A 57,671-nucleotide genomic window follows, 5' to 3' on the forward strand; every position below is an offset into this window, starting at 1 on the left:
TGGGCCATGAGGTGCGCACGCCTCTGGCGGCGATTAAAGGCTACGCTTCGACGCTGTTGCAGCCAGATGTGCTCTGGTCCCCCGAGGAGCAGCAGCAGTTTTTGCAGACCATTCTGCAGGAAGCCGATCGTCTGACACAGCTTGTGCGCAATCTGCTCGATCTTTCACGTCAAGAGGCTGGCCTGTTACAGCTTAGATGCACTCCTGTCGATCCACGTGCGCTGGTGCTGGCGGTTGGCGAACGGATCAAGTCAGGGAGAGCAACGCTGACAGTGGAGATCCCGGCAGGACTGCCACCGGTCCTGGTAGATCGCGGACGGATCGAGATCGTACTCCACAATCTGATCAGTAATGCCCTGCTCTACGGAGCGCGTCAGGTTCAGGTCAAAGCCTGGCGCTCCCCGGACGAAGAGGAGACTCTGATCTTTGCTGTGCTTGACGACGGACCAGGCATTGCCCCCGAGGAGCTGCCGCATATTTTTGAACGTTTCTACCGGGCTTCCCGCGGACGCCGCCAGCATGCTGGAGGAACGGGTCTGGGTCTGGCGATCTGCAAGGCGTTTGTGGAGGCCCACGGAGGGCGCATCTGGGCCCAGAGTAGTCCGCAAGGCACAGCGATGTGCTTTTCGCTGCCGTGCGCCTCGCAGTCGGCATTGACGACGCTGCGCGAGGGAGTCGAAGAAGAGGGAGGCTCCAGCGATGGTTGTAGGAACAGGCAAGGCCAGGCGTATTCTGCTTGCTGAGGATGAGCTGGCCCTGCGGGACTTCGTGAGTCGCAATCTGCGCGTGCGCGGCTTCGAGGTGCTGGAGGCCAGTACCGGCCTGGAAGCGCTGGCGCTCTTTGAACGGGAGCGACCGCACCTGCTGATTCTTGATCTGATGATGCCTCGCATGGACGGGCTGGAGGTCTGCCGGCGCGTGCGCGAGCAGTCGACGGTTCCCATTATCGTGCTGACAGCCCTCGACGCCGAGCGAGACAAGGTGGCCGCCCTGGATTTGGGGGCCGACGACTATTTGACGAAGCCCTTCGGGGTTGAGGAGCTGCTAGCACGGGTGCGGGCCGTCTTGCGACGGACCCAGTGGGAGAGCGGAACGCCTGCGCCACTGGCACTGGGGGCGCGACGCTTCGGAGAGATCGAGGTGGATCTGGACAGACGAACCGTCCGCCGTAGCGGCGAGGAGGTCCGTCTTTCTCCAACGGAGTTTGCTCTCTTGGAACAGCTGGTTACCCAGGCCGGCAAGGTGCTGACACATCGCTGGCTGCTTCAGCGCGTCTGGGGGCCAGAATACGGTGGTGAAGTGGAATACCTGCGGGTCTATCTGAATCGCCTGCGTCAAAAGCTGGAGCCTGACCCGGCCCATCCACGCTACTTGCTGACCGAGCCAGGGGTGGGCTACCGCTTTGTAGCCCCTGGCCCCAAGGTGGAGTAGGAGAGGGCGCTCTGGCAGTTCGCTGCCGCTGTCCTCCCCGCGCCTGGCTGGGGCCAGGCTCACGAGGAGGAGAGGCTCCACCGACAGGTCCAATGCAGATGCTGGTGTAGCTCCTAGACTTCCTGCTGCTATCTCTTGCCCATCTTCTTCCTCTGATCTCTACTCTGCAAGAGGGGAAGATCCATCTGGGGAGCACGTGTGCAGGTACGAGCGCACCTCTGCGGCAGTGCGCAGGTGGAGCGCCTGCTGAGCTACCTGCTGAGCCTTACTCAGCGTCCAGCGACGAATCGCTTGCTTGCAGCGAGGGATGGCCCTGGGCGCCATGCTCAGCTCATCGATACCCAGTCCCAGCAAGAGGGGCAATGCAAGCGGCTCGCTCGCCAGTTCGCCACAGATCTCCACGCGACGTTGGCGACGGTGAGCAGCCTCAATAGTAAGCTGGAGCAGACGGAGGATCGCTGGATGGAAAGGATCAGCCAGGGAGGCTGTGCCCTCGTTCGTGCGATCGGCGGCCAGAACATACTGCGTGAGATCGTTGGTGCCCAGGCTGAAGAAGTCAACGACTTCGGCCAGAGCGTCAGCGAGCAGGGCCGCAGCCGGCACTTCGATCATGATGCCAAGCTCCACCCGCTCAGCCAGCGCCTGCCCTTGCTGGCGTAGCTCCTCTTCTACTTCGTGCACGAGCCGACGCAGGGTCTCAACTTCCTCATAGCTGCTCACCATTGGGAAGAGAATACGCAGCTCCTGGCCCGCGCCCGCGCGGAGCAAGGCCCGCAGCTGGGTGCGCAGGAGTGGCAGATGCTTCAATCCCAGACGTATCCCGCGTACACCCAGAAAAGGGTTGGTTTCGCGCGGTAGGGACAGATAAGGGGCTGGTTTGTCCCCTCCGATGTCAAAGGTACGGAAGACGACAGGCGCCGGATGGACAGCTTCGATGAGGGCGCGATAGATCTCTCGTTGCTCCTCCTCGCTGGGCGCCTGTTGACGATCCAGGAAAAGGAATTCGGTGCGCAGGAGACCAATACCTTCGGCCCCAAAGGCTTGCACAGCGGCCACCTCCTCTGGAGCCTGGATGTTGGCCCGCACTGGATAGCATCGACCATCTCTGGTACAGGCTGGCTGCTGCCTGGTTTCCACCGCCAGACTGGCCTGGCGCTGGAGCCATTGCGCCTGCTGCTGATAGTGAACCAGGGCCTCAGCCTCTGGCTCTGCAATGACGAGGCCCTGCTCTCCATCCACGATGATTAGCTGGCCGGGGCGCAAAACTTCCAGGTTGTCTCCCAAACCCACCACCGCTGGCACTCCCAAGGCTTTGGCCAGAATGGCAACATGGGAGGTCGGTCCGCCCTGGGCCGTGCAGAAAGCCAGCACGCGATCTCGCGGGCAACGCACGATCGCTGAAGGGGTCAGCTCGCGCGCGACGATGACCACCGGCTCGCTCAGCTGAAGGCTCTCTTCGGCCTGCCCCGTCAGATGACGGAGCACGCGCTGGGCCACATCCTCTAGATCGAGGACCCGGGCTTGCAAATACTCACTCTGGGCCGTTTGCAGCTGTTGAATATAGTGCTGAAATGCCGCTTGCCAGGCAGAGGCAGCGCCCTGTTGATGACGGATGCGCTCCTGCACCTGCTGCAGTAACTCGGGATCTTGTAAAAACAGCTCGTGAGCAGAGAAGATAGCCGCCTCTTTGGGGCCAACAGCTCTGCTGGCCTCCTCGGCCAGGAGTCGGATTTCCTGGCGGGCCGCAGCCAGGGCCGCTTCGAGACGTGCCAGCTCTGTCGCCTCATCCTGGCCCCTTTCCACGTCGACTTTGACCAGCGACGGTTCATAGCGGTAGACAGGACCGAGAGCAATCCCGGGGGAGGCCGCTATGCCACGGATTCGCTTCTCACTCATTGCTTACTTGCTCCTGCTGCTCAGCCTCCTCGGCTTCGCCGAAATTGCTGGCGATGAGCCGGGCAATGGTCTCTACGGCCTCTTGTTCGTCTGCCCCCTCGGCAGCGATGCGCAGCCGATCATGGCGCTGGATGCCGATCGACAAGACCGTCAGTGGACTTTTGGCATTCACCGGCTTGCTACCTTGCGTCAGGTTTTCAATGGTGATTGTCGATGAGAAGGCCGCTGCTGTTTTTGCCAGCAGCGTGGCTGGACGGGCATGCAGGCCGTCACGATAGGCAACCACTACTTCTGTTGATGCAGCCAAACCTATCCCCTTTCCTGCTCAGCTGGACTGATCTGAGGCCGCTGGAGGCCACTATCCACGATCAGCCAGGCGCTGGGTAAGATTAATCACGCCTTCTTTTGCGGCCTGAATGGCGATAGGCGTGAGATCGCGCAAGCTCATATATTCTCGTTGCACAAGAATTTCCAGTAGCATGGGAAGATTGACGCCGCAGATGACTTGCGTCCCTTGCAGCGCCAATTGCAGGGAGGCACTGGCAGGATTGCCTCCCAGGATATCGATGAGGATGAGCACCTCGCCAGCGCCCATCACCTCGTGAACCGCGGCTTCGACCTCCCGTTTGAGCTGTTCTAGAGAGCCACCAGCGGGCATGCCAATGGCCACGAAGTGCTCCTGGGGGCCAGCGATCATCTCCACCGCATCCTTTAATCCGGCGGCTAACGAGCCATGTGAAACAAGGACGACACCAATCACGCAGCCATTCCTCTCTTCTCAAGGCAGCCCAGAGGCACAGCCTATGAAGAAGCCTCAGCAATCACATGAACACCTGCCTCATGCTTTGAGAGAGGCCACAGGTGGGAGGCAGCTCCGGCCTGCCCTCTTCTCTCCGCTCTCTGTCCCTGCCGGACGTCTGCCGCTATGGAAGAAGAGCCGACTGGTTCCTCCCTCTTTGCGCTCGACCGGGAGCTGAACCTCGGTCAGGCAGCCCTCCGGCTCATCCCCGTATTGCAGGAGCAGATGACGATAGGGACCAGCGACAGCATAGCCATGTGCCTCAATCCAGGTAGCCAGCGACTGGTAGACCTCGCTCAGGCCATAAGGGTCCCCCCGGTACAGCAATGTGGCGGCAGTGACCGCCGGCAGCTCGCGAATGGTGATGTGGCCGCCGCTGCGCTCGACAATATTGCCGAGCGAGGAGCCTTCGACCGGGATGGCCACCTCCACCAGGCTGCCCTCGCCTTCTCCGCCATTGGCATCCAGCGTCAATAGCAGGATGTGCTCGCCCGGCTTCACTCCGCTGTCCTTTAAAAACTGCAACATCTGCCTGGCAAAGCGCAGTTGGAGTGTGACGCTGGGAGCAGTGGTACGGCTGGCAGCTACCAGCTGCGGCTTGAGGCGCTTCAGTACAACCTCGTAACTGGTCTGCTGGCCATCGAGCACAAGCTGTTTGAGACGGGCCTCAATACGCGCCTGCCGCTCCTGCTCGATGAGAATCTGCTGCTGAACTTCTGCGAGCCGCTGCTGGAGCACGACGCGAAGCTGCTCAGGGGTCACCTGCTCGTCCAGCAACTGGACAATCTGAGCAAGTTCAAAGCCCATCTCCTTGAGATCGAGGATGCGATGAAGGCGCGTGAGCTGTTCAACGGCATAGTAGCGGTATCCCGTGAGGGTATCAACCTGCACCGGCTTGAGCAATCCGATCTCGTCATAGTAGCGCAGGGTCCGCATAGAGACCTGGCCGAGCCTGGCAAAATCGCTGATCTTGAGCACCAGCTTGCTCCCCTCCTTCCTCGTCTCTGAGGAGGCACGTTGGCCTGGCATCCATAGAAAGCTCAGGCGCTTCTCCTCCCTCTAGGATAAACATTGCCGCGACGTGAAAGTCAAGGTAAGGAGAGAGCTAGTGGCAGACCAGCCGGAGCCGACGCAGCTCTTCCGCTGGCGCCAGCTCTTCTCTCCACTGCGCTGACGGCTAACTCCGGGCGAGTAGCAGCGCTCCGAAGAAGAAAGAGCCTGGCGACCGCTTGACTTTCACACGACGGCAAAGTTTATCCTAGTAGCAAGCAGGCTCTTCCGTCCGACTCGGGTCCAGTCTAGGGGAGAGCAGAACGGCAGCAGCTTCGCTGAGCCAGGACGGCGCCGGCCAGGCCCCAGCTCTACAAGGCGCCCACCTGATGCCTGGCTGCTCGTCAGGTCTAGCGGAGCGGCGAGAGATCTCCGCTGCCCAGGGCCGAGGCCGGATAGACGGAAGAGCCAGCGCAGAACAAGAGTAGGCGAGTGAGACGAGAGCCGCGGTGATCAGCGCAGCGCGTCGCCTTGCCCGCCCTCCCGACTCTGGAGAGATCCGCTGTGGCTTCATCAGAAGCGCCGTTTCAGCTCAAAGATTTGCTGACGCCGGCCACGATTCGCCTGCATGTTGCAGCCAGCGATCCGGGGCAGGTCATCCGCGAGGCTGGCCAATTGTTGCTGGCCAGCGGCGCCATCGAGGAGCGCTACATCGAGGCCATGCAGCAGGCCCTGCAGACCTACGGCCCTTATATGGTGATTGTGCCTGGCGTGGCGCTCTTACATGCACGCCCGAGCGATGGCGTGAAACGTCCCTGCATCAGCCTGCTGACGCTGGAGCCTCCTGTGCCCTTCGGCAACGAGGACAATGACCCGGTGAAAATCGCCATTGCCTTCGGGGCGGTTGACCGTCAGAAGCACTTGCAGGCACTCACCATGCTGACCCAACTCTTGGCGAATGAGCAGGCGCTCTCAGCGATTCAGGCCAGTACCTCCGCCGAGGAAGTGATGCACATCATTGCGGCTGCGTCGCCCGCTTAGTGAGCGAAGGCGCCTGAGCTGATCAGGGGGAATGCACTGTGAAGATCTTAGCTGTCTGTGGCATGGGATTTGGCAGCAGCCTGGTTCTGCGCATGACCATCGAGGACGTTCTCAAGGCGGCCGGTCTCAAGGCCCAGGTTGTTGTGAGCGATATCGGGACTGCGCGCTCGGAGCAGGCTGACATTATTGTCACTTCTGCCGAATTTGCACGCTTGTTAGCCGATAGAGGCATCCCTATCGTCGTTATCAAGAACTATGTCGACCGAAAGGAGATGAAAGAGAAACTGCTGCCCTTGGTGAAAGGCAGCTGATGCTGAGGCTCAACTCAGCGCGAGCAGGTGTCTTCAGCGAACAAGCAATGTTGTGGCCTGGAGAGAGACCTCCAGGCTCTCTCGTTAGCTAGCCAGCCAGAAGAAGGATGGTGAACGATGAACATTGTGCTTGCGATCGTTCAGTTCATTGTCTCGGAGATTTTGAGCAAGCCACCACTGCTGGTGGGATTGATTGCCCTTCTGGGTTTACTGGTGCTACGGCGCCCCGTAAGCGAATTGATTGCAGGAACGCTCAAGACCATCGTGGGCTTTTTGATTCTGACAGGCGGAGCCACTATTTTGATCGGTGCCCTGGCGCCGCTGGGAACGATGGTGCAGGCTGGTTTTCACCTGCAGGGCGTAGTACCAACCAACGAGGCGATTGTCAGCCTGGCCCAAAAAGCCTTTGGCGCCCCAACCGCGCTCATCATGGCGTTCGGTTTTCTGGTCAACCTGATTTTAGCACGCCTGACCCCGGTGAAGTTTGTCTTTCTGACCGGTCATCATCTCTTCTACATGGCCACGGTGCTGGCCGTGGTTCTGGGCAGCGCGGGCATCACGGGCGTCCATCAGGTCATACTGGGCGCGCTGATGCTGGGAACGATTGGGACAGTGATGCCGGCCCTGGTCCATCCCTTTACGCGCAAGGTGACGCGTGATGCCGGCTTCGCCCTGGGTCACTTCAATACGTTCGGTTATATTACGTCGGGACTGGTGGGCAAGCTGGTGCGCCGCCTGGGAGCGCCGCGAGCCAGCGCCGAGGATCTGGCAGTGCCAGAGGGGATCTCCTTCCTTCGCGACTCGCTGGTGATGACCACACTGACAATGGTGATTATTTATCTGGTCCTGGCCATTATTGCTGGACCAGCGGCGCTGGCGCAGGCCGCGGGCGGCGGAAACTATATCATGTATGCCTTGACCCAGGCTCTGACCTTTGGGGCGGGCGTGGCCATTATCCTGGTCGGGGTGCGCATGATCCTGGCGGAGATTGTGCCGGCTTTCCGCGGTATCGCGGAGAAGGTGGTGCCCAATGCTTTGCCCGCCCTGGATTGCCCAACGACTTTCCCCTTTGCGCCGAATGCGGTCTTGATCGGCTTCATCATGAGCTTGCTGGGTGGTATCGTAGGTCTGTTCTTGATGGGACCGCTGGGCCTGGCCCTGATTATTCCCGGTATGGTACCCCACTTCTTCGACGGCGGCACCTCCGGCGTCTATGGCAATTCTACCGGCGGCTGGCTGGGAGCCGTCGTCGGCGCCTTCATCAATGGCCTGCTGATTACGCTCCTGCCGGCCTTGCTGCTGGCCTTCATGGGATCATTCGGCCTGGCCAACACGACCTTTGGGGATACCGACTTCTGCCTGGCTGGCATTATCACCGGTCTGGGAGCCAAGGCGGGCTTCTTCGGTTCCTATGCCGTAGTGGTAGTGCTGACCATTGTACTCCTGGCTCTGGCTTCGTTCGTGACGCTGCGCATTACGCCACGCAGCGGACTACAAGAGGAGACGCCCGCAACGGCTCAGGAGACCGCTGAGACGACCGCCTGAGCTGAGCAGGTTGCTAGAAAGCCGGCTGTGCGTGAGGGCTTGCTCGTTCGCTCTGTTCTGCTCTGCTTCTGCCGACGGAGCACAAGCAAGCCCTCTTTGTATTGTGTGTTGTCTGCTCCTCTATATGAGTTGGGGACACTGGCAGGCGTACGCCTTTGCCTCGTTCACAACGCTCCTGGCCATTGCCTGCCTGCGGATCACGCTCCCACTGCTGCGACGAGCGTAGGGCAGGGACAGGAGCGCCCTTGTGGTGAGGGGAGGTGGGAAGGGGCAAAGAGCGCCACCTCTTCGGTGATCAGCGCAAGGACTGGGCGACGAGGCCGCTGAAGACGCTCCGGGCCTACAGGCAGCACAGCGCCCGTTTTAGGCTGTTGCCTCCCTCTTCTCGCGCTATCCCTCTCCGTCTCTGTGCCGCTCCCGCAGACTAATGGCCCCCAGCAGACCCGTCAGCTGTTATCTTATTGAGCATCGAAGGTGTCAGGGTCAGGACCAAGACGCACGCCTGTATCGAGAGCTGAAATAGCTGCCATCTCCTCCTGACTCAATTCGAAATCAAAGATCAGAAAGCAGAAGAGGGAAGAGCACCTGGGGCCAGCCCTGCCTGGGTACAGGCAGGGGAGAGGCTAACCTTCGAGTCTAGCTATTTCCCCTGCCCAGTGGACCCTGACGTGGTGGCCCACACGACTCTCGAACGACCAGCGAGGTCGCCAGCTCCACGTGATGCGTCTCCAGCGTCTGACCGGCGATCAGGCGCAGCAACATCTCCGCCGCCATGCGTCCCATCTCCTCCAAAGGCTGGCGGATCGTTGTCAATGGTGGCGCCATATGGGCCGAGTAAGTCACATCATCGAAGCCGATGACGCTCATCTCTTCGGGAATGCGAATATGGCGCCGGTAGAGCGCCTGGTAGACCCCCGCTGCCTGGGCATCGTTCCCCGCAAAGATGGCGGTCGGCGGGTCCGGCAGATCAAGGAGCGCTTCCGTCTGCCGAATGCCATCACCCAGCAGGTAGCTTCCTTCACAGATCAAGGCCGGATCAACGGCGATTCCCGCCTGCTCCAGAGCCTCACGATAGCCAGCCAGGCGCGCCCGCGAAGTCGTCAGATGGAGCGGACCGGTGATGATGCCGATGCGCCGGTGGCCCAGCGAGAGCAGATACTCCGTAGCGGTATAGCCACCAAGCCAGATCGTCGAGCCGATCGTCGGGAAGGCCGTCGTCGGCTCGTTGCGATCGCCAATGGCCACAAAAGGAATGCCCTGCTCCAAGAGCGTATCAGCAATTCCGACCCGCTCATAGGGAAGCAAGAGAAGAACGCCATCGCTCGACTGATCAAGGATGCGCCGCAGCCAGAGCCGCTCCGTCGTCTCATCCTCGTTGGTCGCAAAGACCACGAGGCGGTAGCCACTCTGCTCCAGCACCTCTTGTACGCCCTGCATAATGCCGAGGTCGTAGCCACCCTCCAGACGCATCAGCACCAGGTCGATCAGGCCGCTGCGGCCTTTGCGCAGATGACGCGCAGCATGGTTCTGGACATAATCGCTCTGCTCGATCAGACGCTGGATGCGAGCACGTGTCTTCTCACCGACGCCAGGCCGCTGATTCAGAACCTTGGAGACGGTGGTGGTCGAGACGCCTGCGCGCCTGGCGATCTCTACCATAGTTAAGCGCTTTGGTCGTTTTGGTTCCAGTGTTGGCCCCTCCCCTGTTCCACTAGGGTAAACGATAACTCAAATAGGTTATTTCAATGGTACCATGCCCCGCCCAACGTGTCAACGCACTATCTGGAAGCAGAGAAGAGCCAGCGAGGCCGGCGTACGGCCTCAAGCGCCCGCCAGATCAGAGAAAACGAGTGCTCAACTTCCCCTTGACAATCGGCTGTTTCTATGCTACCTTCTACCTCAGAAGGCAGAGTAAACGTTAACCTTACGTTGCCTCGGCTCACCCCAGCTCGTCAACGCTTGACGGGAGCCAGCGCCTGCCAATGTTTGCCAGCGACAGATACGCTTAAGGAGGTCACTCAGCTATGGCGCTCTTTGCTTCTCCCCCACCAAGACCAACACGCTCATCCTGAGCCACCCTCACCTATATCGCTTGCCTCGCTTCCGCTTCTGCCCGCCGTCTCCTGACCAGGTCAGCGTGGCCGAGCGCAGCAGGCCCTCTTTTCCCTCTGGCTCAGCCGGGATCATGCGCCTGCTATGGGCAGGATGTACCTGATTAGGACGTCCGCATGGCAGGTCGTAGAGGCATCATGTCTATTTGACAAGGAGGTTATCCTATGAGCACGCAAGGACCAGGGTCCCCCTTGAATCGCCGTCGCTTCTTGCAGCGCTCGCTGGCGCTGGGGGCCGGCGTCGCGGGCTTAGAGCTACTCGCCGCCTGTGGCGGTGCTAGCAGCACGACTACTACCGTGAGCGCCACCGTCAATACCCTTCCTCCCTCGACCAATCCCGGGGCCGTCTATGTCTTCAACCAGGTTGTCAAAGACTTTGAGCAGGCTTATCCCCACGAGCATATCATCGGCAAGAACGACCCCTACGACCCCACAACCTACTTCGCTAAACTGGCCGCCGGCCAGCTTGAAGACGGCATTCAAAGTTATTTCACCGAGCCACCCTTGCTCATCGCTCGTCACGCTGTGGCCGATATCACCAGCCTGGCCAAAAGCTGGCCCTCGTTCAAGGACTATATCCCCAGCATCGCCTCGATCGTGACCCGTGGTGGCCGCGTCTATGGAATTCCGGTCAATGGCTACGTGCTTGGCATCTTCTATAATCGCAAGCTGTTCCAGGGAGCTGGCCTTGATCCTGACAAGCCACCCACGACCTGGGAAGAGTTCCGCGGCTATGCGAAACAGCTTACCAGTTCGCAGGTGGCCGGTTTTGCGGAAACGAGCACGGCCAACCAGGGCGGCTGGCATTTCACCAACTGGATGTATACCGCTGGCGGCGATATGGAGTCTTCCGATGGCACAAAGGCCGTCTTCAATAGTCCCCAGGGGGTGAGCGTGCTGAATTTCCTGAAGGCCATGCGCTTCACCGATCGCTCGATGACGCAGCAGCAGCTGTTGACTCAGGCTGATACGCTGCAGCTGCTGGCAACCGGCAAGGTGGCGATGGTGGTGATGGCCCCGGATCAGCTCAATGCACTGCAGGCGCAGTACCAGGCCAACTTGAAGGATTTCGGCATTGGCCCAATGCCTCAGCATGGCGGCAACGCGGCGCTGACCGGTGGCAATCTCTGGGTCTTCAACCCGAAGTCGACCCCCGAGGTGATTAAAGCCGCCTTCGACTATGTGATTTATTCGAATTTCAATCTGGACGTTGTTGAGCGGAGTCTGGCTGAGCAAGCTGCTGCCGGTCAGGCTGTGGGTGCTCCAACGGCGGTGCTTTTCCAGGGAGCTTTTCAGCAGCAGCTCTCGGCGCTCTATCGCAAGTATGCCACAGTGCCTTTGGAAAACTATACTGCCTTCATGAATGCGCAGTTGCAGCTCCGCCCGGAGCCGCGCAACCAGACGCAGAAGATGTATGCCACCCTCGACCCGGTCATGCAGGCGATTCTGACCGATCCGAAAGCCGACCCGGAAACGCTGCTGAACCAGGCCGCCCATCAGTTTCAGCAGATTCTCGATCAGTCAAGCGCGTCTTAGGGAAGGCTTGCCCGCCCGCGCTGTCTCTGCGCCGTGCGCCAGCGCAGTGCCGTTAGAAGGTCTGGGCCAGGGGCGCTGCGCCGGCCCGGCGCGCTGAAGGAGGGCCTCATGTCACGTTCTTCGTCATCACCATCGCCGCTGTCGCCCCCTCGCGAGCCGGCGCCGGCCTTGATGTCAGGCGCAGGACTGCTGGCTGCCCGCGGGGAGCAGGCTCACCGGCGCCTGGGTCCGCTCAGTCGTCGGCTCTGGGCACTCTGGCGCCAGGTCCAGGGCTATCTCTTTCTCTTGCCGGCGCTCCTGATCTTTGCGCTCTTCGTCTGGTATCCGGTGGTGCTGGGCTTTGTGATGAGCTTTCAGAGCGTTGACCTGATTAATCCCGCGACCTGGGTCGGCTGGGCCAACTATCGCCACGTCTTCGCCGATCCCCTCTTCGCTATCGCCTGGCGCAATACGCTGGCGTTTACCGGCTATGCCTTGCTCTTTGGTTACGTGGTGCCGCTGGTGCTGGCACTGGCCATTAATGAGATGCGTCACGGCAAGAGCTATTTCCGCCTGGCCTTCTACTTGCCAGTCATGCTGCCGCCGATTGTGACGGTCTTTTTGTGGCGCTGGATGTACGACCCTGACTCGGGCTTGCTGAATGCGCTCTTGAGCCTGGTCCATCTGCCAGGCCGGCTCTGGCTGGAAGATCCGCAGACCGCGCTCCCCGCGCTGGTGGCGGTGGCAACCTGGAGCGCCGCCGGCTCGACGATGCTGGTTTATCTCGCCGCCCTGCAGGGAGTGCCAGCCTCACTCTACGAGGCGGCGGAGATCGATGGGGCCGGTTTCTGGCGCCGTCTCTGGCATGTGACACTGCCTTGCATTCGTCCAATTATGTTGCTGATGCTGGTACTGCAGATCATTGCGACCATGCAGGTCTTTATTGAGCCGTTTACGATCACCGATGGCGGCCCCCAGCACGCCACGCTGAGTATCTTGCTGCTGATCTACACCTACGCATTCCAGAATGCGGATTTCGGCGAGGCCAGTGCCCTTAGCGTGCTGCTCTTCCTGGTGCTGGCCGCGTTTGGACTGATCTACCTGCGCCTGACGAGTCACATGCTGCAAGGAGATTGATGATGGTCACGGAGTACAATGAGCCGCTTCTTGAGCAGGAGCCAGGCTCTGACCAGCACCGTCAGAGAGCTTCAGCAGATGGGCTGGCCCGGTCCCTCCTCGGACGCGGGTGGCGCTGGCGTCGCTCTGCTGCAGAGGCCTCTAGCTCATCTGAGGCCAGCGGCGAGCGCACGCTGCTTTCGCCCCTGATGCTGCGGCGCCCGCTGGTGCGCTTCTGCTATTGGGTGGTCTTTCTGCTGTTACTTGTGGGCACGCTGACGACGCTGGGACCGCTCTACTGGATGGTGAGCGGGGCCTTGAAGTCGAATGTGGAGATCTTCCAGAGGCCTCCAACGTTCTGGCCCGCTCATCCGCAATGGAGCAACTATAGCAATGCGTGGCAGATTCTGCAGCTTCCGCTCTATCTAGGAAATTCGCTGATGCTGGCCGCGGGGGCAGTGCTGCTGCAGTTGTTGGTCTCCGCGACGGCAGCTTATGCCCTCTCTAAACTGCGCCCCTGGGGACGGAGCGCGATTCTGTTCGCCTTCTTTGCGACCTTGATGGTGCCCCCGGTCGTCTATTTGATCCCGCAGTTTGTGAACATCAGCGATCTGCCCCTGATCCACGTCTCGCTGATCAATAACTGGGCCGGGGTCTGGCTGCCGGAGGCGGCTAACGCTTTCAATATTCTGATCCTGAAGAGCTTCTTCGATACCATTCCCGGCGAGCTGACCGATGCGGCCCGCCTGGATGGGGCCAGTAGCTGGCAGGTTTTTACACGCATCGTGTTACCCCTCTCTCGCCCAGCTCTAGCGGTGATCACGATTTTTACGGTGATCGCTTCCTGGAAAGATTTCCTCTGGCCGCTGCTGGTGCTTTCGAATAGCAATCTGCAGCCGTTGATGGTGGCTCTCTATCATGAGTCGGGCCTTAACGCTAATCTGCCGTTTAGCTATCTGATGGCCGGCCTGGTCTTCGCCAGTCTTCCACCCATCCTGCTGTTCTTGCTCTTCCAGCGCCAGATTATTCGTGGAGTCAATTTGACTGGCTTGAAGGGCTAGCTAGCCCTCTGGCCAGCCAGGTGCTCTCTGGTAAGGCGCTGCCAGAGCGATAGCAGACGCGATGGACAGCTAGATGACCAGGCCCAATGAGGTCAGAAAGGAATGGTGCCGTATGCAGGATGCAATGCAGCGAATAATGGTCGCATTGCGCAGGAGCAGCGGTCGCAGGGTGGCGCTGCTGCTCGCGACGCTGGTGTTGGTGCTTGGGAGCCTTGGGGCTTTGCTCACGCTGCCACTCCTGGCGAAGGCGGTGCAGGCGAGTACTGCCGCGGTAACCGGTGGCGCCGGGGCAACGCTTCCCTATGTGGAGATGGAAGCCCACCAGGCTACGACCAATGGGAGTATCCTGGGACCCGATTTTTCGCTCGGCAGCCTGGCCTCCGATGCTGTGGATCGCCAGGCAGTCCTGTTGACCAGTGGTCAGTATGTACAGTTTACGCTGACACAGCCTGCCAATGCTCTGAATCTGCGCTATAGCATTCCCGATTCGGCCAGCGGTGGCGGTATCTCGGCCACGCTGAGCATCTACATTAACGGGGTGAAGCAGTCTCAGGAGCTGCAACTGACGTCGAAATATAGCTGGCTCTACGGGCAGCCGAATTTTTCGAATTGCAACGCCAACGACTGGAGCGATACACCCGGCGGCACACCGCATCACCAGTTTGATGAGGTGCATGTCCTGCTGCCGCAGATGAGCGCCGGTACAACGGTGAAGTTGCAGGTCGACCCCGATAATACGGCTCCCTGGTACGCCATCGATGTGGCCGATTTCGAGCAGGTGCCAGCCCCGCTGACGCAGCCCGCCGGCTCAATCTCGGTGACCGATCCCCCATATAATGCCGATCCTACGGGCAAGGTCGATGCCACGAGTGCTATCCAGCAAGCCGTCAATGACGCCTCGGCCCAGGGCAAGACGGTCTGGCTGCCCAAGGGGACATTTCTGGTGACCAGCCATATCCTGGTCAACAACGTGACGATGACCGGGGCTGGCCCCTGGTATACCGTGCTGACAGGCGCTCCCGTTGGGAGCAACGGCACTGGCGTTGGTGTCTATGGCTACGATGCCTACGATGGTCAGACCAGCTCCAATGTGACGCTGTCGAATTTTGCGATCGAGGGGCAGATTACGAATCGCATCGACTGCCTCCAGGATAACGGTATCGGCGGCTCCCTGAACAATTCGACGATTTCCAACATCTGGATCGAACACACCAAGGTGGGGATGTGGTTCGATGGTCCCTTCAGCGGCCTGAAGATCACCGGCTGCCGCATCGATAGCGTGCTGGCCGACGGCATCAATTTCCATCGCAACGTGACCAACTCCAGCGTGACGCAGACCATCATCCGCGGCACCGGCGACGATGGTCTGGCGATGTGGTCGGCTACCGATAATGTGCCGGCGACCGGCGATAGTAACAATACGTTTGATCACGATACGGTGCAGTCGCCGTATCTGGCCAACGGGATCGCGATCTACGGGGGCAATGGCAATAGCGTGACGAACGATCTGGTGACTGGCTCGCAGTATCGCGGCGGCGGCATCATGATCGACTATGAGGACTTTGGCAACGCTACCGCGCCTTTCGCCGGGACGACGACGGTGAGCAATGATACGATCCGGCAGACGGCGGGCATCGGCGATCAGGGCATCCAGCAGTTTGGCGCACTGATGTTCTGGGCCGATAGCGGGGCGATGAATGCGACGTTTACGGTCTCGAATGTGGAGATCGATAACAGCCAGTACATGGCGATTTCGTTCGATGGTGGGAACCCCATCAGCACGATCAATATGAATGGGGTGAACATCAGCGGCGCCGAATTTGCTTTTTCGAATAAGGTGAGCCAGGTGACCGGCTCGGCAAGCAATGTGACGGCCAGCGGGCTGACGGTGGCCAGTATCCAGAGCTGCGAGAGCAGCGGCTCCTGGAATATTACCCTGGGCAGCGGTAACTCCGGCTGGAGTCCCAGCTCGCAGGTCTGCGGCTTCCCCACGGGTACCCCAACGCCGACGCCTTCGCCAACGGCTCCGTTGCCGACGCCAACTCCTTCGCCAACCCCAACGCCGCAGCCGGCACCGACGGGGACCTTGGTCCTGGCTATTAATGCTGGCGGCAGCGCGGCTGGCAATTTCGTGGCCGACACCGACTACGATCAGGGCAACCAGTACAGCGATACCTCGACGACGATCAACACCAGCCGTGTGGCTGAGGCTATCCCGCAGGCGGTCTGGCAGTCCTGCCGCTGGAATAGCTCCTTTACCTATACCATCGGCGGTCTACAGGCAGGCAGCAGCTATACAGTGGCGCTCGATTGGGCAGAATTGACCTGGACGGCTGCCGGTCAGCGCCTCTTCAATGTGGCAATCAATGGGACGACAGTGCTGAGCCGTTTCGACGTCTACGCCACGGCAGGCTACAAGACGGCCCTGCAGAAACAGTTTACGGTGACGGCCAACAGCAGCGGCCAGATTGTGATCGCCTTTACGCAGGGCGGGGCCGATAATCCCTTTATCAGCGGCATTGAGATCTGGCAGCCGTCGGGCGGCACGGCCACGCCGACCCCAACGGTGACGGTGACGCCAACGAGCACGGCCACGCCGACCCCAACGCCCGCCCCTTCGGGGACGCTGGTCCTGGCGATCAATGCCGGCGGCGGCGCGGCTGGCAATTTTGTGGCCGATACGGACTACAATCAGGGCAACCAGTACAGCGATACCTCGACAGCGATCAATACCAGCGGGGTGAGCAATCCCGCCCCACAGGCGGTCTGGCAGTCCTGCCGCTGGAATAGCTCCTTTACCTATACCATCCCCGGCCTGACGGCAGGGACGGTCTATGTGGTGAAGCTGGATTGGGCCGAGTTGACTTTCCAGGCCGCCGGCCAGCGCGTCTTCAATGTGACGATCAACGGGAGCCCAGCCCTGATTAACTTTGACGTCTATGCCACGGCGGGCTATAAGACTGCCGTACAGCGCCAGTTTAATGTGGCCGCCAATAGCAGCGGCCAGATTGTCATTGCCTTCACTCAGGGGACAGCCAAGGCCGACAATCCTTTCATTAATGGCATCGAGATCTGGAAGCCAACCAGCACGCCGACACCGCCCCCGGCAGGAACCCTGATCACCGCCATCAATGCCGGTGGTTCGACGGCAGGCAATTTTGTGGCCGATACGGGCTACAATCAGGGGAATCAGTATAGCGATACCTCGACAGCGATCAATACCAGCGGGGTGAGCAATCCCGCCCCACAGGCGGTCTGGCAGTCCTGCCGCTGGAATAGCTCCTTTAGCTATACCATCACTGGACTGTTCGCCGGGGCACGCTATACGGTGAAGCTGGATTGGGCCGAGCTAACCTTCCAGGCTGCCGGCCAGCGCGTCTTCAATGTAGCGATTAACGGCCAGACGGTGCTGAGCAATTTCGATGTCTATGCCACCGCGGGCTATAAGACTGCTCTGCAGCGCCAGTTTACGGTTCAGGCTAACAGCAGCGGCCAGATCGTGATCTCCTTTACTCAAGGAAGCGCCGATAATCCTTTCATCAACGGCATCGAGGTCTATCAGGCATGATCTGCCTGACCGGGATGCAGCACCGCTTTCCCTCACAGGTGAGTGGATAGGCAGACGAGCAAGGAAGCTAGTTGCTGGATAGGTAAGACCCCGCTCGGAGCGCGGAGCACTCGCTCCGCCTCCGGAGGGGTCAGGTTTTCACAGGCCGGCTCGGCCCTGTTCAACAGCGCTTCTTTGTTCGTTTTTCAGCGAACCGATGAGCAGCGATCAACTTATAAAAACAAGCAACTAGAGTGGAAAGGAACCGAGCTTCATGGAGAGGGCACAGCCAGTAGCCACCAATGCTCACCCCGCTGTCACCTTACCGGATGGCTATCAGGCCCTGGGTCAAGCCCAGGTCTGCGAGCGAGACGCCGCCAGGATCTGCCTACGCAGCGGACCGGCCAGCGTTGAGGTGACGGCCCTAGCGCCGGACCTCTTCCGGGTTGGCCTTTTTCTGGATGGCCGTCCCCGCCGCTATGAGTCGCCGGCAGTGGTAGAACAGTCTTGGCAGGCCGGCCCGGTGATGATCACGGAGACGGCAGTGGGGCAGCTGAGCATGGCCACCACGTTCGCGACGGCGCACCTCTCTCTTGATCCCTTACGTCTCAGTTTCTCCGATCCGAGCGGGCGGGTCTTCGCTGCCGATGATCCCGAGCTGGGCATGGGCTGGTTTGAGCGGCCCGCAGAGGAGGCCCTGCTACCGCTGGCCAATGTGGCCGGAACCCTCGGTCTGCCGCTGCGCGTTTATAAGCGGCACCTGCCCAAGGAGCACTATTTCGGCTGTGGCGAGCGTACGGGCGGCCTGGATAAGACAGGAACCTATCAGCTCTTCTGGAATACCGACCCGCCGCCGGGGCGCAGCGTCTTCCAAAATAATCTGTACGTCTCCATCCCCTTTACGCTGGTGTTGGCCAACGGTCTGGCCTGGGGGCTGTTTCTGGATAACCCTGGGCGGGTGGCCTTCGATCTGGCTCACGAGGACCCGGGACGCTCCTGGTTCGGCACAAGTACCGGCGATCTGATCTATTATGTGTTTTGTGGCCCGACGCCCCAGGCGGTGCTGGCACGCTATACCGAGCTAACCGGGCACACGCCTCTGCCCCCGCTCTGGTCGCTCGGCAACGGTCAGAGCCGCTTTAGCTATGCTTCAGCGGAGGAGCTGCGCGAGGTGGCAGCGACCTTCCGCGCGCGCGATATCCCTTGCGATACGCTCTATCTGGATATCGATGCCCTCGATGGCTACCGTGTCTTTACCTGGGACCGGGAACGCTTCCCTGATCCCGCTGGTCTCTTCGCCGAGCTGCGCGCTCAAGGCTTCCATGTGGTGAGTATTGTCGATGCTGGCATCAAGGTCGATGAGGGCTACGCGGTCTACACAGATGGGAAGCGGCGTGATCTGTACTGTAAGACTCCTGATTATCAGGATTATCAGAATGCGGTCTGGCCGGGCCTCTGTGTCTTTCCCGATGTGACGAATCCGGAGGCACGCGCCTGGTGGGGCGAGCAGCATCGCCCACTGCTGGAAGCCGGTGTGGCCGGCATTTGGACCGATATGAACGAGCCAGCCGTCTTTATTCCGGTTCATGGGACGCTGCCACCTGAGACGATCCATCCCGGGGGCGGGCGACCGCGCCTGCATGCCGAGATTCACAATGCCTATGGCTCGTTATTGGTCCAGGCGACGCGCGAGGGGCTGCAGCGCCTGCGCCCGGATGAGCGTCCGTTTGTGATTTCGCGCGCCGGCTACGCTGGCATCCAGCGCCAGGCCTTGCTTTGGACCGGCGACAATGCGTCAACATGGGAGGACCTGGCCCAGAGCGTGCCACAGTTGCTTAATCTGGGCCTCTCGGGCGTGAGCTGGTGTGGCAGCGATATTGGTGGCTTCTACGGCGATTGCAGTGGTGAGCTGCTGGCTCGCTGGACGGAGTTCGGCATTTTTCAGGCTTTCTGCCGCAACCACTCGGAGAAGCAGACTCGCCGTCAAGAGCCGTGGGTGTTTGGCGAGCCGTATGAGTCGGTCTGTCGCGCCATGCTTAAGCTGCGGCAGCGCCTGCTCCCCTACCTGTATACGCTGTTCGAGGAGTGTCACCGCACTGGCGCGCCAGTGCTGCGCCCGCTTTTCTGGATGGCGCCGGCAGATCCCGCTGCCTGGGCTTACGATGATGAGGCGCTCTGCGGCCCTGCGCTGCTCGTAGCGCCTGTCACACGTCCGGCTGTCAGTCACCGCCATGTCTATCTGCCTGCTGGCACCTGGTTCCATTTCTGGAGCGGTCAGCGCTTCAGCGGTCCGACCCATGTGATAGCCTATGCCCCGCTCGGGCAGCCGGCGCTCTATGTGCGGGCCAATACAGCGGTGCCACTTTGGCCCGAGATGAACTATGTGGGAGAGCGAGAGCCTGATCCGCTGACGCTGCTGCTTTACCCAGCCGAAGGGAGCGGCGAAAGTAGTCTCTACGAGGACGCCGGCGATGGCTACGGCTACTTGCAGGGGGAGTACGCTCGCCGGCGCATCAGTTGCGAGGTTGAAGGCGATGAGATCCGGGTGTTCATTGGCACCCGCGAGGGCCGCTTCGTGCCAGAGCGCCAGCATATCGTGTTGGAGCTGCGCGCCCTTGAGCGCGCTCCCTGGAGTGTCGAGCAGAGTAGCGGAAACGGCGACTCCGCCAGCCAGGTCGAGTGGTCCTATGACCAGGAGCAGGGCCGCCTGCTGGTGACGCTGCGGGAGCAGGTTGAGGCACAAGAGCTGAGTATCCGCCTGGCGGCAAAAGCCACCGAGGGAGGGCCAGGCGCCTGGCTGGCTGGAGAAGACGAATGAGGAGCCTGCCGCTCGATCGGCTGTGAGCGGTAGGCAAGACGCTGACCTTCCCGCTGCTCGTCCCGGTCACTCGCCAGGCACTCAGACAGTGAGCGCGGATCAGTTGGCTTCTTCGCCTGTGCCAGTTCGTTAGATCAGGCTTCAGACCTTAGTGTTGCCAGAGCTAGAGAAAGGAAGAGGGCTGGTATCTCTTGCTAGCCCTCTTCCTTTTGTTTGCCTCTTAGAGCATTTTTCGAGGATTCCGCTAAAGAAGCGGAATCCTCGCGCTGCTATTCTGTGGGGCGTGAGCGCGCTGCTGCTCAGGCTGCTTCGGCCTGGTAGCTGCAGTACAATCGCCAGAGGATTCCGATAAAAATGCTCGTGGCTATCGTCTGACGGATAGGGAAACGATGAATCTGATTGTGGAAGGGGAAGGCATTTTTATTAGCAAACACCAAGGAAGAATTCGTCTGGTTCAGGAATCACAGGTCGTGGAGGAAGTACCACTGATTCAGCTCAAGCAAATTCTTGTCCATCGCATCGATACTGGCGTTGGGATCTCCAGCGATGTGGTGAAGCTCTGCAGCGAGGAAGGGATTGCGCTCCATTTTCTGGAGAAAAATGGCATGGTGAGAGCCTCACTCTGCGCCGCCGGGCTGACAGGTACTGTGCTCACCAGGCGCGCGCAACCGCTGGCCTTCAGTTCCGCGAAGGGGTGCGAGTTTGCCCGGGCTTTTACCTGCGGCAAACTGGCGAATCCGCTTCATCTGCTGCGCTACTTGATGCGAAGCCGCAAAGATGAGCAGCCGCAGCTTTGCCAGCAGCTGCACCAGGCGGTGCAAGCCATCCAGGACGTGCCTGGAGAAAGAGACAGAAGAGCAGGGGATTACTGTAAGGCATGCCTGCCTCAGAGACAAGGCCAGGATTTCCGACGATTTAGCGGAATCGCCTGGCTATACTCTCCCCAGAGCAGCAGGCCGACTGCTATCCCAGCGCAGCGGCAGGCCCCTGGCCCAGCTCCTCTTCCAGGCTAGGCCAAAACAAGCAAGAGCACCAAGGGAAAGGAGATGCCGCCTTGAATATCGAGACTATGAAGCGGGTCCATCGCCTGCAGACGATCATTCACCTTTTCGAGAGTCAGGCGCAGCGGCGTTGGCGCACCCGCGAGATCGCTGAGCGGCTGGGCATCAATGAGGATACGGCGAACAAGTACCTGAATGAGCTGCAGGTGACCGGCCTGCTGCCTCTTACGAAAGAGGGCCTCTACTGGTTTTTGCCAGAAGGGGCGGTCATCCCGAGATTGCAGCTCTCCCTGAGCTATCCCGAGGCGGTGGGCCTCTATCTGGCTGGCCGCCTCCTGGCCCAGACGCGCGATGAGCGTAACTGGCATCTGACGATGGCCCTGCATAAGTTGGTGGAGGCGCTACCCACTCCCGTGCGCGAGCAGCAGGAGACGATTGCAGCGCTGCTGCTCACGGAAGATAGCGAAAGGGAGGATTTTTCGGCCATTTTTCTCGCGCTGGCCTGTGGCTGGGTCCAGCACCGGCGCGTTCGCCTGATCTACGAGCCGCCGCGCAAGAGCCGTTTTGAGACGCTTTTCGATCCCTATCTGCTGGAACCATCGGCTATTGGGCGGACCATCTATGTGCTCGGCTACAGTCACGCTGTGCTGGCCTTGCGTACTTTGAAGCTGGAGCGTATTCAGCATGCAGAGCTAATTAATGAGTCATTTGTACCTGATCCCTCCTTTAAGGCCGAGGAATTGCTACAACGGGCCTGGGGCGTGATGTATGGCGATGAGGAACCGGTCAGGGTGCGTCTGCACTTCAGCAGCCAGGTTGTGAAGCGGGTGCGTGAGACGCGCTGGCATCCGTCGCAGGAGATTCGCCTGACGCGCGACGGCTGCGAGTGGACGGCCCTGATCGGTGATCTGGTCGAGATTGAACCCTGGGTTCGCGGTTGGGGAGCCGACTGTGTGGTGTTGGAGCCGGAAGAGCTGCGCCAGCGGGTCATCAGCCACGTCCAACGGGCCAGTCAGAACTATGGTTTGCAGCCTGGTCCTCTCTCCACTCATGAGCCAGGCAGGCTCAACCCGGATCTGTTTCGCCATCGCGTCCAAACAGAAGAGGCTTAGGTGAAGGAAAGGAAAGGAAAGAAAGGGGTGACGGTTTCCCTTATGAAGACTCTCTATCCCTATCAGGAGCGCGTGCTCCAGGTGCTGGCCCAGGGCCGCAATGTGATTCTGGTCATTCCGACGGGCGGCGGGAAGACGCTGGCTGCACTGCTGCCTTTCCTGCAAAGCTGCGCCTTCAACGATGGGACGCTGCCCGGGAAGGCCGTGTACGTCACGCCAATGCGGGTGCTGGCAACTCAGTTCACCAGGACCTGTCACCAATTGCTGGAGGAGCTGAATCCGCCTTTGATCGAGCCGCTGCGCCAGCGCTACGCTCAGTTCGGGCGCCCACTGCTCAGCCTGCAAACAGGCGAGTCGCCAGATGATCCCCAGTTCGAGTCTTTGATCACGGCCTGCACGATCGATCAGTTGCTGGCCAGCGCTCTCGGCGTGCCCTATAGCGTCGATGGGGCACGCGCCAATATCAACGTTGGCCTGCCCGCCAGCGCCTACCTGATTCTGGATGAGCCGCATCTGTATCCGCTGAATCGGCAAGGCCAGAGCTGCTTTGGCGCCTTGACCACGACGATCGAGTTGCTGCGCCAGCTCAAGGATCTGACGCGCTTCACCTTCATGAGCGCGACGCTCTCCAGACCGCTGGTGGAGCAACTGGCGCAGATGATCGACGCTGAGGTGATTGAGGCGAGCGATGAGGAGCTGGCCGCCCTGGCCAGGGGACGTCAGCGCGTCTTTCGGCGCGTGGCGGAGCCGCTGAGCGCTGAGCAGGTACTTGAGCGTCACCAGCGCTGCTCTCTGGTGGTCTGTAACCGTGTTGAGCGCGCCCAGGAGCTGTATCTGCAGCTCGATGAGCTGATTCAAGAGCGCGGCCTTGACATCCGTCTGCAACTGCTGCATAGCCGCTTTAGTGACGAGGATCGGCGTCGTCAAAGCGAGGAACTGCAGGGCTGGCTTGGTCCCGCCGCCTGGGATGAGAAGAGCGGGCGCTATCAGGGCGAGAATGTGATTGTGGTGGCGACGCAGGTGGTCGAGGTGGGCCTTGATATCTCGGTTGAGACGCTGCACAGCGAGCTGTCGCCGGCCAATAGCCTGATCCAGCGCGCTGGACGCTGCGCGCGCTTCCCTCACCAGCAGGGGCAGGTCTTTGTCTACTCGCTTCCCGTCGATGATCAGGGCCAGGCGCAGACACTGCCCTACGAGCCGGAACCCTGTCAACGCACGTGGGAGGCCCTGGCCGAGTACGATGGCCAGGTAGTGCGCTTTCAGGAGGAGCGTCGCCTGCTTGATACGGTCCATTGTGAGAGCGATCTCCAGTTGCTGGCGCGCTATGAGGAGCAACGGCCCGATCTGCTTGAGAAGATGGTGACCAGCTTGAGGAAGCCCGATCCACGTGTGCGCTCTACGCTGATTCGCGATGATCTGCAGGTGGCGCTGCTGGTGCACGATACGCCCGAAGAGGAGATCGTCACAGCGCCCTGGCAATGGCAGCTTTTCACGCTGCGTCCCAGTCTGCTCCAGGGCCGGCACTGGCAGGCCCTACAGGAGCGGGCCGCCGCGCTGGGCCTCGATTGGGTGTGCAAACAAGCGGTGCTCGTAGGTGCTGGGAGCGGGAGAGCGGCCCAGGGCGAGGACCATAGCCGGACCAGGAGCGAGACAGCAGCCCAGGGCGAGGACGATAGCCGGCGCGAGCCACTGTATACGTGGGAGCCGGTGACCAACCCGGCCACCGAGATCAGTAGTGCCCTGGTGCTGGCTTTGCCGCAGGCCCTGGTGACCTACGATCGCGATCTGGGCCTGGTCTTCCGCGACGGACGTCTGCCGCTGACCGCGCGCTGGCAGCAGCGCCTTGAGGGTACGCGCTACCAGAGCCGTCCGCTGGAACGGCGGCGCTCGGGTGCAGTCAGCCAGACGGTCTTGCGCCAGCGCTACGAGGAGCACATTGGGGGACTGGCCGATGCCTACCACTACGGCCTCTACCATGAGCTGGTCTATGCGCTACGCCGCCTGGAGGAGCGCATGGGATTGGCAGCGGGCACGATTGATCAGGCCATTCAGTTAGCGCTGGCGCTGCACGACCTGGGCAAGCTCGCTGAGGGCTGGCAGCGCTGGGCCCGCTCCTGGGAACGCCTCTATCACGAGAAGAAGGGCCTGCACTATCAGGAACCGGCAGCCGATTATCTCTTTGCCAAGACGACCTATGACGTGCGGGCCCGCGAAGAGCGACAGTGGGAGCAAGAGCTAGCGGTACGTCGTCCTAACCACGCCTGTGAGAGCGTGGCCCTGGCATGTCGCTTCATCAGGGATTGCCTGGGCGCGACAACGCCGGCAAGTCCCACTGCGCCCGTGGCGCGGGCTACCTGCTATGCCATCGCCCGTCACCATACCACAGGGGCTCACGAATATGGTGCGACCAGGCTGGCGCCAGGAGCCTTAGAGGCGGTGCGGCGAGCCTTAGCCCTGGTACAGCGCGAGACCTCGCCTCGGCCCATGAACCTGCAGTTGATCCTGCCAGAGTGCCAGCAAGGAGATCTCTTCCCCGAGAATGTCAGGTCGGGGAAGTTCAGTCAGCCCGATCTGGACCCGCAGACACCCCAGTACGAAACCTGGCTGGCCTTTGTCATGACACGGGCTTTGCGCCTGGCCGACCAGCGCGCCGACGTTTATCGTTAGCAAGGCGAGCTTGCCAGTTTCCTGACAGGTTCGCGATACTCGCGCCAGAAAGAGGAGGCGAGAGGAGAGGTCTAGATCATGCGCCAGATAATGTACCAAATGCCTGCCAAGTTATCATTTATGATCTGTTCGTTTTATAAATAGCGCAAAATCTCCTAACAGAGGACAGCGTATGACAACGCTCTATGTCAACAAAGCGAGCGGGACATTCGCCGATACCCTGCTCGCCCTGGGCGTAGCCGATCTCATGCGGCTCGGCCTGGCGCGCCTGGGCCGCCTGAAGCAGCCGCTAGAGATCTACGACGCCGGCCAGAGCTTTCTGATCCAGCTTCCTCCCGCGGAAGAAAGCGACCTGGCGAGCGGTAACCGCCTCCCCCTGCTGCGCCCCCTAAGCACCGCCAAACAGCAGGAGCGGCAGGCGAAAAAGGGGCGCACATTCAGCAAGGTCGAGATCTTTGACTACGAGGCCGAGCAAGAGAAACAGCGTCAGCTACAGGCACAGCTCGCCAAACTGCCGCCCGAGCAGCGGTCGCCGAAAGCGCGTCTCAACTCTTCCCCGGAGCTGCAGCAGATCCTGAGCAACGGCCCCAGCCCTGAGCTGGAGCACTACAAGGCCATCAACGTCATGAAGGTCGCCGACACCTTCAATGAGCTGGTGCTGCGTTGGGAGAACCTGAGCGCCGAGCAGCAATGGTTTGCCGTGCGTCTGCTCTTCCGCCTTTTCTCCGAGCCGCTCAACGACGTGGAGCAGGCGCAACGCACCTGGGAGAAGTGGGCCAAGGAGCAGGGCCTCAGCGGCAAGGCTCAGGCCACCGCCGTGCAACTGCTCAACCCGACCAGCGGTAAGGGGGCTAATGCTCCCAAAAGCAACCGTCTGGCGGTCGGCGGCCTGGAAAGTTTCTGGCTGCTGGAGCTGGTCAAGTTCCGCGGCTTCATGCTGGGCGCCGCACCCTATATGCTCAGCGGCAGCAAGGACCGCAAGACCTTCGTGGTGCTGCCCGAAAAGGTCGAGCTGGAGACGCTCAGGACCATTATGCAGAAGTTTCGCGAGATCTGCTGGTCCAGTACGGCCATCAAACAGGATATTCTGGCCGCCCTGCGCCTGGCTCAGGTTCTTGTGAACCACCGGCGCAATGAGCTGGCGAGCAGTCAGAACCTCGACCCGGACGAGCTTCCTCCCCTGGTCAGTATCACCCACGGGCTTGACGTGGCTTTCTACAAGGACATGGGTAGCGCCCACGCGGTGATGAACGTCTCGACTATCAATCTGCCTTCGTGGCTGCCGCCGCGCCTGCGCTCCGTCGCCGAGGCCACGCAGATCGATGAGCTGCTGGAGGAGCACATCGCCATCATCAACCGCATCGAGGGACCACAGGGGAAAGAAGGCAGTGAAGAGCTAGAGCTGCTGCGCATCTACCGCGATTTTCTCTCCAGCCACGATCTGCGCCTCTTCTGGCGCTTCGCCGCCAGCTATGGCCCTTACCTCTTCCGTCAGCGGGAACGCGAGAAAAACGAGAAGCGCTGGCTCAAGCAGTTTGCCAGCCAGGGCTTGGACAAACTTGTATTACTGGAGAGTGCTGCAATGGAAACGAAAAAAGGAACCCAGGACCTGAAACTGACCCCCATCCTTCAGAACAAAGGCTTCCAGCGCATCGCCTCGGCCATCCGCGAGGCAACGGTCAACGCCCAGCGACGCCGCTTCCAGGATAGCAACTATCCCTACGAGGTGCGCTACGGACTGGGGCAGGAGCTGCTGCGCAAGATCCATCGTCGCGACGAGTTTATGCAAGCCCTTAGCGAGTTTCTGCTGCATTACAACGCCGAGACCGCACGTGAAGAGGAGAAAGTGGCGCAGAAACTGGGACGCGCCTTGCGTTCAGAGGACTACAGCCAGCATCATCTGCGCTACCCCGTCACGACCAGCGATATCGACGAGTTTACGACCCTCTTCGACCAGTATCCCTGCGAGCTGGTGGCCTCGATGCTGCTCTCTTATGGCTACGCCCGCTGGGGCAAGGCCGCGGAAAGCAGCCAGAGCGAGGAGGATACAGAGGCAGCAGCCGCCCAAAGCCCACAGGCCTGATTCATCATTCACTTCGCAACAGAAATAGCACCAACGGCAACGATCATCACAAAGAAAGGGAGGAATCCAACTATGGCAAACACAGCGGTCTCTCTGTCCATCGCTGCGCGCATGACCCTGAACATGCACAGCCTCAACAACGAAGGCGGCGAGGGGAACCAGATTCAGACGCGCATGGTCGATATCGTCGGCGACGACGGTCTGCTGCACACCGTCAATGCCATCTCTGGCGACATGCTCAAGCATGTCCTTATGGAGCACTTCTATCGCCGCGCACGTGAGGAGGGCCTGAGCCTCTGCGCTGGCTGTCAGCAGTTCGATGCCAACCGCATCAATGCCGACAGCGACTTTATTAAGGGAGCTGGCGATACCGGCGCAGCCCTCATCGATGGCCTGCTGCAGCGCTGCGCCATGGACGACGTTGGTGGGATTCTGGTGACTGAAGGCGGGCGTTCGGTCCCGCGCAAGTCGGTCTGTGAATTCGGCTGGGTTGTGGCCTTACCCGAGCGCGTACGGACCGATAGCTACTTCCACGTCAAGTACGCCCTGGAGCGCGGTCCGGGCGCGGCGCGCAAGGAGGAGAGCAACGAACACAAAGGGGCCAACCTTGGACAAAGCATTTTCCATCGCCCGGCTTCCAGCGGCGTCTACGCCGTGGTCTGCCACGTCGAGCTGAGCCGGGTAGGCTACAACGATATCGCGCAGAGATACGCCATCAGTGCCGAAGAGCGCCAGCGCCGCACCCGTGTCCTGCTTGAAAGCCTGCTCTACAGCTTCCTGGAGTTCAACGGCGCCATGCGCTCGACCCAGCTCCCTCACCTGCTGGCCCTGGAAGGCTTCATCAGCACCAGCGACACCGCGACGCCGGCGCCGCTGGTCAGTCCGCTGCTGGGTGGCAGCGATGAGCCGCAGGCCTACCGCGAGCAGGCAGAGGCCATTGTTCGTGCCCTGAACGGCACTGGTCCCCAGCACGTGCGCCTGCAGACCTTCGATACGCTGGCCGAGTTCTCGCAGCAGATGCGCTCGCTGATCGACAGCATTACCCCCGAGGCAGCGTCGGCCTAGGTCGGTTGACCAATCCCATAGAAAGGAGGCAGACGACCAATGTGGATCGTCGCGCACTACTTGCCGGTCTCTTTCTTCTCGCTGCGACCGGCCAGCGCTACATCCTCGGGTGGTCAGACGCTGCTGGTGCCGACCCCTTTCGCTATCAAGATGGCCCTGCTCAGCACCCTGATCCGCACTCGCGGTCTGGCAGAGGGGGAACGCCTCTTCCCCGCTCTGCGCGACCTGCCTATCGCCCTGGAACCACCAGAACAGGCGGTCGTCATCAAGAGCTTCAGCAAGATCCGCCGCGAGCTGAAGGACAAGAGCAATCCCGAAAAGGCCGCTCGCGCGCGTCTAGAAAAAGAGTATCCTTTTCAGCCGACAATCGCTTATCGTGAGTACATTAGCTACTATGGAAGCCTGCGTCTGGCCTGCGAGGTAGCTGAAGGGAGTCCTCTGACGGCAGTGCTGCCGGAGCTGCTGGTCGGTCTCAACTACCTGGGCAAGCGTGGCGGCTTCATTCAGATCCTGCAGCCTCCTGCGCAAAGTGCGGAGCTGCCCGCGGGCAGCTTTCTGCTGCTGACCGCCTCACGGCAGGAGGCGTTTCCTATGCAGGGGACGCTGCAGGTGCTCGATGACTGCGGGCCGAAGCTGACCTTCGCTCAGGCCAACATCTATACGAACGAGCGTATTGTGCTGAACCGGGACCGCGTGCTCCGTCATGTAGTGCTCCCTTATCAGCGCTGGCGTTCTTCCCACTCCTATAGCTGGTACCGGCGCTTGCCACCTCCGTGATACGAGGGGAGATGACCAGCCACGCAGCTTGCGTGCCGCGCCGTCCCCCGTCCTGGCCAGGGAAGGGAAGAGGCTCCGCTTATGGATATGACCTTACTCACATGGAAGGGAGGCCTATGCTCACAACCTATCACCTGCTATGGACCATGCGCGTCGAGACACCGCTAGAGCTGGATGACTCTCCGGGGACGGCGCTGCGCGGCGCGCTTTTTACGGCGATCTGGCGCCGTTTCTGCACGAACAAGCAGGCCCCCACTTGCCTGGAATGTCCCCTGCTGCAGGTCTGTCCTGTCAGTGCGCTGTTGGCGCCAGCGGATGACCCGCAAGCGCCAACGCTGCAGCGCCTTAACGGGCAGCCCTGGGGGCGTGATATTCCTCGCCCCTATGTGCTGGAGCCGCCGTTAGAGGGAGGACGGCGCTACGAGCCAGGCGAGCGACTTGTGTTTGGAATGACGCTCATTGGCCGACGCGTGGAGCTGCTGCCCTATGTTATGCTCAGCAGCCAGGAACTGGAGCGCCAGGGCCTGGGGCGCCCTTTGCCAGAGAACGGCTCGCCTCCCCGACGCGGCGGGCTACGCATCGAGAGGATCGAGGCCTATCATCCTTTTAGCGGGGAGCGGCAGCAACTCTATCGGGCTGGGGCCCAGCAGGTCAGAACGCCGACGCTGGCAGTGCAGGCGGAGGCGGAGGATGTGCGCCAGCGCGCGCTGACGCTGCCGGAGCAACGGGTGACGCTGACTTTCTTGACCCCCCTGCGCCTGGTACGGCATGGCGCGCTCTGCAAGGAGCCGGATTTCGCTACCCTCGTGCAGCGACTGCTTGAGCGCCTGGAGCAACTGGGACTGGCCTACGGCGCTGCCGAAGAGGCGCGCGCCCTGGCAGAGCAGCGGGAACACCTGCTAGCGCTGGCGGCGGCGGTGCGCTGTGAGGGGCATACAATGCGCTGGCAGGATATGCCCAGTTATTCACGTCGCTTGCGACGCGCTACTCCCATTGGCGGTCTGGTGGGGCAGGCGACTTTCGTGGGCGACCTGGCAGAGCTGCGGGAGCTGCTTGTGTGGGGTGAGCTGATCCACGTAGGGAAGGACGTGGTAAAGGGCAATGGTTGGTATCGCGCCTGTCATTCGCAGGAAGCGGATGTACATACCCCCTCTCTCTCAGTTCATAAGCGAGAGTAAGCGAACCAATCAGGGGCAACCTGGCAGACTGGCCTCATCGGTATCATCAGCTGCCAGGTTAGCTTACCTCTGATTTGCCTTGCCGACGATGCTACCTTTTCGCCTTACTTACAAACGTATCTCAGTCTAATTGCATTCGTATTAAGAAGCTCCAGGAGATCCTCATCCTGAGCAGGACAGGGGCATCTGCAGGCATGCTCCATGTGCCACTGTATGCGTTGCTCCAAAGTTGGATGGTGAGGCAGTCGATGTTTCGCATGCCACTCGGCATTTGGAGAACAATCAAATACCATCAGGCTTGACCTCCTATGGGCCTGTTTCACAGGCGGCTCGCTCTTGGACAGAGAGGGAGGAGGCTAGTACAAACCACTTCGCTGCCTATTGCGGAGGTATTACCCCGGCCATGCTGCCAAAGAACTGGTTAAGCAAGTCTGGGCCAGGTTGATCAGTAGAGCAAAGCAGCCAGCCTGACCCGAGCCAACCACGTCCCGCCAGCTTCGGAACTCATGCCTATAACGTGGCTTCGTCTGTCGTGCCGGGCTTGCGTCCCCGGACCGTCAGCAGGTTCCAGAGCGCACAAAAGTCCTCTTGTTGCATCTCTGCTACAGCCTGCTGATAGAGACGCTCTAGCTCTTCCTTTGTCCCCATCCCCATCTTGATCAGAAACGGTTGCACCAGTTCCAGGAAGAGCAAGGCATCCTTGAAAACGGGATAGTGCCCTTCGGTCCCCATCGACCACTCGATCACGCTCGCTCGCAGTCGCACCTCCTCAAAGCCCGCCTGCCGCACCAGCCGCGGCAACACCGGCGTGATGCCGACATGCCCCCCATCGGGCGAAAAGCTCTGTCCGGCCAGCTTGAGGGCCTGGGTGCCAAGATGGAAGAAGTGCTCATAGGACGGACTGGTGGTCAAAGGGGACTCCATTTCGGTCAGGCGCACGATCCCTCCAGGCTTGAGCAGGCGGAAGCACTCTTTCAGCAAGCGGGGCCAGGCCTCCGGCAGCATGAAGCCACATAGCAAGCGTCCGTTGATCAGGTCAAAGGAGCTATCGGGGAACGCTAATGGCTCCATCACATTCATCACCTGAAAGTGGGCGTTCTCCAGTCCACGCGATTGCGCCTGGGCCCGGGCATACTCGATCACTTGCTGGCTAATATCGATGCCGATGACTTTGACGTGCGGATAGTGAAAGGCCACTTCCAGATCCCAGCCACCAGGACCACAGGCCAGATCGAGCACTCTCCCCCCTTCCGGCAACTGCTGCCCTTCAGGAAAGAGTCCCCCCATTCCCTCGGTCAGTAGCCGGTCCTGTTGCATTAAGCGCGCTAACTCGCCCGCATTCTCTGGGTCGATGATATAGGTATGCTTGGTGGCTTCTTCCATGCTTCTTGCTCCTCGCTTGTCAGATTGATGGCGCCCCCGGTCAGGCCAACACGGGCCGCTGCGTTACCAGGTGTTCAAGGCCCGACGCCACGGCCAGAGAAAGAGGCGCCGGGCGCCTGCCCAAAAGCAGCCGCTCGTCCTTCTCCCCGAACAGAGCAGAGAACCGGCCCGGCCCCCTGATCCTGTCCTGCCCTCAGTGCAGCTCTGGCCTGGCTCAGGAAAGGCAGGGCTTTGACACCTGTCCAGAGTGATGGCACCTGTTTCTCACGCTGCTTCTTCAAGTGTAGCAGACAGCAGCCCGGCTGCGGAAGGGTCATGGTTCGCAGAACACCGCCCCGGCTCATCTCTGAAGAGAGATAGTGCATCGGCCTCCAGCTCGGAGCCCCAAAAAGCAAGGAGGCAATAGGGGCTTCGAAGCCTCTATTGCCTCCAATCGGTTGAGGTGCAGGGCTGACAGGAACGTGTTTTTCTCAGTTCGAGGCGGAGGCAGGCCGCCAGAGAGAAGCGAGGAGGCTAGCGATGCACCTCCTCCGGCAACTCATACCACTGCAGACGCCGCCCGACCAGGGACCGCAGTTTCCAGGCGCTGGACTTCGGGGCCTGATCCAGCAGGCGCAGCATCTCTTCAATATGCCGCCTGACACGAGCTGCTTCTTCGGCCTGCAAAAGCTGATCCGCCTCTTGGGCCACGCGCCGCAGGTTATCAGTGACGGTCGTGTACCAGCCCCAATCGTGAGCGCAGACCTGCGTCACGATGCGCATATCAAGCTGCTCGCCAGGATTGGCTGCCGTCTCCTGGGGAGGGAAGTCCAGCAGCAGCGCCAGCAGATCCTGAATATCTTTGGCATTCAGCTCCACAATCTGCAGCTTCGTCAGCAAGAGATCGGCTGGCGATAGCGTCAACGGATGCAACTGGAGACGTGGCTCCAGCACGAGCTTATGACACATCTCAAAGACGCTGAGAAAAATATCGATCTGGCGCTGGTGGACCTGATCGTAGAAGAGCAGACGCCGCTCGCCGTGCAGGGCGTTAAAGCGTCGGTCAGCAACATAGCCGTTGGCCTCCAGAGCAACCCGTAACGGACGAGCCTGCTTCTTGGGCGCCACAAAGTCCAGATCGGCATAGGAGCGCGCGAGAGAGCGATGACGGGCGCTGGGACAGCGCAGCCTCACCGCCAGGCCGCCCAGGAGGCGCAGCGTCAGGCCCTCTTGCTGCAGCGCTGTCACCAGACGCTGGGCCTCCGCCACGCCGTCGGCCAGAGTCGGCCCCGGCCCGTTGGCGCTCCCCGCCTCTGCCGATGCGGGCAAGCCAGCCTCAAAGTCTCCCGGCCTTGTCATGGCCACCGCCTTTCCTTGGTCGTCTTGACTGACGGATCGAGTGAGTGGGCTTCATCCAGTGATCAGTTGATAACTGAGCAGCTTCGGCCCCTTGAGCGTGACCAGCGCAGCGCGCAGATGCCCGTCGCCATACTCGCTGCCCGGATTGATACAGGTCGTGCGCCCGATTTTGCTCACCGCTCGCGACTCATGAACGTGACCATGCAGCGAGACCAGGGGCTGGAATCGCTCGATCATCGTGCGCACGGCTTTGCTGCCCACCGGCCCGGTGGCAATCTCGCCACCGACGACGACCGGCTTGAGCTGCTCATCCAGCAACGGCGCGGTGTCCAGGCCAGAGCCATACGGCGGGACATGGACATTGAAGACCGCCCGCTCGGGATGCTGAACCTGACAGGCCATTGATTCGATAAAGCGACCTAACTCCTCATCAGGAATATCGCGCGGGGCCTGCCAGGGCGTCAGGTTCGCGAAGCCCGCACTGACCATCTCGTGCTCATCATCGATCAGTACCACCCGGCCCTCGGGCATCTCCACGTAACTGGCCTGCTTCAAAACCTCCACGATCTCCGGCTCGTCATCGTTTCCCGCGTCGATAAAGCAGCGCACACCGCTTCCGCGGAGACGCTCCTCCGCCAGCTCACACCAACGCTGCACGCTCTCGACCATCAGGCGTGTAAACAGACGATCGACCAGCGTCCGGTCGCTTTCCAGGGTGGCCAGCTCCTCCGCCGTGGTTCGAAACGGATAGGCGCCCGCATGGCGCACCTGACGCTCGAAGGCAGCGACGGCCTCCTCAGACTCGAGCGTCACTCGCTCCCCCAGAAAGGTGGCTCGATAGCGACTATGATGGCCATCGCGCACAATGGGGATCAGTGCTTTGCCAGTAATATCGCCCCCCAGGATCAGGACATTGGCGCCATAAAACTTGGCGCTGTTAATGAACTTCATAAAACAGCGCTCGGAGCCGTGAATATCGGTAGCAAAGAAGATCGTGGTTCGACGAGTGCCAAACATCAGCGAGACAACTCCCTTTCCAGAGCGGCGGCCCGGCCCGCTCTCTCCAGCGTCCCGCCCCAGGGCCAGCCAGCTCGACTACGCCCAGCGACTACACGCCCCAAGACCATCGGCAGGCGAGGCGCGCCAGACCGGATAACCTACCTACCTACCACCCGCGCCTGGCCAGCCCGGCGGTCGGTCAGGACATGAACGCCCCACCATTCACATCGACCGCCAGACCGGTCATGTAGGCTGCACGTTCACTCAACAGAAAGGCCACCACCCGCGCTACATCCTCCGGCTCTTCCAGGCGCCCCAGAGGGATCGCCCGCAGGTAGTCGGCGATGACCTCATCGGGCGTGATGCCCCGTAGTTGAGCCTCCCAAACCACTTCACGCTCTTGCATCGAGGTCCGCACATAGCCCGGGCAGACAGCATTGACACGAATGCCGGCCTCGGCAGTCTCAAGCGCCAGAGCCTGGGTGAAGCCAACGACGGCGAACTTGGAGGCGGAATAGTGGGCCAGGAAGGGCGCCGCCTTCTTGCCAGCCATCGAGGCAATATTGACGATGCTACCACCCCCTCCACGACGCAACATGGCGCGTACCTCGGCCTGGCAGCAGAGAAAGACCCCCTTGGCATTGACGTCCATGTTAAAGTTCCAGTCATCCTCGGTCAGGTCAACGACGCGGGCCATCGAAGAAACGCCGGCATTGTTGACCGCCAGTTCCAGGCCCCCCAGACGAGCCTGGGCCTCTTCAATGCAGGCGGCCACCGCCGCGCCCTGTCGCACGTCAAGGGCCGCAGCGTAGAGACGAGCCTCTGGCCGGAGCGCCCTGGCTTCAGCCGCGGTGCGCTGAGCGGCCTCTCCATCCAGATCGGTAATATAGAGATCGGCCCCCTCACGCACCATCTCCAGAGCAATGGCGCGCCCAATCCCGGTACCTGCACCAGTGATGAAACCTCGCAAACCAGCTAAGAGCATCTCCCTTGGTCCTCCTTACGGCTTTCTCTCTCGGTTCAATTCAGTCTGAGCTGAGTTGAGACTGGACCGGACAGATAGGTCTTCCTCTGCCTGGGCCTGAATCAGGCGCGCCACATCCGCAAGCTGAGCCAGCTCGGGAAAGAGGGGCTGCAGACGACGGTAGAGATCGCGGTAGAGGAAAAAACCCCGCTGATAGAGTGCCATCTGCTCGGCACGCGGCCAGTAGGTCGGTCCTTGAGCGATGAAGCGCGTGATCTCTTCCCAGCGATCAAAGAGGCCGGCCCCCATCCCGGCTACGTAGGCTACGCCCAGGGCCGAGGCCGCCTCACCCGCTACCACCGTCACTGGCTGACCGACGACATCCGCCGCGATCTGCATCCAGAGGGCGCTCCGGCTGCCCCCATCGGCGGCACAGATACGCCGGATAGGCCGTCCCGCCTCGCGCAGGAGCTCCAGATGATGGGCAAAGCCATAGCAGACGGCTTCCAGCACGGCCCGATAGAGATGAGCGCGCCGGTGATGAAGCATGAGGCCGGCAAAGATGCCACGCGCCATCGGGTCGAAAATGGGAGTTTTCTCTCCCAGAAAATAGGGCAGCGCCAACACGCCATCAGCACCGGCGGGCACGGCAGCCGCCTCCTCATCCAATTGAGCCAGCGAGCAGCCGGGGGCCAGTTGGGTCATGAACCACTTCACCAGCGAGCCGCTGGCGGCCATGCAGCCATTGATGAGCGTCAGGCCAGGGATATCGTGGTAATCAAAGTAGAAATGGGGATCAGGCTCTGGCTGATCAGAGCAATAGAGAATGTCGCCGGCCCCGCCAAACTTCAACAAGATATCGCCCTGCTGCGTCAGGCCAGCAGCCAGGGCCGCCGCCACATGGTCAGCGCTCCCGGCCACTACTGGAGTCCCAGCCTGCAGACCGGTTGCTTCCGCCACCGCTGCGCTGACTCCCCCCACAATCTCGGTTGGGGCATGCACCGGCGGCAACAGGCTGCGGGCGATACCAGCCTGATCCAGATAGGGCTGATGCCACTGCCGCCGCCGCACGTCATAGAGCGCGCTCTCCACGGCCCAGTTCTCTTCGAGCGACAGCTGGCCGGTCAGGCGCCAGACAATGAAGTCATAGGAGCCACACAGAGAGACGGTACGCGCCACCACCTGGGGCTCGTGCTTGAGCAGCCAGCGCCAGCGCGGATCGATATTTTGCTGGTTGACGACACCTCCGGTCACCTGGAAAAACTCGTCCGCATTGACGGCGGCCTGCAACTCCTCGACCTCCAGAGCTGAGCGGGCATCGTTTTGCAGAATGGCCGGGCGCAGCGGGCGCCCGCTGCTATCGAGCAGCACCATCGCTGGCACCATGCCCGAGACGCCGATCGCCGCCACCTCGTCAGCAGGGATCTGCCTCAACAGCTCGCGCAGCGCCTCCTGACAGGTCTGCCACCATTGCTCGGCATCTTCTTCGGCCCAGCCGGGTTGAGGTGAGCGCAGCTCATGCGGGCGCTCAACCTGCGCCACCAGCCCGCGCTCACGCTCAAGGGCGACGGCCTTCAAGGCGGTCGTGCCCACGTCCAGCCCCAGCGCATAACGCTTCTGTGTGGGCATCGTCAGGCCTCCTCGCGCGCAGCCCGCACCTCATCCATAAAGCGCCGCACACGCTCCGGGTCGACCGGGTTCCAGGTATAGCCGTCGCGCTTGAGACCAGTGCCGACGATCACTCCATCCGCCACCGCCAGGGTGGCGCGCACGGTCTCAATACGTACCCCGGTGTTGGCCAGCACTGGTGTGGAAGGAACTGCCGCCTTGGCCTCGCGAATGTGACTGAGATCGGCCTCAGCTCCAGCCATTGGACCGGAAATCAGAATGGCATCGGCCAGTGAGGAAACAACGACGCTCCGCGCCAGCGCTCCAATGGGGCGCGGGCTAAGTGGACGGGCAAACTCCGGCTCGATGTTGAAGAAGAGCCGAATGTTGTCGGCCCCGATCTGCCGGCGATAGTCCAGGGCCGCAGCGGCATCAGGCTGCCAGAGGCCCATGTCACTGTCGTAGACACCAGTGAAGACCTCGCGCACGAAACTGGCTCGTACCGCCTGGGCGACCGCCAGCGCCGCCAGTGGGTCCCAGAGCAGGTCAACCCCATAAGGCAAGCTCAGATAGGGACGCAGCTCGCCAATGGCGGCGGCCATCGCCGCTACCTGAGCGCGATCGATCTTGAGGGCATAGGGACGATCGCCTTCATTGCAGAAGAGCAACCCGTCTACTCCCCCCTCCTGAAGAACTTCCAGATCGCGCCGCAGGGCGTCGACGATGGCGGCCATCCCGCCGCGACTGTCATAGAGCGGTCGCCCCGGTAAGGGCGGCAAATGCATCATGGCGATCACCGGGCGCGGGCGTCCGAAGAGCTGCTCAAGCACGGAGCCTGGCCCTGCTGCTCTCTCTGACATCTTCTCTCTTTCTCTCCTGTGAGCGACTTAGCGCACAAGCACATCGGTCTAGGTGACAGACAAGTGGCTGCACTGTCCTCGCGACCGGTCTCACCCGATCGTCTGTTGGTCCTGGTCCAGGTAGAGAGGAGACGGCACGGCTCTCGCCCATGCCTTCCCTCGTTCCCAGACCAGGACCAGAAGCGGCCTTGGGACAGGTCTCTCTCGCCCTCAGCCTGGCTGATTGACTGGCAGGCCGAGGCTGCTGTCTGTCTGGCTGTCTGTCTGTCTATCTGTCCCCAGGCGCCCCCCTCTTCTTCTCCTGTTCTCCTGCCCTATTCAGGAGGAATCTCCCGGAAGGCCGCGCTGAGCTGGATGCCCTGGCGCTGGCGGATCAAGCGTACGATCAGATAGTAGATCAGGCCCAAGATGGGCACGGCGAAGGCCTCCGCCATTGAGAGCAGCGAGACCTTTCCAAAGGCGGTCGTCGCAAAGGTGACATAGAGGACAAAGGCCCAGCTCAAGAGCATGACGATGCCGACCAGCGTCAGTACAGGGATGCCGAGCAGGCGTGCGCGCACCATCGCCGGCGCCTCTTCAAAGAGCGACGGGCGCGTGAAGGGCATCAAGATCGCCGCCAGGGCCACAGCGATAAAGGCCAGCGCCATGACCGCAATCACGTTGATCAGGAGGGCGCTCAGGCCCTGATAGATGTTGAGGTAATTGAGCAACTCGATCCAGAGGGCAATGACCACTGTGGCGATCACCGGCGTGTGCAGGCGCTCGCTCACTTCCGCCACCCCCGCCGGCGCCAGACGATCAAAGGACCAGGCGAAGAGGTTGCGCGTGGCGATCATAAAGCCGGTCGGCGTCCACCAGAGCACCGAGAGCACAAAGCAGGCGGTTACAAACACCTGTAGGAAAGTGGGCAGCGAGAGGAATTTGACCAGCGACGGTAAGTACGGAGCAAATGACAAGGGCGAAGGCGAGACGTTGAAGCCCAGATAGACCAGCGAGCCAAATTCCGAGCCATAGGTGCGATAGATCAGGGCGCTCCCCAAGATGTAGAGCAGAGCACTGATAAGCAAAGCCCCCAGAATCGAGAAGGTCGCGGTCCGCCGCACATTCTTGATCTCACCCGCAAAGTAGCCGGTCCATTGGAAGCCCGTGAAGACCTGGAAGGCGTAGATCATAGCGAAGATCGTGCCAGCCCAATCAAGACCCGAGCCTGCCGAGAAACCCGCCTTCGTGGCCGCGCTGACCACCCTGGCCAGGGTGGTGCCGCTATGCGCGTTAAAATTGCTGACAAATGCGCTGTGATCGGTCATCGCCAGACCAACCAGCCAGACCAGCATGCCCAGCCAGACCACGACAAACATCACCAACATGTAGCGCGCTACTCGCCGGGCCCCCAGCACCATCAGGCCAGCGAAGACCACGGTGAGGACAGTCGCGATCAGAAATTGCGTGAGCTGGTCGGGGGCCCAGGTGAAACCGGCCACAAAGCCCAGGCTGGGACCCAGCAGCGTGAGCATGGTCGTGAAATTAAAGGAGATCCAGGTCGTGAAGACAAAGGTCAGCGTCAGATTGGTTAAGAAGCCAATCCCCGGCCCCAGTACCCGGCTGACCCAGACATAGTCACCGCCGGAGCGCGGCATCGCTACCGTGAAATAGAGGTAGACCATGCCAAAGCAGAAGACCAGCGGCAGGGAGAGCAAGAAGGAGATCAGGACATTCGCACCAGGCCAGAAGGTGGGCGCAAATGAGAAGACCTGGGTGATCCCCACCGGAATGAGGACAGCGGAAAACACCAGGTTGAAGGCGTCAAACGGCGACAGCTCGCGCACCAGACCGGTGGCATTGCGAACAAAATGCGTCGTGGTGCCAGCTGCTCCCTTGCTGACGGTAGACATCAGATCCTCCCTCCAGATGCAGGGGAATGCAAACAGCGGACAACAGCGATAGCTGTCCCTCCCGGCAAAAGCAGCTCACCGTGGGAGAGAGTCATGTGACTATGATGTCCAGAGATCAGGACATACGACTGGCCTGACAGGTTGAAACAGAGGAAAACCAGGGTGTTGTGCTGCTCTCACCTCCAGAGGCGAATTCGATCTTACCATCAAGCGGCGATGGATGAAAGTCACTAGCGCAGCTGCGGCGGTGGCGCCACCGACTCGCGTACCACGAGCGTGACCGGTAGAACGACGTGCGGGATCACAGGCGTGGCCTCCGCAGAGGGCTGATGCTCATGATTGGCGCGCTCGCGGTCACGGTGGTGCTCGTGGGCCTCGATGCGCTGGAGCAGCAGCTCCACGGCGGCAGTGGCTACCCGCGTCGATGGCTGTTGGACCGTCGTTAGCGATGGCGTGATCATGGCCGTGAACTCAACGCCATCGAAGCCAGTGAGCGAGCAGTCGCGCGGCACCTGTAGCTGCAGCTCACGCAAGGCGCGCAGCGCCCCAAGAGCAATCATATCGTTGGCCGCCACGACCGCGGTCGGACGCTCGTCCCCCACAGCAGCAAAGACTCCCTCACGCGCACAGGCATGGATGGTCTCGTAACCGTGACTGGCGCGATACTCGCCAAAGCGCAGGAGCAGGTTTACGGTGGCGGACGCACTCCCGCCTTCGGCCAGGCCGGCGCGGAGACCATTCAGGCGATCGGTGACAGTGGGCAGACCCTCCGGCCCACCGATAAAGAGCAGCGAGCGGTGCCCCAACTGCGCAAGCAGCCGCCCAAGCTGGCGCCCCCCATCAAAGTTGTCCACGAAGACGCCTGGCAGATTATCGATACGCTCGTCAACGACTACCACAGGCACCCCGGCAGCCACCGCCTCCAGCAGCGCTCGATTGGGAACGCGCGTCCCGGGGAAATAGAGCAGGCCGTCAACCTGACGACTGAGCAGCATCGAAAGATAGTCGGCCTCCCGCTTCGGATCAAGATTCGTGTTACAGAGAATGACGCTATAGCCCCGGTCGTGCGCGGCGATCTCCATCGCCTCAGCCATGCTGCCAAAGAACGGGTTGGCCAGGTCCGGCACCAGCAGCCCTAGCGAACGGCTGCTTTTGCTCACCAGGCCCTGGGCCAGCCGATTCGGGCGATAGCCCAGACGCTCGATGGCTTCCAGAACCCGCAGGCGCGTAGGCTCGCTGATCGGTCTCCGCCCCGAGAGCACATGCGAGACCGTGCTTACCGAGACACCCGCCGCCCGCGCAACATCTTTGATGGTGGTCATCCCTGCTCCGCTTAGGACCTTTCACCAGGTAATCAAAACGTTTTGACTTTGATAGGGGAAGTATAAGGGAAAACGTTTTGATTGTCAAGGGGTAGGGCCTGGCTGCCGCCCTGTCGTCCGCTGCTGGTCGCGAGCGCAGGCCAGGGTGGAACAGTGGGCGAGAGCGGCAGCCCACCAGAGGGATCTTTGAGCGCCAAGGCACCGGGACATCAGGCCCTGTGCAATCTCAGGTCCTGGGAGCAGCCTCAAAGCTCTGCTCGATCAGCAGGCGCAGCTCTTCGGCACCTACAGCGCGCGGACTGTTGACGAGGAGGCGCTGCTGTTTGAGCGCTCCCTCGACGAGGGCTGGTATCTCCTCACCTGTATAGCCGAGCGCCCCCAGGTCGCTGGGCACCCCCGTATCGCGCATGAGGGTCAGCAAGGTCTGTGGCAGGATCTCGCGTCGCTGCGCCTCATTCAAGCCGCTGACCTGGGCCCCGAGCAACTGGGCTGCCCGCAGATGACGCTCCGGGTCAGCGGGATAGGTCCAGCGAAAGGTTGCTGGCGCGGTGACGATCACTGAGAGGCCATGCGGGATGAGCGGCTCTTCGCGCGGATAGTCAGGCGGCGAGAAGCGCTTGACCATGCCGGCGATGGGATAGGCGAGGGCATGCGGAATATGGACGCCGGCGTTGCCGAAGCCGATGCCGGCATAGGTGGCTGCCAGCGCCAGATAGGTGCGGGCCTCGACGTCCATGCCGTTGAGGACGGCCCTGCGCAGGTAGCGCCCGAGATATTCCAGCGCCTTCTCGCACCAGAGATCGCTGATGGGATTGCTCCCTACATAGACCGGACGCTCCTCCGGCTTGTGGCGCGGGCGGGCGTGGTAAGGCCGGCTGGTATAGGACTCCAGCGCGTGGGTGAGGACATCGAAGCCAGGATAGGCCGTCGCCATCGGTGGCAGGGTGACTGTGTTGAGGGGGTCGATAATAGCGAATGTGGGACGGAGAAAGGGGTGCGAGATGCCAGTTTTGACTTTGAGAGCGAGGATATCTAGAATGGCCACCGCCGTTGTTTCGCTGCCTGTGCCGGCGGTTGTCGGTATGGCGATGAGCGGCTTGAGCGGTCCGGGGACGGGCTGCCCCTTGCCGATGGGCTTATTGACGTAGTCCATGAGCGGCGCCGGGTAGGTGGCATAGAGGCGCGCCCACTTGGCAGTATCGATGCTGCTGCCTCCGCCAATGGCGATCATTCCATCGTAGTTGCGGCCCTCGATGAAGCGGGCGATCTCTTCAAACGAGCGATCCGTCGGTTCGACGTGAACGTCATCGTAGATGTCTGCCTGGAGGCCCGCCTCGGTGAGCAGACGGCGCACGCGCTCGGGCAGGCCGAGCTGCATGAGGCCGCGATCGGTGACGATCAAGGCGCGCTGGATACCCAGCCGTTTGGCATCATAGGCCACTTCGGCAGTTGCTCCTACGCCAAACTTGATGGGGGTCATCTCCATGACAAAGACGGTTTCGTTCGGAATGTCGAGGCACCCCATGATGGTTCATCTCCCTCGCAGTAGCTGCTTCATGACCTTCCCGCCAGGGTTGCGCGGCAGCTCGTCCCGCACTTCGATCAGCGCTGGCACTTTAAACGAGGCCAGGTGCTGCGCCGCGAAGGTCCGCAGCGCTTCGCTATCCAGCACCTGACCCGGACGCGGCACCACTACCGCCTTCACGATTTCTCCGTAGAACGGGTCCGCCTGTCCAACGACGGCCACTTCCAGCACAGCGGGATGGCCATACAGAACATTTTCGACTTCGGCGCAGTAGATTTTTTCTCCTGCTCTATTAATCATATCCTTTTTGCGATCCACAATGTGCACGAAACCATCCTCGTCAAGGCGGGCCATGTCACCTGTCAGGAACCAGCCGCCGTCGAGAAAGGCCGCCTGCGTCGCCTCTGGATTGCGCCAGTACTCTTTGAAGACCATAGGGCCGCGAATAGCCAGCTCGCCGACCTCCCCTGGAGGCACCGGCTCATGATGATCGCCTACAACCAGCAGCTCGCTGACCGGCAGGGGCAACCCCGCCGAGCCGGGTCGCTCTAGCTTGTAGCGGTCCGGCAGGCAGGTCGCAGGCGAGGTGGTCTCGGTCAGGCCGTAGAAGTTGAAAAACCGCACCTGCGGGGCTTGCTGCGTCCAGCTCCGCACGACATCTGGTGGCAAAGGGGCCCCACCCGAGGCCGCCAGGCGCAGCGATGAGCTGTCGCGCTGCCGAAAATCGCTGTGATTCATGAGCATGATGTACATCGTGGGCACGCCGAAGAAGTGTGTCACACGCTCGCGTTCGATCAGCTCTAGTGCCGGGCCGGGCCGGAAAGGCAGGCGCTGCAGGACAAGCGTGCCACCCTGATAGAGAAACTGGGCGAACTGGGCCGCCAGCCCGGTAATATGAAAGATGGGAACGCCGAGCAGAGTGACGTCGTCAGCGCTCAGTCCCTTGACCAGCTCGTAGTTGAGGAGGGTGTGGATGAGGTTAAAGTGGGTGCAGATGACTCCCTTGGGCAGGCCGGTGGTCCCCGAGGTATAGCAGAGGTAGACCGGGCTGTCTTCGTCGATCTCGACCGGCCTGGGGTGGCCGCCGCGCAGCAGGTCGCGCCAGGGACGAGTTCCCGCCTGCCCCTGGGCGTGCTCGTCGCCAATCACAAAGACGCCCCGGAGTTCCTTCAAGGCTGCCTGCTCTGGGGCCAGTTGCTCCCAGTGCTCTGTTGTTGTAATCAGCACCCGGCTGCCAGAATGCGCCAGCAAAGCCCCCAGCTCCGGCCCACGCAGGCGCGTATTGAGTGGTACCAGCACCGCCCCCAGCAACGAGCAGCCAACTGCGGCAATGACGAACTCCGGGAGGTTGCCGGTAAGAACCGCCAGGCGCTCGCCAACGCCGAAAGCGTAATCCTCTTGCAGAACTGCTGCCAGTGAACAGGCCTCCTCCCAGAGGTGACGATAGCTCCAGCGCTGGCCTTCGAAGACCAGCGCGGTTTTCTCTGGGAAGGTCTCCACCGAGCGGCGCAGTACCTCGTTGAAATGCCGTGGGCGACGAGCATAGGTCAGGACCGTTCTGCCGTAATGGGTCTCGCGTGTGCGCTCTGGAAGAGGCCCAGACGTAACTGACGGCTCCGGCCTCATCTTTCCTCCTCCTCCTTTCCTGAGTGATTCAGTCATTTCTTCTCTCTGGCCCTGGGCCTCGTCCCGGGCGGCATTTCACCGCTTGTCATCGATCTCGTCTTCGAGAATGGCGACAGCGCGCACCGGCGAGCCGGTGCCCTGGCGAATGCGCAGGGGGAAGCCGGCAAAGATGAAGCGTCGCCCCACCAGTTGCTCAAGGTTGGCCAGGTTCTCGTAATGGGTGATTCCGTGGGCACGGCACATCATATGACAGGGATAGGTTCGGCTGATGGGATTATCTGGGCTGGGCGCGTCCACGCCGAAGGTTTTGACCCCATGCTCAACCAGCCAGCTGCTTCCAGCCTCATCGAGGCCGGGGTACTGGCTCAGATAGGCAGCGGTACCGTGGTAACGGTTGTAGGTGCCAGTGTAGAGCAACAGGATATCGCCGCGCCGCAGCTCGCTTCTGGAGCCTTCCAGGGCCAGATCGAGATCGCGCGCTCCGATGTAGCTCTGCGGCTCCTTAAAGGAGACATCAAGGCAGAGCGCTGGACCATAGAAGAGATCGAGCGCCATCTGGTCGATCGAGGGAGCCTCGGGACGCGGATCAAGGTGGCTGAGAGCGTCAACGTGAGTGGGACCGTGGTCGCTCATGAGCAGCCCGCGCGACTGGTAGGAGAAACCACCTTCGAAGTTCCTGCGCGTCTCTTCATGCGAATGGTGCTCCCAGATCACGGTCTTCAGGTGACCCGGATAGACGTACATGCCCTGGTAGATTTCCTGGGATAGGTCGATCAGGCGTGTCATTGTTCGCAATCCCTCCGCGTGTAGAATAGCTGACCTGATGGGCCTCTCGCTCTTAATACATGACGATGCCCGCTGAGACATTGAGGTCCTCCCCTGTGATGGAAGCCGCCTGCTCCGAGGCCAGGAAGACCGCCGCGGCAGCGACCTCTTCCGCCGCAACCAGCCGCCCGAGAGGGGCATCGCGCAGGAAGGTTGCGCGCGCCTCCTCCAGACTGATACCCTTGATCTCAGCTTGCTTGCGGATGACCTGTTCGATGCGCTCGCCCTCGACGGGACCAGGAGAGATCACATTGACGCGGATGCCATAGGGGCCAACCTCCCAGGCCAAGGTACGCGCCAGCCCCACCAGCGCCAGTTTGCTGGCTGCATAGGGTGTGCGTCCGAACAGGGGCCGTTTACCGGTCATCGAGCCAATGAAGAGAATGCAGCCGGAAGCCTGAGCGATCATCAGCGGGAGCAAGGCCCGGCAGCAGAGAAAGGGGCCGCGGACATTGACAGCAAAGGTCTCTTCCCAGGCGTCAGGGGTGACCTCCCAGAGGGGGGTGGTTGGTCCAGCGGTGCCGCTGTTATTGACCAGGATATCTACCCGTCCAAAATGCTCGCGCACGGCCTGAGCAAGTCCGGCGACCGCCGTCGCCTCGCTGACGTCGGTCGGAATGACCACGGCCTCGCCACCGAGGTCGCTGACCATCCGGCGCGTTTCTTCAAGGGCGGCCACAGAGCGAGCGGCCAGCGCCAACCGAGCGCCGGCTCGGGCGTAGGCCAGGGCGATCGCGCGACCGATGCCACGTCCGCCACCGGTGATGACGGCCACTTTCTCCTGCAAGAGCATATGCAATGCCTCCTCAGCGGAACGCTATGCAGAGCCAGACGAAAGAGGAGGCAGCCCGCTCCAAAACGAGCGGCTGCCTGCGGTGGTAGGGTCGTCGCCTCAGTTGCTCTGCCCCTGGCGGCGGCTCTGGGCCTCCTTGACCCAGCGGACAATCTTCTCGGGAGTGATCGGCATCTCGTCAATGCTGACCCCGAAGGGTCTGAGGGCATCTTCGATGGCACTCGTGACCGCTGGCGGCGCCACCATGCGCCCGCCCTCTCCACCACCTTTGACTCCATAGGCAGTGAAGGGCGAGGGTGTCTCTTGATGGTAGACCTCGATGGCAGGCACATCGCTGGCCGAGGGCAAGAGATAGTCGACAAAGGTCGACGTGAGATTCTGCCCATCCGGCCCGTAACGCACCTCTTCTAAGAGCGCCAGCCCGATGCCCTGGGCGATGCCGCCGCGGATCTGGCCCTGCAGCGAACGCGGATTGAGCACGGTGCCAACGTCGTGCACGGCCACATACTTCTTGAAGAGCACCGCGCCCGTCTCGATATCCACCTCGACGGCCACCAGATGGGCGGCGTGCCCCATGATCGGATAGAAGACCCCCAGATCCTTGCGGTCGTCGTGCGGCTTCGTGGTATAGGGATGATCGTAGGTAAAGGTGCCTTCAAGGCCGCTCTCCAGCTCGGGCGGCAGGTCAAGCTTGAACCAGTAGGCGCGCATGCCGATATCAGCCAGGCTGACAGAGGAGGAGGGAACGCCCTTGACGCGCACCTGGCCGCCAACGAGTTCCAGATCGGAGACGCTGGCCTCGAGCATATGAGCGGCAATTTTGAAGATTTTTTCTTTGAGGCGGGCGGCAGCACCATGTACAGCGCCGGCCAGCATGACGGTCATGCGACTGCCACCCGGGCCGGCGCTTGGCAGGGCGTGAGCGGTGCTATCGTAGGTGACGTTGACGTCGCGGGGATCAATGCCCAGCTCTTCGGCCACGACCTGCGCCGCCACGGTCTCGGGACTGTTGCCCCAGAACGGCGAGAACATGGTGACCGTCACTCCTCCGGTTGGGCCAACGCTGATGCGCACGCTTTCCGGGGTTGAGTTGAGGCCCGTGGCTGGCGCGGGGTTGTGAAACCAGAACTCAGTCGAGCTGTAGGTGCTGCGCTGCTGAGCTGTCGCCAGCCCAATGCCTAGATAGCGCCCCTCCTGGCGCGCCCGCGCCTGCTCCTGGCGCCAGGCGTCAAGGTCGAAGTGCTCCAGGGCCAGGTTGAGGACGCCAGGATAGTTACCGCTGTCGTAGACGTTGCCGGTCGGGATCTTGTAGGGGAACTGGTCGGGCTGAATGAAGTTGCGCCGCCGGATCTCGACGCGATCGATCCCCAGCTGCTCGGCGGCAGCATCGACCAGGCGCTCAAGCACCCAGTTGCCAACGTCGGAGCCAGCTCCCCGAAAGACGGTCTGCTGATTTTTGTTGGTCAAGACGGCCTTGATGCCCGTTTCTACGCTGCGAATGGTATAGGGGCCGGTAATCTGCGCCATCATGTTGGTATTGCCGGTAATGGCAAAGATGAAGTAGGCGCCATAGTCGTCGATGGTCCGCAGGCGCAGACTGAGGAACTGGCCGTCTTTGGTCACCGCCAGCTCGGCATCGTAGATGCGTTCCGGCCCCTGAGAATCGTTGGCCATCAGGTTGTCCAGGCGATCTTCCATGAACTTGACCGGGCGGCCTGTAACTTTGGTGAGGGCGCCGGCGATGCCGATGACCTTGGCCAGGAAATGCTTGCTGCCAAAGCTGCCCCCGGTGTACATCGGGTAGAAGTTGAGCTTGTGAGGGGGGATCTTGAGCATGCTGGACATGACCCAGGAGGCCGAGTTGAGCATGTTGGTATTCGACCAGATCTCCATCGTGTCTCTGGCCGGGTCATAAGCGCAGACGGCCCCGTTCGGCTCCAGTGGGGCTGCTGTGGCCCGCGGCCAGCGCAAGCGGCGCCGAATGACATGATCGGCCTGGGCGAAGTCGCCATCAACATCACCGAAGGTAAAAACATGGTCATAGACGACGTTGGTCCCAAGGTTCTCGTGGACGAGCGGCGCGCCGGGCTGCATGGCGCTGAGGGCGTCGGTCACCGCTGGCAGCGGCTCCCAGTCAATTTCAACCAGGTCAAGGGCGTCCTCAGCGATGGCGCGGCTCTCGGCAGCGACAGCGACCACTGCTTCGCCGGCATAGCGCACTTTCTCGACGGCGATGGCGTGTTCGACTACAGGCTCAGCGCAGAAAGCCGGTACAGGACCAATGACTTCGGCGGCCTCCTTGCCCGTGAGCACAGCCTGCACTCCCGGCAGAGCGCGCGCCGCACTGGTGTCGATGGCCCGAATGCGGGCATGAGCATAGGGGCTGCGCAGAACGGCGGCGTGCAGCATGCCTGCGATCTTGAAATCGTTGATATAGGTGACCGTTCCCATGAGCAGGGCAGGATCTTCTCGCCGCTTGAGGTCCTTGCCGATCCAGGCTCGTTCGCTGACGGTGGTGGTCATGGGGCACGCTCCTTTCGTGAGGTCAAGCTGTCGTCCCCGAGGGGGTGGCCGCCTCCGCCTCCTCACGCAGGCGCTGGGCCGCCAGGCGGATGGCCTCGACGATGTGCTGATAGCCCGTGCAACGGCAGAGATTGCCGGAGAGGGCGGAACGGATTTCCTCTTCGCCAGGATCGGGATTCTGCTGAAGTAGCTCATAGGCCGTCATGAGCATACCCGGCGTGCAAAAGCCGCACTGCAGCCCCTGTTTTTCCCAAAAGGCTTCTTGTAGGGGATGCATACGTCCGTGAAGGGCCAGGCCCTCGACGGTCATCACCTCATGGCCATTGGCCTGGACAGCCAGCAACAGGCAGGCCCGCACGCTCTGGCCGTCGAGCAGGACGGTGCAGGCGCCGCAGCTGCCGTGCTCGCAGCCGGCGTTTGTACCTGTCAGTTCCAGGTCCTCTCGTAGCATGTCCAGCAAGGTGCGACGCGGCTCGACGAAGAGGCGATGGGGAACTCCGTTGACAGAGACGCGCACTGGGATAAAGTCGTCTTCCATCATGAGTGACTCCTTTCTGCGCGCTGGGCGGCCCGCGCCAAGGCACGCCGGGTCAAGACGCCAGCCAGGTGACGGCGATATTCGGCAGAGCCGTGGATATCCGCGGGCGGCTCCTTGAGTTCATCGACAACGGCTTCCGCGGCGGCCTGCCAGGCCGCATTGTCGGGATGGCGGCCCCGGAGGACGGTTTCAGCGGCGATAGCCTGTAGGGGGGTAGGGGCAACGCTACAGAGAGCCAGGCGAGCCTGGGCGATAGTGCCATCTTCGGCCAGGCAGATGACAGCGGCAACACCGGCCAGGGCGTAATCGCCCTCACGACGCGCGAATTCGAGGAAGGCGCTACCACTGCGGGGCGGCAAGCCAGGAAGGTGCACTTCGGTCAGAATTTCCCCATGCTGCAGAGCCGTCTGAAATGGTCCCTTGAAAAAGGCCGCAGCCGCGACGGTGCGACTGCCAGTGCTGCTCTGCAGGGTGAAGGCAGCGTCCAGGGCCAGCATCACGGCGGGTAGCTCCGCCGCCGGGTCGGCATGGGCGAGGCTACCACCCAGCGTGCTCCGGTGGCGAATGGCGAGATGCCCGACGTAGTGGGCGGCTTCGGCCAGGAGGGGCTGCCGGGCTGCTACCAGTGGATCGCGCTCCAGGGTAGCATCGCGTGTCAGGGCGCCCAGGACCAGGCCACCATTCCGCGGATGAATGAAGGCCAGTGCCTGGATCTCGTTGAGGTCAATGAGGGCCGAGGGCCGCGCCAGACGGAGATTGAGCAAGGGAAGCAGGCTCTGGCCACCAGCCAGAAGACGCGCCTCATCACCCTGCTCGTCGAGCAATTGCGCGGCCTCAGTGATGGTATGTGGGGCAAAATAGCGGAAACGCGCTGGCTTCATGAGCAGTTTCCTTCCTTTCTCGTCTCGGAGTCCTTCAGGTCAGGGGCCGTCAGCCAGAGAGCAGGCGGTAGCCCTGCGATCTCGTTCGGAGCAAGGGCGACTATCCTTGCTGTCTGTTCTGATCATCGCTTCTTCCATTGCTTGCTCAAGAGGGCGATGTCCAGGTGAAGAGTTCGATGACATGGCCATCGGGATCACAGATGTAAAGCTGCATGACGCCATCACCGCGTGGTCGCGGTCCTCCAACAATGGGCACTCCCAGAGCCTGCAGGTGCTGTCTGGCCACCTCCAGGTTCGCGACCTCAAAGGCCAGGTGGGTGACACGCCCGAGGGCCAGCTCCTCGGGCAGATAGCCAGGATGCGTTTCCAAGGCACGCCCGGCAACTTCTTCGCCAATTAGGTGGATCTGAAAATCTCCTCTGGTCAACCAGGCCCCGGGGAAGTCAAAGTTGGGAGGACGAGGAATCTCCTGCATACCCAGTACCTGGCTATAGAACTGGCGCGAACGGTCTACCTCTTTTACCAGCAGAGCTACATGATCGGCTCGACGGATGTCCATCACAGTGCACACTCCTGCCAGGGGACAGCTATAAGGTCACTCCGCGCCGCTGTCGCTTCCTTTCCTAGCGTAGCATCCCGGCAGGGTGGAATACATCGGACAAAGGATGGTTGGAGGGAGAGACTTTCGAGGGAGGGCTTCCTCCCCCAAAAAGGGGAAGGAGGCCGTCCTTAAGTGGCCAGTGGGAGTGTGACGCGGACCAGTGTGCCCTGGGCCGGCACGCTGATGATCTCCAGGATGCCCCCAATCTGACTGGCGCGCTCGCGCATGGAGTGCAGCCCCAGATGGCCGGGAAAGGCGGCAGAGGTATCGAAGCCCTGGCCATCATCGCCTACTTCCAGCACTATCGCCCGTGTCTCTCTGTAAAGAGCCAGCTGACAGCGATGAGCACGCGCATGCTTGACCACGTTGTAGAGAGCCTCTTGAGCAATGCGATAGAGCGCTTCTTTGGTTTCCAGGGGGAGCGCTGGCTCAGCGTCAAGCCGTGTCTCTACGTTTAGCTGGTGCAGGGCTGTAATGGCCGCGGCGCGCCGGGCGAGCGCCTCGACGATGCCGTTGCTCTCCAGGGCTTCGGGATGGAGGGCGAAGATTAGCGAGCGCATCTCTGCATGGGTAGCTCTGGCCAGGGAAAGCACGTAATCAAGGGATTCGCGCGCGTGCGCCTGATCAGCCTCCAGAGCAGCCCGGGCCGCCTGCGCCCCCAAGATGATGCCATAGAGACCCTGAGCAACTGAATCGTGCAGTTCACGCGCCAGGCGTTGACGCTCTTCCAGGGCGGCTTTTTCCTGAGCGGTCAGGAGCAGCCGCGCGTTCTCGACAGCAACGGCTGCTTGGTCGGCAATGGCCGAGAAGAAGGCGATCTCGCTCTCATCGGGCGGCGGCCCCGGCGGACAATACACGGTAAAGACGCCCCGGCATTCGCTGCCATAGATCAAGGGAATGCAGACGATGGTCTCCCAGCAGGATGCGCGCAGGAAAGGGTGAACAGGCTCGTAATGGGGGTCGGCCAGTAATGCCTGACGCAGACCGGTCGCCACGACCGTCCGCCGCTCCGCGTAAGCCTGCATGGTAGGGAGGCAGATGCCCTGCTGCACCAGTCGCACCAGGCCGGGGGCATAGCCTGGCGGGAGACCGTAGCTGCCGACCACGCGGAAGAGAGGAGGATCACCGTTGATAAGCGGTACGAGGCAGGCCATGACCCCTGTTGCCTGGACCACGCTCCGGGCCAGGGCGTTGAGCGTGGCTTCCAGCGAGCCGGCTCCAACCAGCGTGCTGGCAAACTGAGCCAGCACTTCAGCTTTGCGTTCAAGCTGGCGCTGGAAGGTGAGGTCACGCATGACGATGATGGTGAACCACTCTCCCTGACTCTCGATGACGCTCTGCTGGCATTCTACCTCTCGTTTCTCTCCACTGGAACGCAGGATGACCGCAGACCAGCGCCCGGCCCGCAGGCTGAAGAGCTGGGCGCTATCGCTTTGCTGCTGGGGGAAGAGGACGCTCAGAGGCTGGCCCTGCAGGCTGCTGGCTTCACGTCCGAAGATCTCGGCGGCAGCCCGATTCCCATAGAGACAGATCTGCTCGGCATTGCTGATCAGGTAGCCGTCTGGAGACAGATCCAGCAAAGGCGCGACGATGGTCGGGTCTAACCGACTGAGATGCAAAAGGTGCTGAAGGGGCAGGTGGTTGCCCCCTGCTCTGCGAGAGGTCAGGGCGGGTCGCGAGCTGCTTAACATGGTGGTACCTCCCTTGAGGCGCACCTCCCCGGTGGGATAGACGAGGAAGGTGCTAGGGCGCGGGCATTAAGCCATTGCGCATGGCATACAGGACGGCCTGGGTGCGACTCTGTACGCCGAGCTTGTGGAGAATGTTGCTGACGTGGGTCTTGACTGTCTCTTCGCGCAGACGGAGTGAGCGCGCAATCTCTTTGTTCGACTGGCCCTGGCCGACAAGCTGAAGCACCTGCTTTTCGCGCTCAGTAAGCTTCTCAACCTGGTCCTGCCCGCGCAGCTCGTGCATCAGATGAGTGAGGGCCGAGGGGGCAAGCTGCACCTGGCCAGCGGCTGCTGCGTGCAGGGAGCGACACAGTTCTTCGCCGTCGAGGTCTTTGAGCAGATAGCCAATGGCGCCAGCTCGCATAATTTCGACAATGGTTTTCTCATCGAGCACGCTGGTCAGCCCGAGCACTTCGATCTCGGGCAGCTCTTTGCGAATGGCTGCTGTGGCGGCGATGCCGTCCATGACAGGCATCAGAATGTCCATCAGGACGACATCGGGCATCAGCTGGCGCGCCAGTTCGACGGCCTCGGCGCCGTTCGCTGCCTCACCTACAATTTCGATCTCTGGGTCCATACGGAGAAAGAGGCGCAATCCTTGACGCACTACTTTGTGATCGTCTGCTATCAGGACGCGAATCATTGCGCAGCCTCCTTGATCGATCAGCGGCGACCTCTTTACAGGCAGCATTCCGAAGCAGAGTATACCATACCCAGCAGCGCAGCGAACGGAGTCCCCGCCCCCACCTTCGCTTCGAGCGGTGCCTCCGCCGGACACAGCATCTTGCCCAGGATGGCTAGAGGAGTCCCCGGGCTTTGGCTTGCGCATAGGCCGCTAGTGTGAAGCTATCGGTGATCTCGTTTTCACGGAGCAGACGCTCAAATAGGGGGAGCGGCGTCGGCAGAATCTCTTGAATGGCCTCCCGCCTGTCTGTCTCGCCGTAGGCCGCGACTTCAGCGTAAAAGAGTTCGTCGCACTCCGCCGCCATGCCGGTATTGGGATGGATCTGTCCCAGAGGGACGAGACGTAAAGGTCTTGCCCCTAGCTCTTCTTCAAGCTCTCTATAGGCGCTTTCTTCGCTGGTGCATCCTGGCCAACCAAATCCTCGTGAAATCTCTAGATGCCAGGTACGCGTGGCATGACGAAAATGACGTAACAGCAGGACTTTTCCCTGATACATCGGGAGAATCGCGACACCGGGCGTATGCTCTCTCGGCTCCACCAGGCGGAGATAGGTACCGAGCGCGCCATCTGGGAAACGTACCGCATCGCGCAGCACAAGCAGGTATTGATCACGATAGGCGAGGCCTGCCTGCGACCATTCCCTGGCCCTGGCCGGGTCTATTCCTTGCTCGATGAGTGCCGCTTGCATGACGGCCTCGGCCTGAGCAATCGCTTCCTGATCAAGCAGGATTGTAATGGCAGTCCCCTCGGGATTGCTGAAGAGCTGGGGGCGCTCCTGAACCAGTTCGAAGTACTGCTCTGGATTCTTCATCTCGTTCTTGCTCCTGCAAAACCTGGTAAGATCCTCAGTCACTACGTCAGGGAAGGCGCCAGGCCGCACGCAGGAGCTCGGTTCATGAGCAAGCAGGCTTGGCCGCGCCTTCAGCAGATCCACGATGCCCAACACGTTCCAGAGTAGTCCAGCCTTTTCGTCACTGTCAAGGTGCGCCTCCGGCCAGACCCTCTCTCAGCCGGCTCCGCCTCTATCACCCTGGCTGATCATAGCTTGACGCAGAAGAAGGAAGTATGATACAATTCCCGTATCTCTCTTTGGGCGTGTACTCGTGGCCACAGGAGCCAATTCCTTGATTCGCTACGGAGCAAAGGCCCATGATTGCCAGGCAGCGCACCGGCTCCAGCTTAGCAGCGCGAGCGAGTCAGCTCCCCTCTGACTCGCAGCTCCCTCCCCGGCGGGCCTCCAGCCAGTTGCGCAGCACGCTGACTCACGCCAGGGTCCTGGATCACTCGCCGACTTCGTCTCTCCTCCATCAACCGCCCGGCTCCTCCCCGTCAGGATACTTCTCCCGTAGACGAGCTGTTGATCCCCCCCCGTCTGGCTTTCTACTACAGAGTAGACAGCCTCTCCAGGCTTCCCCGTTCCAAGCTCCAGGTCTTCAGCCAGCATGGCAGTCGGTCCCCTGGAGAGTGGCCGGACCGGCAATCCCTTCTCCTGGCCTGCGTTATAACCCTGGTAGCAGACAGCCTGACCTCTCCAGCAGTAACGTTTAGGAGTAATCAGAGGGAACTCAGCCTTATCCTTCATCCAAGGAGCGACGCATAGGACAGTAGAGCAGAACGCTACTTCTCTGAGCAAAAGGAGTCTGGCCTTGAATCAGTCTCCCGAATCATCTTTACCACCGAACCGGGACCAGGCCCAGCCAACGCAGCCCCAGCCACCGGACAGGATTGGACGCGAAGGCAACGTTGAATTTGAGCGTCTGAACATCGATGAGTTGGAGAATATTCCAGTTGTAGCTCAGGCCCTCGATAATCAGTGGCTTCCGCGCAGCTTGCTTGAGCCAGCGTTTCAGGTGGGGGAAATGACATCGGCCCACAAGCGAATCTTAAGAAATCACGTGCGCTCGGAGTATATCCGCTTCCTGATCCACAGCGAACAGCTTATTCTTAATCGCGCTTACCTTTATAACTCGTCAGCAGTGACCCAGGATTACGTCGGTCGACATAATCCGACGCGCCTGATCTTCAAGGATTTGCTCGAAAAGGCGGTCATTGTCCCTTTCCTGCTCCACGAGCGCAGTCCGGCAGACCCGCCACAGTCCTTGCCAGCAGGCCAGGGAGAAGCTTTTGGCGTCACGGCTGCCTTCGAGCAGTGGCGGGAGATCTGCCAGGAGGTACGCCCTCGCTGTCTCCGCCTTTCCTGGGATGATCAGGAGAATGCACGCCGGGCCAGGCGGCTGCTGGTGCATCCCTTTGCCAGTTTCGCCAAGTCCATTACCCAGCATGATCTCGATCTCTGGCTGCAGGACCTCGGCCTGCCAGAAAGCGCCAGGGAGCCTTTTCGCCAGCGCCTGGTCGAGGTCGAACGCTTTTGTCTCGATCTGACCGCCGCCGGCAAGGAGGTGACGCGCGATGCTCTCTATAAGGAGTTTGTGGTCACCGGGCCAAATACGGCAGAGCGGCGCTACGACCGCCGCAAGCCTTTCGCTGCCGAGTTGAAGCAGCTCTTCGATCTGCGCTATAATGCGAATCTGCCTGATGCTCTGGGCAGTTATCTGTTGACGCCCGCCGATAGCCTGCCACGTATCTCCTTGCAGGAGCTGACTGCCCCCCAACGGTTGCCGTCGATCACCGGCGAGGAGATCGTGCAGCACCTGAAGCGCCTGGCCTTTGATCTCGTCCAACAAGGACTGAACCTTCCGTCTCTGCATCTGCTCAGTCTGCAGGATGTGGCCGAGATCCGCCGCATGGATGAATGGCAGCACTACATGCAGCAGCTGCGGACCCTGCTCGCCCAACCTCAGACGTTCGCCGACGGTGGCGCCGCTCATGTGTATGAGAGCTACATGCGCTTGACAAGAAAAATTGTCCATCTGATGCAAGAGAGAAGACAGCATATCCGGCTGAGGGTTTGGTCCCCCGTAGTAGTGATCGTCTTTAATATTGCCGGAGCCCTCCTTGAGGTCACGCTGACCAACAACGGCCTGCTCTACTCGCTGATCGGGCAGGTCGCAGGCACTCTGGTGGGAGAGACTGCCTCGGTTGTGGGAACGCTGGTGATCCGCGATGCCGCCCAGCGACGCACCCAGCAGGACCTGAGCATGAGTATCGATTTTATGCGCTGCCGTCTGCGCTCGGCGTACCAACAATGGCGCGAGATTCAGCGCATGGTCCGCTCCTTGCCGGGCTTTCAAGAGAGCGAGGCTTCGTCAGCCAGGCTTGACGAGGCTGATTCCAACCTGAGTGGATCGGAGAGCGACGCGCGCCCAGGTTGAGTCTCGGGCACATCACGAGGAGACAAACAAATCACCAGCCGCCAGCCGCCTCGCTCACTCGCGGTCAGGTTGCCGGTGGGCCGGGCAAAGACCGCTGGCAAGACGGCCTACGTGGATCTGGTTCACCTCAGTAGATTCCTGCACACATTTGGCTGGAAAGGAACGAGGGATATGATTTTACCGAAGGAGCGCGATCCGCGCCTGGTGACCATCCGCCGCGGGGGGACGCTCACCGATGAGCATCACCACTTGCTCGCCCTTTGGGCAGCGACCTGCGCTGAGCACGTGCTGCCGCTCTTCGAGTCGGTGCGAGCGGAAGATCTTCGACCGCGTCAGGCCATCGCCTCTGTCCGCGCCTGGGTCCGTGGCGAGATCAAGATGATGGAGGCCCGCGCGGCAGGCGGGCATGCAATGGCAGCAGCCAGAGACCTGCGCGGGGCCGCTCGCTACGCCGCCTATGCCGCTGGCCAGGCCGCCGTTGTTGCCCACGTTGCCGCCCATGCACTGGGCGCCGCCGCCTATGCGATCAAGGCCGCTCAGGCTGCCGCACCGGCGGGCGAGCGCGAGCGCGTTCGGCTGCGTGAGTGCCAATGGCAGCGCGATCAACTGCCCGACGCCATTCGTGAGCTGGTTCTTGACGATCAGCAGGCCCGCAACGCTCTTTGCTGGTTCGTCTTCTCTTGATCTGATCTACAGAAAGCCCCTTGATTGATGCCTATCTGGTGGCAGTGGTGGCTGGTGAGCCAGAAGAGCTGACAACGCCTCCTCTCAGTATCAGCGCTCTAAGGCAGTCTCGGCGCCCGGCCTGGTCGTAGCGCCTCTTATGAGGCCCTATTGAGGAACGGCTCAGCTAAACGGACGGGCAGGCAGGAGACAGGCAACGCATTAAGAAACCATAAAAATAAAGGGGAGCGCCTTTTTCCCTCTGCTACACATTGACAGAGACCAGTCTACTTCTCTAGACTCCTGGCAGAGAAGCGTCTCCTGCCAGCTAGTAGGAGATGCCTCTGGCCTGAGAGGGAAACGATCCTGACTTCTCCAGAGGCCCGACCTGGCTTTCGTTCTGTGGTTGTGGCCTGCTGCTTTTTCTTTTGGGCCATGCTCCTGGCTGGCGAGTAAGCAGGCAGCCGATTGACAGGTGGAAGGTATCATAAGAGGGAGGGCAATGAGCAGAGGCAGGAACGTCCTCACAGGAGATCTGACACCCGAAGAGGGGAAAGGAGCTGCCGATGCCCTGGTGGTTCTTCCGTCGCCGCCGCGCTCCAGCCACTGCCGCTGGTCCAACAGGTTCGACTCCGTCCGCGCCTGATCGGCAAACTGGCGAGGGTGCTCTACCGCGCCTGCAGGGCAACCGTCGTTATCTCCAAGAGCAGCCCTACTTGCTGCCTAAAGACCTCGGCGAGGTGAACCGGCTCGACTTCCAGCATTATGTCCTGCGCAGCCTGCTACGCGGCAACTATTTGGCCCCGATTGGTCAGCCGCGCCGTATCCTCGACGTGGGGTGCGGCACAGGTCAGTGGGCCTTTGAACTGGCCCAGCAATTCCCTCAAGCTGAAGTCATCGGCTTCGATCTGGAGCAGGTCAAGGTCACCAGCACGCCCCCAGCGAACTTTCGCTTCGTGCAAGGCGATGCCCTGCAGGGGCTGCCCTTCGAAAGTGGCTCGTTCGATTTTGTTCACCAGCGACTGCTGATTCTGGCTGTGCCTCTGCCCTCGTGGCCAGGGCTGGTGCAGGAGCTGGCGCGCGTCACTGCTCCCGGTGGCTGGGTTGAGCTGGTTGAGACCAGCACTATGCACGATTTCGTACCGGCGGGGCCAGCTACGCGCGCATTCTATCAGCTGGGGAGGCCCCTGGCTGCTCTACGTGGACTGGATGTCGAAGGGGTTGTACTGCGCTCACTGGAGCGCTATCTGGTGGAGGCTGGCCTCATCAATATTCAGCGCCAGCTGGTTGAGGCTCCCGTCGGTGACTGGGGGGGACGGCTTGGCTCCCTATTGGCGCTTGATCTCCGCGAGGCCTCTAAAGCCGTAAGCGGGCCGATCGCCACCCTCTCCCACGTCCCGGAGCAGGAGGTGCTGGATCTGATTGAGCGTGCGAGCCAGGAATGGAACACGCTGCAGACCCGCTGTCCCTTCGTAGTCACCTACGGTCAGAAGCCGGTCCACAGCTGAGAGGCCCGGGCCATCTCCATCATCTCGTTCGTCCCGGCAGCAGCGAGGTTTACCAGTGTCTGGTCCAGGCG

The 57,671-nt window shown here is 61.3% G+C and carries 45 protein-coding genes (1 of these 45 running past the window's edge); 20 read left to right on the top strand and 25 right to left on the bottom strand.

Annotated elements, in window-relative coordinates:
* Both KTAU_RS11145 and KTAU_RS11150 read left to right on the top strand, forming a co-directional pair.
* On the top strand, window positions 1-743 hold the 3' portion of the coding sequence (locus tag KTAU_RS11145) for an ATP-binding protein (RefSeq protein WP_151728458.1). Its footprint begins 2,029 nt before the window's first position; 743 of the gene's 2,772 nt are visible here — the last part of the coding sequence; its start codon lies beyond the left edge, outside the window; the stop codon is at window positions 741-743.
* The gene (locus tag KTAU_RS11150; protein WP_151728459.1) at window positions 700-1,431 is read left to right on the top strand and encodes a response regulator; all 732 of its coding nucleotides are present in this window, start codon (window positions 700-702) and stop codon (window positions 1,429-1,431) included. Before KTAU_RS11145 ends, KTAU_RS11150 begins: the two co-directional genes overlap by 44 nt.
* A gap of 159 nt (window positions 1,432-1,590) precedes the next feature.
* On the opposite strand, the gene ptsP is transcribed toward KTAU_RS11150, so the two are convergent.
* From ptsP to KTAU_RS11170, 4 genes are all read right to left on the bottom strand, one after another.
* Window positions 1,591-3,327, bottom strand: coding sequence for a phosphoenolpyruvate--protein phosphotransferase (gene ptsP / locus KTAU_RS11155; RefSeq protein ID WP_151728460.1), 1,737 nt, complete (start codon window positions 3,325-3,327; stop codon window positions 1,591-1,593).
* Window positions 3,320-3,634 carry an HPr family phosphocarrier protein gene (locus KTAU_RS11160; RefSeq protein WP_170293225.1) on the bottom strand — a complete coding sequence of 105 codons (315 nt, stop codon included), beginning with the start codon at window positions 3,632-3,634 and terminating at the stop codon, window positions 3,320-3,322. Before KTAU_RS11160 ends, ptsP begins: the two co-directional genes overlap by 8 nt.
* Window positions 3,635-3,685: 51 nt before the next feature.
* Window positions 3,686-4,087 (bottom strand): PTS sugar transporter subunit IIA, encoded by a 402-nt coding sequence (locus KTAU_RS11165; protein ID WP_151728461.1) that lies wholly within the window; start codon window positions 4,085-4,087, stop codon window positions 3,686-3,688.
* 78 nt (window positions 4,088-4,165) lie between these two features.
* Complete coding sequence (locus tag KTAU_RS11170; protein WP_170293226.1) at window positions 4,166-5,104, bottom strand: MerR family transcriptional regulator; 939 nt, start codon at window positions 5,102-5,104, stop codon at window positions 4,166-4,168.
* A gap of 576 nt (window positions 5,105-5,680) precedes the next feature.
* On the opposite strand from KTAU_RS11170, the gene KTAU_RS11175 reads away from it, so the two are divergent.
* From KTAU_RS11175 to ulaA, 3 genes are all read left to right on the top strand, one after another.
* A complete protein-coding gene (locus tag KTAU_RS11175; RefSeq protein ID WP_228026411.1) occupies window positions 5,681-6,157 on the top strand; it encodes a PTS sugar transporter subunit IIA in 477 nt (158 codons plus the stop codon).
* 38 nt (window positions 6,158-6,195) lie between these two features.
* Window positions 6,196-6,468, top strand: coding sequence for a PTS sugar transporter subunit IIB (locus KTAU_RS11180; protein ID WP_052891458.1), 273 nt, complete (start codon window positions 6,196-6,198; stop codon window positions 6,466-6,468).
* 117 nt (window positions 6,469-6,585) lie between these two features.
* On the top strand, window positions 6,586-8,013 hold the full coding sequence (ulaA, locus tag KTAU_RS11185) for a PTS ascorbate transporter subunit IIC (protein ID WP_151728463.1): 1,428 nt from the start codon (window positions 6,586-6,588) through the stop codon (window positions 8,011-8,013).
* A gap of 636 nt (window positions 8,014-8,649) precedes the next feature.
* Here the strand turns inward: ulaA and KTAU_RS11195 are convergent.
* Window positions 8,650-9,672 (bottom strand): LacI family DNA-binding transcriptional regulator, encoded by a 1,023-nt coding sequence (locus KTAU_RS11195; protein ID WP_151728464.1) that lies wholly within the window; start codon window positions 9,670-9,672, stop codon window positions 8,650-8,652.
* 617 nt (window positions 9,673-10,289) lie between these two features.
* Between KTAU_RS11195 and KTAU_RS11200 the strand changes: the two genes are divergently transcribed.
* The 12 genes from KTAU_RS11200 to cas6 all read left to right on the top strand — a co-directional run bounded on the left by KTAU_RS11200 (window position 10,290) and on the right by cas6 (window position 30,064).
* Window positions 10,290-11,660, top strand: coding sequence for an ABC transporter substrate-binding protein (locus tag KTAU_RS11200; RefSeq protein WP_151728465.1), 1,371 nt, complete (start codon window positions 10,290-10,292; stop codon window positions 11,658-11,660).
* A 108-nt stretch (window positions 11,661-11,768) separates the two neighbouring features.
* On the top strand, window positions 11,769-12,776 hold the full coding sequence (locus KTAU_RS11205) for a carbohydrate ABC transporter permease (RefSeq protein WP_151728466.1): 1,008 nt from the start codon (window positions 11,769-11,771) through the stop codon (window positions 12,774-12,776).
* A complete protein-coding gene (locus KTAU_RS11210) occupies window positions 12,776-13,816 on the top strand; it encodes a carbohydrate ABC transporter permease (RefSeq protein WP_228026412.1) in 1,041 nt (346 codons plus the stop codon). Before KTAU_RS11205 ends, KTAU_RS11210 begins: the two co-directional genes overlap by 1 nt.
* Before the next feature lie 112 nt (window positions 13,817-13,928).
* Window positions 13,929-17,384, top strand: a complete 3,456-nt coding sequence (locus KTAU_RS11215) for a malectin domain-containing carbohydrate-binding protein (RefSeq protein WP_170293227.1) — start codon at window positions 13,929-13,931, stop codon at window positions 17,382-17,384.
* A gap of 253 nt (window positions 17,385-17,637) precedes the next feature.
* Entirely contained in the window at window positions 17,638-20,181 is a 2,544-nt protein-coding gene (locus KTAU_RS11220) for a glycoside hydrolase family 31 protein (protein ID WP_151728468.1), read from the top strand.
* Between the two features lie 389 nt (window positions 20,182-20,570).
* Window positions 20,571-21,194 carry a CRISPR-associated endonuclease Cas1 gene (cas1, locus tag KTAU_RS11225; protein ID WP_151728469.1) on the top strand — a complete coding sequence of 208 codons (624 nt, stop codon included), beginning with the start codon at window positions 20,571-20,573 and terminating at the stop codon, window positions 21,192-21,194.
* A gap of 41 nt (window positions 21,195-21,235) precedes the next feature.
* Window positions 21,236-22,294: a helix-turn-helix transcriptional regulator gene (locus tag KTAU_RS11230; protein ID WP_151728470.1), complete on the top strand. Its 1,059-nt coding sequence runs from the start codon at window positions 21,236-21,238 to the stop codon at window positions 22,292-22,294.
* Window positions 22,295-22,336: 42 nt separating this feature from the next.
* Window positions 22,337-24,961: a CRISPR-associated helicase Cas3' gene (gene cas3 / locus KTAU_RS11235; protein ID WP_228026413.1), complete on the top strand. Its 2,625-nt coding sequence runs from the start codon at window positions 22,337-22,339 to the stop codon at window positions 24,959-24,961.
* A gap of 172 nt (window positions 24,962-25,133) precedes the next feature.
* Window positions 25,134-27,044, top strand: coding sequence for a hypothetical protein (locus tag KTAU_RS11240; protein ID WP_151728472.1), 1,911 nt, complete (start codon window positions 25,134-25,136; stop codon window positions 27,042-27,044).
* Window positions 27,045-27,116: 72 nt separating this feature from the next.
* Entirely contained in the window at window positions 27,117-28,109 is a 993-nt protein-coding gene (locus KTAU_RS11245) for a DevR family CRISPR-associated autoregulator (protein ID WP_069804365.1), read from the top strand.
* A gap of 39 nt (window positions 28,110-28,148) precedes the next feature.
* Window positions 28,149-28,886: a hypothetical protein gene (locus KTAU_RS11250; protein ID WP_151728473.1), complete on the top strand. Its 738-nt coding sequence runs from the start codon at window positions 28,149-28,151 to the stop codon at window positions 28,884-28,886.
* A 116-nt stretch (window positions 28,887-29,002) separates the two neighbouring features.
* Window positions 29,003-30,064, top strand: a complete 1,062-nt coding sequence (gene cas6, locus KTAU_RS11255) for a CRISPR system precrRNA processing endoribonuclease RAMP protein Cas6 (protein ID WP_151728474.1) — start codon at window positions 29,003-29,005, stop codon at window positions 30,062-30,064.
* A 510-nt stretch (window positions 30,065-30,574) separates the two neighbouring features.
* Here cas6 and KTAU_RS11260 read toward each other — a convergent pair.
* The 20 genes from KTAU_RS11260 to KTAU_RS22145 all read right to left on the bottom strand — a co-directional run bounded on the left by KTAU_RS11260 (window position 30,575) and on the right by KTAU_RS22145 (window position 53,465).
* Window positions 30,575-31,447, bottom strand: a complete 873-nt coding sequence (locus KTAU_RS11260) for a class I SAM-dependent methyltransferase (RefSeq protein WP_151728475.1) — start codon at window positions 31,445-31,447, stop codon at window positions 30,575-30,577.
* Between the two features lie 513 nt (window positions 31,448-31,960).
* Window positions 31,961-32,785, bottom strand: coding sequence for a nucleotidyltransferase family protein (locus tag KTAU_RS11265; RefSeq protein WP_151728476.1), 825 nt, complete (start codon window positions 32,783-32,785; stop codon window positions 31,961-31,963).
* A gap of 51 nt (window positions 32,786-32,836) precedes the next feature.
* Window positions 32,837-33,802 (bottom strand): metallophosphoesterase family protein, encoded by a 966-nt coding sequence (locus KTAU_RS11270; protein WP_151728477.1) that lies wholly within the window; start codon window positions 33,800-33,802, stop codon window positions 32,837-32,839.
* Between the two features lie 181 nt (window positions 33,803-33,983).
* Window positions 33,984-34,769 (bottom strand): SDR family NAD(P)-dependent oxidoreductase, encoded by a 786-nt coding sequence (locus tag KTAU_RS11275; protein ID WP_069804359.1) that lies wholly within the window; start codon window positions 34,767-34,769, stop codon window positions 33,984-33,986.
* Window positions 34,770-34,784: 15 nt separating this feature from the next.
* Entirely contained in the window at window positions 34,785-36,377 is a 1,593-nt protein-coding gene (locus tag KTAU_RS11280) for an FGGY-family carbohydrate kinase (RefSeq protein ID WP_151728478.1), read from the bottom strand.
* Between the two features lie 2 nt (window positions 36,378-36,379).
* Window positions 36,380-37,216 carry a BtpA/SgcQ family protein gene (locus KTAU_RS11285; protein ID WP_069804357.1) on the bottom strand — a complete coding sequence of 279 codons (837 nt, stop codon included), beginning with the start codon at window positions 37,214-37,216 and terminating at the stop codon, window positions 36,380-36,382.
* A gap of 314 nt (window positions 37,217-37,530) precedes the next feature.
* The gene (locus KTAU_RS11290) at window positions 37,531-39,108 is read right to left on the bottom strand and encodes an APC family permease (protein WP_151728479.1); all 1,578 of its coding nucleotides are present in this window, start codon (window positions 39,106-39,108) and stop codon (window positions 37,531-37,533) included.
* 230 nt (window positions 39,109-39,338) lie between these two features.
* On the bottom strand, window positions 39,339-40,430 hold the full coding sequence (locus KTAU_RS11295) for a LacI family DNA-binding transcriptional regulator (protein ID WP_151728480.1): 1,092 nt from the start codon (window positions 40,428-40,430) through the stop codon (window positions 39,339-39,341).
* 226 nt (window positions 40,431-40,656) lie between these two features.
* Window positions 40,657-41,955, bottom strand: coding sequence for a hydroxyacid-oxoacid transhydrogenase (locus KTAU_RS11300; protein WP_151728481.1), 1,299 nt, complete (start codon window positions 41,953-41,955; stop codon window positions 40,657-40,659).
* Between the two features lie 6 nt (window positions 41,956-41,961).
* Window positions 41,962-43,581, bottom strand: coding sequence for a class I adenylate-forming enzyme family protein (locus tag KTAU_RS11305; RefSeq protein WP_170293228.1), 1,620 nt, complete (start codon window positions 43,579-43,581; stop codon window positions 41,962-41,964).
* 75 nt (window positions 43,582-43,656) lie between these two features.
* Complete coding sequence (locus KTAU_RS11310; RefSeq protein ID WP_151728483.1) at window positions 43,657-44,367, bottom strand: cyclase family protein; 711 nt, start codon at window positions 44,365-44,367, stop codon at window positions 43,657-43,659.
* A gap of 52 nt (window positions 44,368-44,419) precedes the next feature.
* The gene (locus KTAU_RS11315; protein ID WP_069804351.1) at window positions 44,420-45,199 is read right to left on the bottom strand and encodes an SDR family NAD(P)-dependent oxidoreductase; all 780 of its coding nucleotides are present in this window, start codon (window positions 45,197-45,199) and stop codon (window positions 44,420-44,422) included.
* A 99-nt stretch (window positions 45,200-45,298) separates the two neighbouring features.
* Window positions 45,299-47,722 carry a xanthine dehydrogenase family protein molybdopterin-binding subunit gene (locus tag KTAU_RS11320; protein WP_069804350.1) on the bottom strand — a complete coding sequence of 808 codons (2,424 nt, stop codon included), beginning with the start codon at window positions 47,720-47,722 and terminating at the stop codon, window positions 45,299-45,301.
* Between the two features lie 22 nt (window positions 47,723-47,744).
* The gene (locus KTAU_RS11325; RefSeq protein WP_069804349.1) at window positions 47,745-48,263 is read right to left on the bottom strand and encodes a (2Fe-2S)-binding protein; all 519 of its coding nucleotides are present in this window, start codon (window positions 48,261-48,263) and stop codon (window positions 47,745-47,747) included.
* Window positions 48,260-49,141: an FAD binding domain-containing protein gene (locus KTAU_RS11330; RefSeq protein WP_151728484.1), complete on the bottom strand. Its 882-nt coding sequence runs from the start codon at window positions 49,139-49,141 to the stop codon at window positions 48,260-48,262. The genes KTAU_RS11325 and KTAU_RS11330 overlap by 4 nt, the downstream gene beginning before the upstream one ends.
* A gap of 145 nt (window positions 49,142-49,286) precedes the next feature.
* The gene (locus KTAU_RS11335; RefSeq protein ID WP_069804347.1) at window positions 49,287-49,700 is read right to left on the bottom strand and encodes a VOC family protein; all 414 of its coding nucleotides are present in this window, start codon (window positions 49,698-49,700) and stop codon (window positions 49,287-49,289) included.
* A gap of 170 nt (window positions 49,701-49,870) precedes the next feature.
* Window positions 49,871-51,433 (bottom strand): PAS domain-containing sensor histidine kinase, encoded by a 1,563-nt coding sequence (locus KTAU_RS11340; RefSeq protein ID WP_069804346.1) that lies wholly within the window; start codon window positions 51,431-51,433, stop codon window positions 49,871-49,873.
* Between the two features lie 52 nt (window positions 51,434-51,485).
* Entirely contained in the window at window positions 51,486-52,115 is a 630-nt protein-coding gene (locus tag KTAU_RS11345) for a response regulator (protein ID WP_069804345.1), read from the bottom strand.
* Between the two features lie 154 nt (window positions 52,116-52,269).
* Window positions 52,270-52,968 (bottom strand): NUDIX hydrolase, encoded by a 699-nt coding sequence (locus KTAU_RS11350; protein ID WP_151728485.1) that lies wholly within the window; start codon window positions 52,966-52,968, stop codon window positions 52,270-52,272.
* Window positions 52,969-53,336: 368 nt separating this feature from the next.
* Window positions 53,337-53,465 carry a hypothetical protein gene (locus KTAU_RS22145; RefSeq protein ID WP_265576171.1) on the bottom strand — a complete coding sequence of 43 codons (129 nt, stop codon included), beginning with the start codon at window positions 53,463-53,465 and terminating at the stop codon, window positions 53,337-53,339.
* Window positions 53,466-53,803: 338 nt separating this feature from the next.
* Here KTAU_RS22145 and KTAU_RS11355 point away from each other — a divergent pair, with 338 nt between their 5' ends.
* The 3 genes from KTAU_RS11355 to KTAU_RS11365 all read left to right on the top strand — a co-directional run bounded on the left by KTAU_RS11355 (window position 53,804) and on the right by KTAU_RS11365 (window position 57,600).
* On the top strand, window positions 53,804-55,429 hold the full coding sequence (locus KTAU_RS11355) for a hypothetical protein (protein ID WP_151728486.1): 1,626 nt from the start codon (window positions 53,804-53,806) through the stop codon (window positions 55,427-55,429).
* A gap of 171 nt (window positions 55,430-55,600) precedes the next feature.
* Window positions 55,601-56,113, top strand: a complete 513-nt coding sequence (locus tag KTAU_RS11360) for a putative immunity protein (RefSeq protein ID WP_151728487.1) — start codon at window positions 55,601-55,603, stop codon at window positions 56,111-56,113.
* A 545-nt stretch (window positions 56,114-56,658) separates the two neighbouring features.
* Window positions 56,659-57,600 (top strand): class I SAM-dependent methyltransferase, encoded by a 942-nt coding sequence (locus KTAU_RS11365; RefSeq protein WP_151728488.1) that lies wholly within the window; start codon window positions 56,659-56,661, stop codon window positions 57,598-57,600.
* Window positions 57,601-57,671 lie beyond the last annotated feature (71 nt).

It is taken from the genome of Thermogemmatispora aurantia, from assembly GCF_008974285.1.
In the GTDB taxonomy this organism is placed as follows: Bacteria; Chloroflexota; Ktedonobacteria; order Ktedonobacterales; family Ktedonobacteraceae; genus Thermogemmatispora; species Thermogemmatispora aurantia.

What these genes read in the sequence shown, in the direction of transcription:
- KTAU_RS11150 (WP_151728459.1), top strand. Translation starts at nt 700, where the DNA reads ATGGTTGTAGGAACAGGCAAGGCCAGGCGTATTCTGCTTGCTGAGGAT.
- ptsP (WP_151728460.1), bottom strand. Translation starts at nt 3,327, where the DNA reads ATGAGTGAGAAGCGAATCCGTGGCATAGCGGCCTCCCCCGGGATTGCT.
- ulaA (WP_151728463.1), top strand. Translation starts at nt 6,586, where the DNA reads ATGAACATTGTGCTTGCGATCGTTCAGTTCATTGTCTCGGAGATTTTG.
- KTAU_RS11195 (WP_151728464.1), bottom strand. Translation starts at nt 9,672, where the DNA reads ATGGTAGAGATCGCCAGGCGCGCAGGCGTCTCGACCACCACCGTCTCC.
- KTAU_RS11200 (WP_151728465.1), top strand. Translation starts at nt 10,290, where the DNA reads ATGAGCACGCAAGGACCAGGGTCCCCCTTGAATCGCCGTCGCTTCTTG.
- KTAU_RS11205 (WP_151728466.1), top strand. Translation starts at nt 11,769, where the DNA reads ATGTCACGTTCTTCGTCATCACCATCGCCGCTGTCGCCCCCTCGCGAG.
- KTAU_RS11210 (WP_228026412.1), top strand. Translation starts at nt 12,776, where the DNA reads ATGATGGTCACGGAGTACAATGAGCCGCTTCTTGAGCAGGAGCCAGGC.
- KTAU_RS11215 (WP_170293227.1), top strand. Translation starts at nt 13,929, where the DNA reads ATGCAGGATGCAATGCAGCGAATAATGGTCGCATTGCGCAGGAGCAGC.
- KTAU_RS11220 (WP_151728468.1), top strand. Translation starts at nt 17,638, where the DNA reads ATGGAGAGGGCACAGCCAGTAGCCACCAATGCTCACCCCGCTGTCACC.
- cas1 (WP_151728469.1), top strand. Translation starts at nt 20,571, where the DNA reads ATGAATCTGATTGTGGAAGGGGAAGGCATTTTTATTAGCAAACACCAA.
- cas3 (WP_228026413.1), top strand. Translation starts at nt 22,337, where the DNA reads ATGAAGACTCTCTATCCCTATCAGGAGCGCGTGCTCCAGGTGCTGGCC.
- KTAU_RS11240 (WP_151728472.1), top strand. Translation starts at nt 25,134, where the DNA reads ATGACAACGCTCTATGTCAACAAAGCGAGCGGGACATTCGCCGATACC.
- KTAU_RS11245 (WP_069804365.1), top strand. Translation starts at nt 27,117, where the DNA reads ATGGCAAACACAGCGGTCTCTCTGTCCATCGCTGCGCGCATGACCCTG.
- KTAU_RS11250 (WP_151728473.1), top strand. Translation starts at nt 28,149, where the DNA reads ATGTGGATCGTCGCGCACTACTTGCCGGTCTCTTTCTTCTCGCTGCGA.
- cas6 (WP_151728474.1), top strand. Translation starts at nt 29,003, where the DNA reads ATGCTCACAACCTATCACCTGCTATGGACCATGCGCGTCGAGACACCG.
- KTAU_RS11260 (WP_151728475.1), bottom strand. Translation starts at nt 31,447, where the DNA reads ATGGAAGAAGCCACCAAGCATACCTATATCATCGACCCAGAGAATGCG.
- KTAU_RS11265 (WP_151728476.1), bottom strand. Translation starts at nt 32,785, where the DNA reads ATGACAAGGCCGGGAGACTTTGAGGCTGGCTTGCCCGCATCGGCAGAG.
- KTAU_RS11270 (WP_151728477.1), bottom strand. Translation starts at nt 33,802, where the DNA reads ATGTTTGGCACTCGTCGAACCACGATCTTCTTTGCTACCGATATTCAC.
- KTAU_RS11275 (WP_069804359.1), bottom strand. Translation starts at nt 34,769, where the DNA reads ATGCTCTTAGCTGGTTTGCGAGGTTTCATCACTGGTGCAGGTACCGGG.
- KTAU_RS11280 (WP_151728478.1), bottom strand. Translation starts at nt 36,377, where the DNA reads ATGCCCACACAGAAGCGTTATGCGCTGGGGCTGGACGTGGGCACGACC.
- KTAU_RS11285 (WP_069804357.1), bottom strand. Translation starts at nt 37,216, where the DNA reads ATGTCAGAGAGAGCAGCAGGGCCAGGCTCCGTGCTTGAGCAGCTCTTC.
- KTAU_RS11290 (WP_151728479.1), bottom strand. Translation starts at nt 39,108, where the DNA reads ATGTCTACCGTCAGCAAGGGAGCAGCTGGCACCACGACGCATTTTGTT.
- KTAU_RS11295 (WP_151728480.1), bottom strand. Translation starts at nt 40,430, where the DNA reads ATGACCACCATCAAAGATGTTGCGCGGGCGGCGGGTGTCTCGGTAAGC.
- KTAU_RS11300 (WP_151728481.1), bottom strand. Translation starts at nt 41,955, where the DNA reads ATGGGGTGCCTCGACATTCCGAACGAAACCGTCTTTGTCATGGAGATG.
- KTAU_RS11305 (WP_170293228.1), bottom strand. Translation starts at nt 43,581, where the DNA reads ATGAGGCCGGAGCCGTCAGTTACGTCTGGGCCTCTTCCAGAGCGCACA.
- KTAU_RS11310 (WP_151728483.1), bottom strand. Translation starts at nt 44,367, where the DNA reads ATGACACGCCTGATCGACCTATCCCAGGAAATCTACCAGGGCATGTAC.
- KTAU_RS11315 (WP_069804351.1), bottom strand. Translation starts at nt 45,199, where the DNA reads ATGCTCTTGCAGGAGAAAGTGGCCGTCATCACCGGTGGCGGACGTGGC.
- KTAU_RS11320 (WP_069804350.1), bottom strand. Translation starts at nt 47,722, where the DNA reads ATGACCACCACCGTCAGCGAACGAGCCTGGATCGGCAAGGACCTCAAG.
- KTAU_RS11325 (WP_069804349.1), bottom strand. Translation starts at nt 48,263, where the DNA reads ATGATGGAAGACGACTTTATCCCAGTGCGCGTCTCTGTCAACGGAGTT.
- KTAU_RS11330 (WP_151728484.1), bottom strand. Translation starts at nt 49,141, where the DNA reads ATGAAGCCAGCGCGTTTCCGCTATTTTGCCCCACATACCATCACTGAG.
- KTAU_RS11335 (WP_069804347.1), bottom strand. Translation starts at nt 49,700, where the DNA reads ATGGACATCCGTCGAGCCGATCATGTAGCTCTGCTGGTAAAAGAGGTA.
- KTAU_RS11340 (WP_069804346.1), bottom strand. Translation starts at nt 51,433, where the DNA reads ATGTTAAGCAGCTCGCGACCCGCCCTGACCTCTCGCAGAGCAGGGGGC.
- KTAU_RS11345 (WP_069804345.1), bottom strand. Translation starts at nt 52,115, where the DNA reads ATGATTCGCGTCCTGATAGCAGACGATCACAAAGTAGTGCGTCAAGGA.
- KTAU_RS11350 (WP_151728485.1), bottom strand. Translation starts at nt 52,968, where the DNA reads ATGAAGAATCCAGAGCAGTACTTCGAACTGGTTCAGGAGCGCCCCCAG.
- KTAU_RS22145 (WP_265576171.1), bottom strand. Translation starts at nt 53,465, where the DNA reads ATGGAGGAGAGACGAAGTCGGCGAGTGATCCAGGACCCTGGCGTGAGT.
- KTAU_RS11360 (WP_151728487.1), top strand. Translation starts at nt 55,601, where the DNA reads ATGATTTTACCGAAGGAGCGCGATCCGCGCCTGGTGACCATCCGCCGC.
- KTAU_RS11365 (WP_151728488.1), top strand. Translation starts at nt 56,659, where the DNA reads ATGCCCTGGTGGTTCTTCCGTCGCCGCCGCGCTCCAGCCACTGCCGCT.